The sequence below is a fragment of the Marinobacter goseongensis genome, from assembly GCF_023156235.1.
GTDB lineage: Bacteria > Pseudomonadota > Gammaproteobacteria > Pseudomonadales > Oleiphilaceae > Marinobacter > Marinobacter goseongensis.
On the sequence record NZ_JAKZAI010000009.1, the window covers coordinates 1 to 57,671 of the forward strand.

General features: G+C 57.3%; 52 protein-coding genes and 3 tRNA genes. 24 read left to right on the top strand and 31 right to left on the bottom strand.

What is annotated here, in order from left to right:
- Nucleotides 1-808: 808 nt before the first annotated feature.
- The 10 genes from MLC70_RS09570 (at nucleotide 809) to MLC70_RS09615 (ending at nucleotide 11,103) form a co-directional block, all read left to right on the top strand.
- On the top strand, nucleotides 809-2,113 hold the full coding sequence (locus tag MLC70_RS09570; protein WP_248183396.1) for a hypothetical protein: 1,305 nt from the start codon (nucleotides 809-811) through the stop codon (nucleotides 2,111-2,113).
- 155 nt (nucleotides 2,114-2,268) lie between these two features.
- Complete coding sequence (locus tag MLC70_RS09575) at nucleotides 2,269-3,060, top strand: ankyrin repeat domain-containing protein (RefSeq protein ID WP_248183397.1); 792 nt, start codon at nucleotides 2,269-2,271, stop codon at nucleotides 3,058-3,060.
- A gap of 219 nt (nucleotides 3,061-3,279) precedes the next feature.
- Nucleotides 3,280-3,540 (top strand): hypothetical protein, encoded by a 261-nt coding sequence (locus tag MLC70_RS09580; protein ID WP_248183399.1) that lies wholly within the window; start codon nucleotides 3,280-3,282, stop codon nucleotides 3,538-3,540.
- Nucleotide 3,541: 1 nt separating this feature from the next.
- Entirely contained in the window at nucleotides 3,542-4,813 is a 1,272-nt protein-coding gene (locus tag MLC70_RS09585) for a site-specific integrase (protein ID WP_248183401.1), read from the top strand.
- Nucleotides 4,814-4,906: 93 nt separating this feature from the next.
- Nucleotides 4,907-5,143, top strand: a complete 237-nt coding sequence (locus tag MLC70_RS09590; protein ID WP_041333254.1) for a type II toxin-antitoxin system Phd/YefM family antitoxin — start codon at nucleotides 4,907-4,909, stop codon at nucleotides 5,141-5,143.
- Nucleotides 5,143-5,577 (top strand): type II toxin-antitoxin system VapC family toxin, encoded by a 435-nt coding sequence (locus MLC70_RS09595; protein ID WP_248183402.1) that lies wholly within the window; start codon nucleotides 5,143-5,145, stop codon nucleotides 5,575-5,577. The genes MLC70_RS09590 and MLC70_RS09595 overlap by 1 nt, the downstream gene beginning before the upstream one ends.
- Before the next feature lie 5 nt (nucleotides 5,578-5,582).
- On the top strand, nucleotides 5,583-6,857 hold the full coding sequence (locus tag MLC70_RS09600) for a hypothetical protein (RefSeq protein ID WP_248183403.1): 1,275 nt from the start codon (nucleotides 5,583-5,585) through the stop codon (nucleotides 6,855-6,857).
- Nucleotides 6,850-7,443, top strand: a complete 594-nt coding sequence (locus MLC70_RS09605; protein ID WP_248183405.1) for a condensin complex protein MksE — start codon at nucleotides 6,850-6,852, stop codon at nucleotides 7,441-7,443. Before MLC70_RS09600 ends, MLC70_RS09605 begins: the two co-directional genes overlap by 8 nt.
- The gene (locus MLC70_RS09610) at nucleotides 7,440-10,211 is read left to right on the top strand and encodes a hypothetical protein (RefSeq protein ID WP_248183408.1); all 2,772 of its coding nucleotides are present in this window, start codon (nucleotides 7,440-7,442) and stop codon (nucleotides 10,209-10,211) included. Before MLC70_RS09605 ends, MLC70_RS09610 begins: the two co-directional genes overlap by 4 nt.
- A 10-nt stretch (nucleotides 10,212-10,221) precedes the next feature.
- Nucleotides 10,222-11,103, top strand: coding sequence for a DUF7281 domain-containing protein (locus MLC70_RS09615; RefSeq protein ID WP_248183410.1), 882 nt, complete (start codon nucleotides 10,222-10,224; stop codon nucleotides 11,101-11,103).
- Between the two features lie 153 nt (nucleotides 11,104-11,256).
- Here MLC70_RS09615 and MLC70_RS09620 read toward each other — a convergent pair.
- Both MLC70_RS09620 and MLC70_RS09625 read right to left on the bottom strand, forming a co-directional pair.
- Nucleotides 11,257-11,330: transfer RNA gene (locus MLC70_RS09620), tRNA-Cys, on the bottom strand.
- A 110-nt stretch (nucleotides 11,331-11,440) separates the two neighbouring features.
- Nucleotides 11,441-11,516: transfer RNA gene (locus tag MLC70_RS09625), tRNA-Gly, on the bottom strand.
- 113 nt (nucleotides 11,517-11,629) lie between these two features.
- Between MLC70_RS09625 and MLC70_RS09630 the strand changes: the two genes are divergently transcribed.
- Genes MLC70_RS09630 through MLC70_RS09645 form a run of 4 tightly spaced genes read left to right on the top strand, consistent with a single transcriptional unit; the run spans nucleotide 11,630 to nucleotide 15,166 of the window.
- Entirely contained in the window at nucleotides 11,630-12,799 is a 1,170-nt protein-coding gene (locus MLC70_RS09630; RefSeq protein WP_248183413.1) for an MlaE family ABC transporter permease, read from the top strand.
- 17 nt (nucleotides 12,800-12,816) lie between these two features.
- Complete coding sequence (locus MLC70_RS09635; protein ID WP_248183416.1) at nucleotides 12,817-13,623, top strand: ABC transporter ATP-binding protein; 807 nt, start codon at nucleotides 12,817-12,819, stop codon at nucleotides 13,621-13,623.
- Nucleotides 13,624-13,625: 2 nt separating this feature from the next.
- Nucleotides 13,626-14,564 carry an MlaD family protein gene (locus tag MLC70_RS09640; protein ID WP_248183418.1) on the top strand — a complete coding sequence of 313 codons (939 nt, stop codon included), beginning with the start codon at nucleotides 13,626-13,628 and terminating at the stop codon, nucleotides 14,562-14,564.
- Nucleotides 14,561-15,166 (top strand): ABC-type transport auxiliary lipoprotein family protein, encoded by a 606-nt coding sequence (locus MLC70_RS09645; RefSeq protein ID WP_248183420.1) that lies wholly within the window; start codon nucleotides 14,561-14,563, stop codon nucleotides 15,164-15,166. The genes MLC70_RS09640 and MLC70_RS09645 overlap by 4 nt, the downstream gene beginning before the upstream one ends.
- Here MLC70_RS09645 and pgsA read toward each other — a convergent pair whose 3' ends face one another.
- The 5 genes from pgsA to MLC70_RS09670 all read right to left on the bottom strand — a co-directional run bounded on the left by pgsA (nucleotide 15,167) and on the right by MLC70_RS09670 (nucleotide 18,977).
- On the bottom strand, nucleotides 15,167-15,721 hold the full coding sequence (gene pgsA, locus MLC70_RS09650) for a CDP-diacylglycerol--glycerol-3-phosphate 3-phosphatidyltransferase (RefSeq protein WP_248183422.1): 555 nt from the start codon (nucleotides 15,719-15,721) through the stop codon (nucleotides 15,167-15,169).
- A 7-nt stretch (nucleotides 15,722-15,728) separates the two neighbouring features.
- Nucleotides 15,729-17,567, bottom strand: coding sequence for an excinuclease ABC subunit UvrC (uvrC, locus tag MLC70_RS09655; RefSeq protein ID WP_248183423.1), 1,839 nt, complete (start codon nucleotides 17,565-17,567; stop codon nucleotides 15,729-15,731).
- On the bottom strand, nucleotides 17,551-18,213 hold the full coding sequence (gene uvrY, locus MLC70_RS09660; protein ID WP_248183426.1) for a UvrY/SirA/GacA family response regulator transcription factor: 663 nt from the start codon (nucleotides 18,211-18,213) through the stop codon (nucleotides 17,551-17,553). Before uvrY ends, uvrC begins: the two co-directional genes overlap by 17 nt.
- A gap of 103 nt (nucleotides 18,214-18,316) precedes the next feature.
- Nucleotides 18,317-18,568, bottom strand: a complete 252-nt coding sequence (locus MLC70_RS09665) for a YheU family protein (RefSeq protein ID WP_248183428.1) — start codon at nucleotides 18,566-18,568, stop codon at nucleotides 18,317-18,319.
- Between the two features lie 4 nt (nucleotides 18,569-18,572).
- A complete protein-coding gene (locus tag MLC70_RS09670; RefSeq protein ID WP_248183430.1) occupies nucleotides 18,573-18,977 on the bottom strand; it encodes a DUF1330 domain-containing protein in 405 nt (134 codons plus the stop codon).
- A 98-nt stretch (nucleotides 18,978-19,075) separates the two neighbouring features.
- On the opposite strand from MLC70_RS09670, the gene MLC70_RS18760 reads away from it, so the two are divergent.
- Complete coding sequence (locus tag MLC70_RS18760) at nucleotides 19,076-19,282, top strand: acylphosphatase (protein WP_427902101.1); 207 nt, start codon at nucleotides 19,076-19,078, stop codon at nucleotides 19,280-19,282.
- Between the two features lie 31 nt (nucleotides 19,283-19,313).
- On the opposite strand, the gene MLC70_RS09675 is transcribed toward MLC70_RS18760, so the two are convergent.
- Nucleotides 19,314-19,404, bottom strand: a tRNA-Ser gene (locus tag MLC70_RS09675).
- 220 nt (nucleotides 19,405-19,624) lie between these two features.
- On the opposite strand from MLC70_RS09675, the gene MLC70_RS09680 reads away from it, so the two are divergent.
- Both MLC70_RS09680 and MLC70_RS09685 read left to right on the top strand, forming a co-directional pair.
- Complete coding sequence (locus tag MLC70_RS09680; RefSeq protein WP_248183432.1) at nucleotides 19,625-20,155, top strand: isochorismatase family protein; 531 nt, start codon at nucleotides 19,625-19,627, stop codon at nucleotides 20,153-20,155.
- A 66-nt stretch (nucleotides 20,156-20,221) separates the two neighbouring features.
- Nucleotides 20,222-20,887, top strand: a complete 666-nt coding sequence (locus MLC70_RS09685) for a cupin domain-containing protein (RefSeq protein ID WP_248183434.1) — start codon at nucleotides 20,222-20,224, stop codon at nucleotides 20,885-20,887.
- A gap of 11 nt (nucleotides 20,888-20,898) precedes the next feature.
- Here the strand turns inward: MLC70_RS09685 and MLC70_RS09690 are convergent, their stop codons facing one another.
- The 4 genes from MLC70_RS09690 to MLC70_RS09705 are packed head-to-tail and all read right to left on the bottom strand — an operon-like array spanning nucleotide 20,899 to nucleotide 24,517.
- Nucleotides 20,899-21,516 (bottom strand): flavin reductase family protein, encoded by a 618-nt coding sequence (locus tag MLC70_RS09690; RefSeq protein ID WP_248183438.1) that lies wholly within the window; start codon nucleotides 21,514-21,516, stop codon nucleotides 20,899-20,901.
- An 11-nt stretch (nucleotides 21,517-21,527) separates the two neighbouring features.
- Nucleotides 21,528-22,712 carry an MFS transporter gene (locus tag MLC70_RS09695; RefSeq protein ID WP_248183440.1) on the bottom strand — a complete coding sequence of 395 codons (1,185 nt, stop codon included), beginning with the start codon at nucleotides 22,710-22,712 and terminating at the stop codon, nucleotides 21,528-21,530.
- Nucleotides 22,713-22,715: 3 nt separating this feature from the next.
- Nucleotides 22,716-23,543, bottom strand: coding sequence for a CheR family methyltransferase (locus MLC70_RS09700; RefSeq protein ID WP_248183442.1), 828 nt, complete (start codon nucleotides 23,541-23,543; stop codon nucleotides 22,716-22,718).
- A gap of 44 nt (nucleotides 23,544-23,587) precedes the next feature.
- Complete coding sequence (locus MLC70_RS09705; RefSeq protein WP_248183444.1) at nucleotides 23,588-24,517, bottom strand: chemotaxis protein CheV; 930 nt, start codon at nucleotides 24,515-24,517, stop codon at nucleotides 23,588-23,590.
- Between the two features lie 190 nt (nucleotides 24,518-24,707).
- Between MLC70_RS09705 and flgA the strand changes: the two genes are divergently transcribed.
- The 3 genes from flgA to MLC70_RS09720 all read left to right on the top strand — a co-directional run bounded on the left by flgA (nucleotide 24,708) and on the right by MLC70_RS09720 (nucleotide 26,405).
- Complete coding sequence (gene flgA, locus MLC70_RS09710; protein ID WP_248183445.1) at nucleotides 24,708-25,421, top strand: flagellar basal body P-ring formation chaperone FlgA; 714 nt, start codon at nucleotides 24,708-24,710, stop codon at nucleotides 25,419-25,421.
- A gap of 179 nt (nucleotides 25,422-25,600) precedes the next feature.
- Nucleotides 25,601-25,927 (top strand): flagellar biosynthesis anti-sigma factor FlgM, encoded by a 327-nt coding sequence (flgM, locus tag MLC70_RS09715; RefSeq protein WP_248183447.1) that lies wholly within the window; start codon nucleotides 25,601-25,603, stop codon nucleotides 25,925-25,927.
- Between the two features lie 7 nt (nucleotides 25,928-25,934).
- Nucleotides 25,935-26,405, top strand: coding sequence for a flagella synthesis protein FlgN (locus MLC70_RS09720; protein ID WP_248183450.1), 471 nt, complete (start codon nucleotides 25,935-25,937; stop codon nucleotides 26,403-26,405).
- A gap of 54 nt (nucleotides 26,406-26,459) precedes the next feature.
- Here MLC70_RS09720 and MLC70_RS09725 read toward each other — a convergent pair whose 3' ends face one another.
- Entirely contained in the window at nucleotides 26,460-27,212 is a 753-nt protein-coding gene (locus MLC70_RS09725) for a cyclic di-GMP-binding domain-containing protein, MshE-related (RefSeq protein WP_427902102.1), read from the bottom strand.
- A 266-nt stretch (nucleotides 27,213-27,478) separates the two neighbouring features.
- Here MLC70_RS09725 and MLC70_RS09730 point away from each other — a divergent pair, with 266 nt between their 5' ends.
- The 3 genes from MLC70_RS09730 (at nucleotide 27,479) to MLC70_RS09740 (ending at nucleotide 30,674) form a co-directional block, all read left to right on the top strand.
- Entirely contained in the window at nucleotides 27,479-28,072 is a 594-nt protein-coding gene (locus tag MLC70_RS09730; RefSeq protein ID WP_427902103.1) for a peptidylprolyl isomerase, read from the top strand.
- Nucleotides 28,069-29,973 carry a bifunctional tRNA (5-methylaminomethyl-2-thiouridine)(34)-methyltransferase MnmC2/FAD-dependent 5-carboxymethylaminomethyl-2-thiouridine(34) oxidoreductase MnmC1 gene (gene mnmC, locus MLC70_RS09735; RefSeq protein ID WP_427902104.1) on the top strand — a complete coding sequence of 635 codons (1,905 nt, stop codon included), beginning with the start codon at nucleotides 28,069-28,071 and terminating at the stop codon, nucleotides 29,971-29,973. Before MLC70_RS09730 ends, mnmC begins: the two co-directional genes overlap by 4 nt.
- Nucleotides 29,974-30,038: 65 nt before the next feature.
- Nucleotides 30,039-30,674 (top strand): CBS domain-containing protein, encoded by a 636-nt coding sequence (locus MLC70_RS09740; protein WP_248183456.1) that lies wholly within the window; start codon nucleotides 30,039-30,041, stop codon nucleotides 30,672-30,674.
- Here MLC70_RS09740 and MLC70_RS09745 read toward each other — a convergent pair.
- From MLC70_RS09745 to MLC70_RS09765, 5 genes are all read right to left on the bottom strand, one after another.
- Nucleotides 30,671-33,457, bottom strand: a complete 2,787-nt coding sequence (locus tag MLC70_RS09745; protein WP_248183458.1) for a hypothetical protein — start codon at nucleotides 33,455-33,457, stop codon at nucleotides 30,671-30,673. The two genes, MLC70_RS09740 and MLC70_RS09745, sit on opposite strands and share 4 nt — an antisense overlap.
- Nucleotides 33,458-33,622: 165 nt before the next feature.
- Nucleotides 33,623-35,650 carry an NAD-dependent DNA ligase LigA gene (gene ligA / locus MLC70_RS09750; RefSeq protein WP_248183461.1) on the bottom strand — a complete coding sequence of 676 codons (2,028 nt, stop codon included), beginning with the start codon at nucleotides 35,648-35,650 and terminating at the stop codon, nucleotides 33,623-33,625.
- A gap of 77 nt (nucleotides 35,651-35,727) precedes the next feature.
- Nucleotides 35,728-36,810, bottom strand: coding sequence for a cell division protein ZipA (gene zipA / locus MLC70_RS09755; protein WP_248183463.1), 1,083 nt, complete (start codon nucleotides 36,808-36,810; stop codon nucleotides 35,728-35,730).
- Nucleotides 36,811-36,940: 130 nt separating this feature from the next.
- Nucleotides 36,941-40,435, bottom strand: a complete 3,495-nt coding sequence (gene smc, locus MLC70_RS09760; RefSeq protein WP_248183464.1) for a chromosome segregation protein SMC — start codon at nucleotides 40,433-40,435, stop codon at nucleotides 36,941-36,943.
- A gap of 1 nt (nucleotide 40,436) precedes the next feature.
- Nucleotides 40,437-41,120, bottom strand: a complete 684-nt coding sequence (locus tag MLC70_RS09765) for a GntR family transcriptional regulator (RefSeq protein WP_248183466.1) — start codon at nucleotides 41,118-41,120, stop codon at nucleotides 40,437-40,439.
- Between the two features lie 272 nt (nucleotides 41,121-41,392).
- Here MLC70_RS09765 and MLC70_RS09770 point away from each other — a divergent pair, with 272 nt between their 5' ends.
- Nucleotides 41,393-42,319: a GGDEF domain-containing protein gene (locus tag MLC70_RS09770; RefSeq protein WP_248183468.1), complete on the top strand. Its 927-nt coding sequence runs from the start codon at nucleotides 41,393-41,395 to the stop codon at nucleotides 42,317-42,319.
- Between the two features lie 5 nt (nucleotides 42,320-42,324).
- Here MLC70_RS09770 and rluB read toward each other — a convergent pair whose 3' ends face one another.
- From rluB to sdhC, 13 genes are all read right to left on the bottom strand, one after another.
- The gene (rluB, locus tag MLC70_RS09775) at nucleotides 42,325-43,311 is read right to left on the bottom strand and encodes a 23S rRNA pseudouridine(2605) synthase RluB (protein WP_248183470.1); all 987 of its coding nucleotides are present in this window, start codon (nucleotides 43,309-43,311) and stop codon (nucleotides 42,325-42,327) included.
- 36 nt (nucleotides 43,312-43,347) lie between these two features.
- The gene (scpB, locus tag MLC70_RS09780; RefSeq protein WP_248183472.1) at nucleotides 43,348-44,022 is read right to left on the bottom strand and encodes an SMC-Scp complex subunit ScpB; all 675 of its coding nucleotides are present in this window, start codon (nucleotides 44,020-44,022) and stop codon (nucleotides 43,348-43,350) included.
- Between the two features lie 30 nt (nucleotides 44,023-44,052).
- The gene (locus MLC70_RS09785; RefSeq protein ID WP_248183474.1) at nucleotides 44,053-44,898 is read right to left on the bottom strand and encodes a segregation and condensation protein A; all 846 of its coding nucleotides are present in this window, start codon (nucleotides 44,896-44,898) and stop codon (nucleotides 44,053-44,055) included.
- Between the two features lie 21 nt (nucleotides 44,899-44,919).
- The gene (locus tag MLC70_RS09790; protein WP_282448413.1) at nucleotides 44,920-46,134 is read right to left on the bottom strand and encodes a tryptophan--tRNA ligase; all 1,215 of its coding nucleotides are present in this window, start codon (nucleotides 46,132-46,134) and stop codon (nucleotides 44,920-44,922) included.
- Nucleotides 46,135-46,320: 186 nt separating this feature from the next.
- Entirely contained in the window at nucleotides 46,321-47,193 is an 873-nt protein-coding gene (gene sucD, locus MLC70_RS09795; RefSeq protein ID WP_248183478.1) for a succinate--CoA ligase subunit alpha, read from the bottom strand.
- Entirely contained in the window at nucleotides 47,193-48,359 is a 1,167-nt protein-coding gene (sucC, locus tag MLC70_RS09800) for an ADP-forming succinate--CoA ligase subunit beta (RefSeq protein WP_248183483.1), read from the bottom strand. The genes sucD and sucC overlap by 1 nt, the downstream gene beginning before the upstream one ends.
- A gap of 197 nt (nucleotides 48,360-48,556) precedes the next feature.
- Nucleotides 48,557-49,996: a dihydrolipoyl dehydrogenase gene (gene lpdA / locus MLC70_RS09805; RefSeq protein WP_248183486.1), complete on the bottom strand. Its 1,440-nt coding sequence runs from the start codon at nucleotides 49,994-49,996 to the stop codon at nucleotides 48,557-48,559.
- A gap of 35 nt (nucleotides 49,997-50,031) precedes the next feature.
- On the bottom strand, nucleotides 50,032-51,258 hold the full coding sequence (gene odhB / locus MLC70_RS09810) for a 2-oxoglutarate dehydrogenase complex dihydrolipoyllysine-residue succinyltransferase (RefSeq protein WP_248183488.1): 1,227 nt from the start codon (nucleotides 51,256-51,258) through the stop codon (nucleotides 50,032-50,034).
- Between the two features lie 25 nt (nucleotides 51,259-51,283).
- A complete protein-coding gene (locus MLC70_RS09815; protein WP_248183490.1) occupies nucleotides 51,284-54,121 on the bottom strand; it encodes a 2-oxoglutarate dehydrogenase E1 component in 2,838 nt (945 codons plus the stop codon).
- A gap of 313 nt (nucleotides 54,122-54,434) precedes the next feature.
- Complete coding sequence (locus tag MLC70_RS09820) at nucleotides 54,435-55,139, bottom strand: succinate dehydrogenase iron-sulfur subunit (RefSeq protein WP_248183492.1); 705 nt, start codon at nucleotides 55,137-55,139, stop codon at nucleotides 54,435-54,437.
- A gap of 13 nt (nucleotides 55,140-55,152) precedes the next feature.
- Nucleotides 55,153-56,925 (bottom strand): succinate dehydrogenase flavoprotein subunit, encoded by a 1,773-nt coding sequence (gene sdhA, locus MLC70_RS09825; protein ID WP_248183493.1) that lies wholly within the window; start codon nucleotides 56,923-56,925, stop codon nucleotides 55,153-55,155.
- Nucleotides 56,926-56,928: 3 nt separating this feature from the next.
- The gene (sdhD, locus tag MLC70_RS09830; protein ID WP_248183494.1) at nucleotides 56,929-57,279 is read right to left on the bottom strand and encodes a succinate dehydrogenase, hydrophobic membrane anchor protein; all 351 of its coding nucleotides are present in this window, start codon (nucleotides 57,277-57,279) and stop codon (nucleotides 56,929-56,931) included.
- On the bottom strand, nucleotides 57,267-57,647 hold the full coding sequence (gene sdhC / locus MLC70_RS09835; protein WP_248183495.1) for a succinate dehydrogenase, cytochrome b556 subunit: 381 nt from the start codon (nucleotides 57,645-57,647) through the stop codon (nucleotides 57,267-57,269). The genes sdhD and sdhC overlap by 13 nt, the downstream gene beginning before the upstream one ends.
- Nucleotides 57,648-57,671: the final 24 nt, after the last annotated feature.

Sequence of the window (57,671 nt, forward strand, 5' to 3'; positions counted from 1 at the left end):
AAAAGCCACAAGATAGACTATGAAAGGTGGGTCAATTTTATTGGCCAAAGGTGGGTCAAAATAAATGGCCATTGACAAAACAAATTCGAGATTTGGGAATTGGGTGAAGTATCCAAATCAGATACGCGGGCCGTGGCACCTATCCAAATCAGGCGACATGGTCACATGATGGAATCTGCCTGATTTGGATTTGAATGAAATTCCCAAAACGGCAGAAAGGTTGGAATTTATGGTTTCAATCGAGTGGTAAAAATAGCTCTACGTAAGCCCACCGAATATCAATCCGCAAAAAAACAGATTTTTCCTCCAACTGCGCTGCCGACGATTTATCTCCGCGTCTGTAAATTTCAAAGGGTCCCGATGGGACGATTCAAACAACCAATGAACGGAGATATGAAATGAACAAGAAACCTTCAAGCAAGCCCATGACCGCCGCAGATGTGGCTAGGATCCAGAGCGCCACCGCCAAGCAATCGGGCGGTGGAGTTAGTAAGGATTCGTTTGTCGCCAGGGCTCAGAGGACTGTTGCAAAAAAGGATTCTAAATAGGCATTACAAGAGGGCGGGCCTTGTGCCCGCTCTCTTGTTGCGGGAGAGTACGATGAAACGAGTAAGCAGCGATAAGGATATAAATCAATTGATTAAAGAGCTACTTCAGAACGGCTGGCGATATCAGTCTGGCAAAAAGCACGGGAAAATCGAACTACCTGGAGTAGGCAAAGTGGTTATTCCGACGAGCCCCAGCGACCGACGGACCCTACAGAATCTCATTCGAGATATTCGTCAACTTGAGCGCAGGGAGGCGACTCTTGCATAGCACTCCTGCCTATCCGAACCACCTCGAGATCATCAGGTCACTTGCACGAGCGTTTGACACAAAGGGATCTGATAAGTGGATTGATGACCATGCCGGTAAATGGGATTTTGATTATAGAGCCATTCCCGTCGCAACCGACAAGGTAGTCTATGAACCGCTATCACGATACATCGGAGAGGATTTTGGGCGAGATGTGGCCGCCAAGTTAACCGCCTTCTGCAAAGCATACAGCTTGTTTGTTTCGAACCTGAGCCTAGAGGGAATTTCTCGCACAGAAGCTTTGAGAATTCTCTCGAGTCACCTATTCAGCTCGTTTGGAGCTGAAGCTTTGAGAAGCGCCAGCAATAACCTCCACGGTCCATCCCCAGAACAGTTTATGACGCCTGGAAAGCAAGCCATTGCAACTTTGTTCGAATGGTTCGAGTTATCGGTACCTGGCTGGGACGATTTCTATGGCCAACTCAGCAAAGAAGTGAAAGACCGCATGCGACGGTGGCAAACGGGCACACAGCTTCCTGCTCTGAGTTCGCTCGGCGCCCTCTTTTCTAAACAAGATGCTGGCAAGTTCTTCGATGAAATACAGAGAACTCGATTGCGAGCGCTGCTCGTTACAGCGCGAGCCGTTGATTATTACCGAGCTCTGACTTTTGGAGAGGTTGCAATCGAACGGACAAAGGGCCGCTCTCCTGCAAACCCTCAAGATATCCACTCTCGAATTGTTGATGAGTGCTTGTTAAAAGCTCCCCAATTCAAGCCGATCGCGAAGCTGAATACGGTGCTCGCAACACTACTGAATCCTGGTCGTGAAAAGGCATCCACGGATCAAGCTTTCACCCAACAGCTACTCACGCATTTTAAGATCTTTTTGCAAAAGGTTGCCCCCTCAGGCTCGCTCTCCTACTGTCAAAGCTGGCATGAAGCGCGCTGGCTCACCCTCTCAGGAAAATTGGATCGTGCCGCTGAGGCTTACCAGAGAGCGTTTGAGCAGTCTTATTTTCATGCAGGGCCAAATCAGGGCCTAATTATTCAAGAGGCCCTGGCCGTAGCGGCAATACTCCCATCCCCCCCTAAGACATTTCTCAGGCAACTTCGAAATGCGCAGGTAGTGCTGGGGCTCGAAGTACCCCTGGATCTCGGCGACAGGACCGCTGTGTCGTCACGATACGACAAACATCTTGAAAACTGGTTCATCCCTCAGTATCGCGGACATTTTCCAAGGATATTTCCTTCTGATGGTGCGTTCCCCGGAACAGAATACCCGCAGCAGAGCCAGACTTCCTCGGGTCGATTTTTGTAACTGATGAGGACCTTGCCAAGAAACCCTCCACCAATGATCCAAATCGGAAGATAAAAATCGGCCAGCTTCGCCAGAAACGACTACCCCAACTTACCTATTTCGTATGGAGGGAAAACGCAGACGCTGTAGAAAAACTTCTGGACGCTGGCGCCAACGTGAATCAATTGTCCGATGCGGGCGACTCAGCATTATTGCAGGCTGTGCAGTTGCTGGATGTCACTACCCCGAACCAAAAGCCAGGTGATGATTCGTTTTTCACTTTGCTGAGTGAAAAGCCACACGATCCAGAAGTTTTGAATGCGACTACGCAGAAGAAGCGCCTATCCCTGCTAACAGCCGCGATCAATACCAACAGGCTCGATGTGCTGCGAAAATTACTTGATATGGGTTGCGCGCCAGATTCCAGAGCCGGCATCGAGCTGAGCACACCCCTGTACTACTGCATTCAAAAAATTGGATTGGTAAAGGGCAAGAGTGAGGTCTTAAAACAGATAACACAGGTTCCCCAAGATCAGGTGCTACTTGAAAGCATCCGGCGATATACCTCAGGGAGTCTTGGTATGACCCTCGAAGCCCAGCGGCAGTATCTGGAACGAGTCGCCTCCAACCCTAGGTATAACAGCATCCACCAAGCGGCCGGAAAAATTCTGGTTGAAACAGAGCGAAAGTCGTTTGACCTGGATGTTTTGCGGGCTATGGCCGGACTGTTCATCGAGCAGGGAGCAGACACCAACGCAGAACAGAATTACCCCATTCCAGGCTATACCCCCCTTATGCTTGCAATTGAAAGTGATGAACTAGACCTAGTAAACAGAATGGTCAGCGCCGGTGGAATCCTTGAGAAGACGTACCTTGATCAAAATTCAGGAAAATGGGTGACGCCTTTGCAAATCGCCACTGAGTTCCAAGCCCACTCAGTATTCAAGGAGGTGTTCGGCAAAGGATAGGCCTCGCAGCTAACGATTTGGCTCATCGCCAAAATCCATGCCCTGACACAACAAACCGCTATTACTTGTGCAAAACGACGGCAATTTTCCGCGGTCGTTTTGCACTTGCTCCTCCCGAAAAAAACGTAGAGTAATCTCAATGTCTGATCAGAAGTGCCTCTCAAACAGCACGCTTTCGGGGATCAGATGCGTCCAAACCAGTAAGTTCGGGAGATTGCCATGCGTCCGGTATCGATTGAGGATTTTATAAAGGTCGTTTTTGAATACGACAGCACGCCACCTGCCCCATCAACTATTCGTCGGCTTTGTGCTGCGAAAGACGAGTTCGGACTGGCAGTTATCCCGGGTGCCTTTAAATTGGGGAAAGCCTGGAAAATAGACCTGGACGGGTATTTTCGGGAGATGGAGCGTCGGGTGTCCGGATCGGTCGCTGCAGAAGACGCCTTTATCCATGAACTGGCAAATAAACTAGCTTCCTAACATGGCACCAAGATACCGCTCTGAAAAATACTCATCGCTGCACAGATACCCTGGCCTCTATCAGAGCGAGGACGGTGTCTACTTCGTTATCCATCCCATTACGAAAAAACGCGGCACCCTGGACACCAGGGACAGGAATCAAGCGATCCGACTGTGGTCAATGCTTAACCATAGGTGGGAGGCCGAAGTCCAAGAACGGAAAACCAACGCCCTGGCTGAAAAATTGGATAGCCTCTCTATACCAGCAAGCAAGGGGGATCACATCCTGCTCCAGGACTACCTGAAGAAATGGAGAACGGAGGTCCTCGGTCATCAAATAAAGGGCAAGAGCATAGTTTGGTCGGAGTGCCGAGTCCTATCCCTACGAGGACCGAATAAAGGCGCCCCTATCGCTAAACCAACCCGTGTTGATTACGCGAGCGATGCCCGGCAATTGGAGCAGAGCGACGATGCAAAATTCCCGCTTTCTGATCCGCAAATCCTTCGCAAGATTCGCAAACTGCTATCCCCATGGCTGCCGATGCCGACCCATTACAACGGTCTCAAAAACACGTTGAACCGGGTGTTCCTCCATGCGGTTCAGGAAGGCCTCATTGACCGAAATCCGATGATCGATATACGTAAAGCCGCCGAAGAAAAACGCCAAGTTCTCATCCCTGATGAGGCCTACCGGAAGATAACTGAACACCTGTGCGTCCATCGTCATAACAAGCGAGATATGGACGGCACGTGGCGTGCGAAGATTTGCGATCTCATTTACATGATGAGTCAGCAGCCGATTGACGTTTTCAATTTGAAGGAAAGCCAAGGTGAGCTCTATGACAAACCCATCGATCGCGGGGACTATTTCGCCTACGGAGTGATCCGCTTTGCTCGCCACAAAACTAAAATCGGCATCGAACTCGAGATGAACGAGGATCTTGCCGATCTGTGGAAATGGTTTGTGGAGTTCAAGCGGAAGGAGGCCATCATAAGTGAATATCTCCTAGTATACCCACGCTACTTCGATAAGCGCTCCAGAGCTCAACAAGCAAAACACAGAACTATGCAGGCCGCCTGGCGAGATGCCTGCAAGACAGCAGGCTATGGAGGCATGTACCACCTCAGAGACCTCCGCAAGAAAGGACTGACCGAAGAATTCCTGAGCCAAGGAGAAAACGACAAAGGCGGACATGAAACGCAGGCCATGCGGAATCATTATCGGTTGATCAAGCCGCCTAAGCGGGCGAGGACAACGATCAGGTTTGAGCGGGAACAGAAACTTTCTGAGTGAGTTAGATAAAACCGAAAAATCTCCAACGGACCTGATTGCTATAGAACTTCTACTGAGAGTACACTCATTGTGTACACGGATAGGGTGAGAATTATGCAAACGATCAATGTTCGAGAAACTCGGGAAAAGCTCTCAAATCTTCTGGACGCTGTGGCAGCAGGAGAAGAGGTTGTAATTCTGCGTCACGGTAAACCTGCTGCACGCCTAACCGCGGCCTTGCCCGAAAAGATTCAGTTTCCAAACCGTTCGGAACTCAGGGCATCTCTGCCCCCCGTCCGGGAAAGCTCTGCTCAGGCGGTGCGGGAACTCAGAGACGAAGAGCGCTATTAATGTTGTACTTTGATACCAGCGCCGTTCTCCCCTACTACCGACAAGAGCACGCCAGCGATCGTGTTCAGGTATTGCTTGAATCACAGACCGAGCCGGTTCTTATCAGTCATCTGACTGAAGTTGAGGTGGCAAGCGCACTGGCCCGGTGGGTTCGGATGGGAGAGCTCAGCGAACCCCAGGCGAACCGGATCGAAAGTGCATTCCATGATGATGTCAGCCATGGGCGCTTCAGCCTGCGCCCCATTGAAACGGCCCACTATCAGCGGGCCAGCCACTGGATTGGCACAAGGAAGACAAGCTTGAGGACGTTGGATGCACTTCACTTGGCATGCGCAGAACATCACCAGGCCCAACTAATCAGTGAGGATGAAGCGTTGGTGAACGCGGCCGTTTTCTTTGGCATAGACGCCAGACTTGCTTCAAAGGGCGACTGAGCACCATGGCTAGCCCAAAACACCTCACTCGAACACTTTTTGAGCACTGGGAAACTGTCGAGGCACTGGTTCGGGCCACCCGGGAGATGCCGGCGTTCTCCGAGGAACAGGTTCTTGCTGCCATTCGCCAGGCTCAACCGGCCCTGGACGACGTTCAGGTCAGGGAGGCTCTCCGTAGGCTTTTGGCAAGTGGCGTACTGGAGGTTCAAAGTCGCTCTGAAAGCTTCGTGGTCAATACCCATGTACTTGAGTTTGTCCGTGGCCTGACGCATGAACACGAACTGGGACTGTCATCAGTCATTCAGGCGCGCATCGAAGCAATTCGTGGCGCAACAGAAACCCTCACCGCAGGTATCGAAGCCGGAGATACCGGTCAGCAGACCCAGGCCATTAACCGACTATCTACCCTGTTCAGAGATATTGCCCGTCAGCTCGAGCAGGACCGCCATGCGATTGCCGAGCTGGCCGAGCAGGCAAAATCAGCAGACACTCGGGCTCCCATAGCAAAACGCTACAAGTCCGTCCTCGACGCCTACGATCAGTATGTTGAACCAATGAACGAGATGATGGATTCCGGACCTTCCGGCATTTTCTACCACCACCTCGCCGCAGCGGAAGACGCCCTCGACCTGGGCTACAATCGCCTCGTCACCAAAGGCGCGCTCTACAGCCACCTCAACCGTCTCCGGCACGTTGGTTATCACGCTAAGGAACTTCGACGGCTTGGGCGAATTACCGCTCAGCAATGCGCTGATATTCTGTTTCCGCTGCGAGAAGAAGCGCGCCAGCATAACAATCTTTCCTCAGCCATCAGCCGATTGCTGGGGCAGGTTCGCAAAAAAGGGCTCAACCGCACCTTTCGCAAACGGCAAGATCAGTCCTGGCTGCCGGTGTGGCGCGTGAATCAGAGCCGCAGTGTGTCTGTAGGCGACGAGGTAAAAACAATCATGGCGGAAGCGAGGAACTTTGAGCCTACTGATCGGGAGTTTCCGGGCGCAGTCGATGCGGCGCCCATAACCATTGCTGAGTGGATTGACGAAGAACAGCTCCGGCAACAGTTGTTAAAGGACCTCCCGGTCGGCAACCTTTTGGAGTGGCTGAAGCATCACTACCCCTCCCTGCCTGACCAGGCTCTTCTGCGGCTCTATCATGACCTGGCACGGGAGGAGCTATGGGAGATGGAGCTGGACCCGCAACCTACAATATCCGCCCTTTCCCTGATTTCAGTGCACTACTGGCCCTACCGTCTGACACAACCGGTGAATAAAACTCGTGAGTAATACCAGCCAATTCCAACAAATCGCCAGCAACCTGCCAAACCTGGCCCATCTTTTTCGGTGGTTCAACCGGGGCCGGCATCTCAACCGGATCTCAGAACCAGTATTGTGGGAAGAGCTTGAACGCAACCTCGACGATTATGTGGCCATTTTTACCGCACTGGGTTTTGACCTTCGCCTTGATGGCCGGGGCTTCGCCTGGTTCCATCAGGACGACGGAAGCAGCAATACCAACAAAGCCACACGACAACTGGCCCTGTTGTTCATGGTCATCTTTGATACTCAAGCGGATGCCGGCATTCCGCTGATGAAATTCGAGCATTGGCGAATCGATCAAACCCTGCTGACAACGGTTTTCGAGCAACACCAGGACTTGCTGGAGGCAGAAGAGCTGGATCTGTCCGGCCTGGTGAGCCTGATGAGAACCGCAGAAAACTTCGGCTTTGCCCGTTACGATGGCGGAGCCTGGCAGCTGTTGCCTGCTGTGTGTCGTTACCTGGATCATTACGAAGAACTGGCCAGCCAGGTGGATCAGGATGAAGATGTGTCCTGGGCAGGCGATCAGGACGACGAGGATAATTCCCTATGAGTTCCGATTACGGATTCCAGCAGCTGGTACTTCTCAACAGCGCCGGCTATGAGCGCGCTGAGCTCCCTCTGGATGAGTCAGTTTCTCTCATTGCCCCCAACAATACTGGCAAGACCAGCCTGATTAACGCACTGCAATACCTGCTGATTATCGACAAGCGGCACCTGGATTTTGGCGCCCACGACAAAGACAAAGCGAGACGTTTCTACTTCCCATCCAATAGCAGCTATATCCTGCTGGAAGTCACTTTGCCTGAATCCGGCTCAGTGGTGCTGGGGTGTGTGGGCAAGGGGTTTAGCCATGACTACGCCTATTTTGCTTATCGGGGCCCTCTGAAAATTGAGGAGTACAGGCTGGACAATGGCAAGCTGGTGACTCAGCCACAGCTGTTGGAGCAACTGGCTCAACACGGGCGAACGGCCAATTTCTACTCATCGACTGAGTTTGCCGAAATGGTCTACGGCGGTGCCCGTAAGCAGGGACAGACCAGCTCCGAATTTACCGTTTTCCGGCTGGAGAACCGCAAGGATGCAAATGCCTACCGTCAGGTTCTTACTCGGACCCTACGCTTGGACAAACTCAGTTCCGGCGAAGTAAAACGTCACCTGCTCCAAATATTCAGTCGTCAGTTGCCGGACTCCGTGGTGGATTTCAAACAGGAATGGGACAAGGCCTTCGCCGAGGTCAACCAGGATCGGGAACAATACCGATCCGCCAGAAATCAGCAAACACTGATCGACGAACTGGAGCGCCAGCAGGAAGAGCGCCTCGCCATCCGAGGCCGGATCATTGCCCGACGCCCGCTCATCGACGATGGGCTGGAGCGCTGGCAGAATCACTATCAGACAGAAAGCAAAAACCTCCAACATCAACATGATAAGTTGCAGGAGCAAGAAGCAGACCTGCTTGAGAGGGACAGGGAACAAACCCGTCGCCAGAGTGAGCTCAACCAGCAACTGGAGGCCCTGAATAAAGATGAGCACCGTCGTCGCGAACTGGAGAACCGGCTCGCGCTGATTAATGAACGTAGCCAGCTTGAGCAACAACTTGCCAGCACCATCACAGAACGCAACCGCCATATCGCCTTGCTCGACAATGCCTGTGGGCAGCCTGCTCCTGCCATTGAGCACCAGCTGCGGCGGGAGAACCAAGAGCTATCAAACCTGCGCAAGGAACAGGAAACGCTCTCGGACAATCTTTATCTCACACTGAAACAGCAGATCTCAGCAGAGCAACTCAGCATTCTCAACCGAGGGCTCAACCGGCAACTGCTCACTCTGCCCCCTGGGGACTATCAACTCGAGTCTCAGCAGCTTCTACAGTGGCTGCAAGACATGCCCGAAGACTGGTTTGAACTCCCCGGGCTGAATCTGTCTGTTGCAAACCAGGCACCACAGTATGAACAGCGATCAGAAAAAGAGGTTGCCCAACTGATTGAGGATTGCCGGGGTCGGCTTCGGCAATTGCAGGAACAGAAGGCCGCCACCGAGCAATTAGATACCCAGAAGAAGCGCACGGAAGAACTCGAGCAGGAAGTAAAAAGCCTAGAAAAGGATCTGGAACAGTTTGACGAGCTGGCTCAACTTCAGAAATCGTGCCCGGATCGCCTGAAAGCAATGGAGGCAGCCAAGCAGGAGCTGGCAGAAATAGAGCACGCCCAAAAACAGGCTGGTGCCCTGCAACAAGCATTCAGGGAGCAGATTCAGGAAGTCGCCAATCAGCGGCAAGCACTGGATGCCGAGCACCAGGAGATAGATGGCATTCGTCAAAACCGTGGCGACACCGACGATCAGTTCAACTGGCTGGCTGACCTCCCCCACACCCCATGGGTAGGCGACCCCGTGCTTCCGCTCGACCAGCTTGCGAAAACGCTGCGGGACTATCAGCGGGATTGCTACCAGCTGAAGGAACTGGACCGGGAGCTGCACCACCAGCGCATAACCCTGCACAGCGGCGGCCTGACCAAGTTCCAGTATGCTCCCAGCCCGGAAGAAGAAATCCGGTTGATGGTGGAGTTCCGCCATCATCTTGTCCGAGAGGCAGAAGCACTGGAAAAGAAAGCCCGCAGTGCCGTGGTCACTGTGACGGCCAGCCTCCGGGATCTTCGAGGCAACCTGCAGTCATTCGAGAATGCCATGCATGAATTCAACCGGCTGATCAGCCGCAGGAAGTTGTCAGACCTCAAAGTATTCCGCATTCAGCCCGTTCACGAGAATCACCTTGTCGAAGCGATCGACTTGCTGATCCAAACAGCAGAGAAAGTCGAGTCCGGTGAATCCTTCGAACTGTTTAACCAGTCCAGCGTGCTGGACGACCGACAGCTTGACTACGCGCGCCAGTTACTGATTGATGAAGGTAGCGCGCGCCACGGGCTGAAGGTTGCCGATCTGTTTCGCCTCACCTTCGAGCTAGCCAAGGAAAATCAGGACGTAGAAAGCTTTGATGACATCGACAGCGCAGCTTCCAACGGCACCGTGCTCATGGCCAAGTTGGTGACCGGCCTGGCTATGCTCCATCTTATGCAGGACAAGCGCCGTAGTGTTCAAGCTCTTTGCTACCTGGACGAAGCCCTGGCGCTGGATGCTGCAAACCAGAGAAGCCTGATCAAAACCGCTTCCGAATTCGGTTTCGCACTAATGTTCGCTTCCCCTTCACCGTTGATTACCGCCCATTACTGCGTCCCTATTCAACAGATGAGCAACGGCAAGAACCACATCAGCCGCAAGCACTGGCAGATTCTGCAGCCACTTGAAACTGTCGAGGCATGAGCTCCCCCTAATGAACAGATCGCTCAGAGAAGCATTGGTCAAACTTGAGGGTTCCGGCGGAGAATGTCTTGGCTCACGGTTCACCCCCTCACAAAAACGGGTGCTTGATGAGTTTTTGCTCAGGACCGCGTGCATAACCAAGATGCGCAAGGGCAATGGCACCGTCTATCGAGTCAGCAACTCGCCGGTATTCAAACAGAACCTTCAGGAGTTAAGACCTGATCCGGAATCTGGCGCTCAGGCTCTGCCGATTCGGGCACAAAACCTTTCGCTTACCCGGTCCTCGAAAGGTCGAAAGAATTCGCACGAGGCCTCTTACAGGCTACTGAAAGCAACGACCCCGGGCGTAACCTGGAAGTGTGACGGAAAGGCGCTTGATTTATGGCATCTGACATCCATCGCCGGCGCCCTCGCCGTCGATATCAGCCAGAATGAAACGCCTCTGGCCACCGACAGCGTCTTATGGCTGGTGGAAAATCAGGGCCTGCTGGATGACATCAGCTGGGTGCCTGAAGGCTTGCACGGATCTGTACTCTATTATCAGGGGCAGCTCAGTGAACGGCTGATAGAGTGGCTATGCGGGAAAAAACGAAGTCCACGGATTCTTATGTTTCCAGACTACGATGGCGTCGGACTCGAGAACTATGCCCGCCTGCGCAAAGCGCTGGGTGAGGACGCCGAACTATGGCTAATGCCTGACTGGAAACGCAAACTGGAGCGCTATGGCAATTCTGAGGTATGGCGAAATAATCTTAAATATGTTGCCAATGCCGAGGAAAGTTTAAATTTGGATCAGGAACCGGATGAGGTGCTGGAGCTGATTGAGGCGCTTAAGCTGAGCGGCAAGGCGTTAGAGCAAGAGGCTGTGTTTTTGGTCACAACAGACAGCTAATCACGCTTGTTCAAGATGCCCCGCACATTCACTTGTCCGCTCTTCTGTCACGGATTGAAGCGGATAATACTTTGGGTTTAATTTGGATATTTTTTGGGTGAGAAAATCAACTAAATACGAGCAGAGTAATTTGTTGATTTTAAATGGTAAAAATGGAGGCGCGGGTCGGAATCGAACCGGCGTACACGGAGTTGCAGTCCGCTGCATAACCACTCTGCCACCGCGCCGGGAAAAGTCCGAAGGAATCTGCGGGACTTTCATGCTCTCAGGTGGGCATTGAGAGACTGTGTTGAACCTCAAACCAGAAGCTCTGGATAAAACCAGTGGCACTGGATGTTGGAGCGGGAAACGAGATTCGAACTCGCGACCCCAACCTTGGCAAGGTTGTGCTCTACCAACTGAGCTATTCCCGCTTGGTCAACGAGGGCGTATTCTACGGATTCGACCGATTGCGTCAACCTCTTTTTTCAACTTTTTGTTTTATCTGCGTTTTATGCATATTATTTAAACAACAACAAGGAGCGACATGACGCAGTCACCCCACCCCACTGACCCCCAAACGCCAACGGTACCGGGCGCCCCCGGCGCTGTTGTTCAGCAGCGAGACTGCCTACTCATCCGGGGTGACTGGGTGCTGGCGCATTATCGACGGTTGAAAGCCGACATTGACCGGTTGCAGGACCAGACCTCCGGGCAGATCCACCACGGCGACCTATCCGGGCTCGGGCGAATCGATACAGCGGGCGCTGCACTGCTTGCGGAGCTTCTCGGCGCCAAAGCCCTGGTCCGGCTTTCGGACAACACTCCGGGTTTACCACGAGAGACATGTGCCTTACTCCATGCCGTTGCCGCCGCGATGGCCGACCGGAGCGCACCTCACCGACCGACGATCCATCCGCTGATTGCCGCCCTGAACATCACAGGCCAACGCACCGAGCAGCTCTATCAATTACTGACGCTCCTGCTGGGTTTCATTGGCCAGACCCTGGCCGCTCTGGCCTACAACCTGCCACGCCCCAAACGATGGCGGGTGACTTCATTGGTTTCCGCGGTGCAGGACACTGGCCTGAATGCCCTGCCAATCGTCGCGCTGCTCACCTTTCTGGTCGGCGCTGTGGTCGCGTTTCTTGGCGCTACCGTTCTGGAGGACTTCGGCGCCACCATCTATACCGTCAATCTGGTGGCGTTTTCGTTCCTGCGCGAGTTCGGTGTTTTGCTGGCGGCTATTCTGTTGGCCGGTCGAACCGCCAGTTCCTTTACCGCCCACATCGGTGCCATGAAGGTCAACGAAGAGCTCGATGCGATCCGTACTCTGGGACTGAGCCCCATCGAGCTACTCGTACTGCCCCGGGTATTAGCCATGATGATCAGCCTGCCGATACTGACCTTTGTGGGCATGATTTCGGGCATGATCGGTGGTGCTGCGGTTTGTGCGCTTGTCCTCGACATCTCCCCCGGCCAGTTTCTCGCCATACTCGAACGTGATATCGCGCTGAAACACCTTCTGGTGGGCCTCGGCAAGGCTCCGGTGTTTGCCTTTCTGATTGCGGTTATTGGCTGCCTGGAAGGCTTCAAGGTCAGCGGCAGTGCCCAATCGGTGGGCGAGCACACCACATCCAGCGTCGTGCAGTCTATTTTCATGGTGATACTGCTGGATTCGATTGCTGCGCTATTCTTTATGGAAATGGGGTGGTAACCGTGGAAGAAGGCAGTATGGCCGTTACGGAATATGCGTCCGGGCAGATCCTGGTTGAGGTACGTGGGTTGACCAACCGCTTTGGGTCCCACCTGGTGCATGACCAGCTGAACCTCGACATTCTCAAAGGTGAAATTCTCGGTGTGGTGGGTGGCTCCGGAACCGGAAAGTCGGTTCTGCTGCGCAGTATCGTAGGTCTGCACGAACCCACGAGCGGCGAAGTAAGAGTTTTCGGCCAGAATCTCCCTGCGCTCTCGCCCCGTGAACGGTCCGGCATCGAGCAGCGGTTCGGTGTGCTATTCCAGGGCGGCGCCCTGTTCACCTCCCTGAACCTGCAGGAAAATGTCGCCGTTCCCCTGATCGAACACGCTGGCCTCAAGCGCCCCCTGGCGGAGCACCTCGCCCAGATGAAGCTCGCCCTCGCGGGGCTACCGCCTGATGCTGCCCTCAAGTACCCGGCAGAACTGTCCGGTGGCATGGTCAAACGGGCAGCACTGGCCCGCGCTCTGGCTATGGATCCGGAAATTCTGTTTCTGGATGAGCCGACCGCAGGGCTGGATCCCATCGGCGCGGCAGCCTTCGATCACTTGCTGAAAACCCTGCGCGACGCTCTCGGTCTGACCGTATTCATGGTCACCCATGATCTGGACACGCTTTATTCTACCTGTGACCGGGTTGCGGTGTTGTCACAGCAAAAGGTGCTCGTCGCTGATACGCTGGCAGCGGTGGAAACCACCGACGACCCGTGGGTTCAGGACTATTTCCACGGCCCCAGGGGACGCGCTGCCGCACAGGCAGCCACCGCCGGTATTCAGGAGCAGTAACTATGGAGCCCAAAGCCCACCATCTGGTGATCGGCCTGTTTACGGTGGCAGTTTTCGCCGCTGCCCTGCTGTTTGCGCTCTGGCTCGGAAAATCCAACACCGACCGGGACTGGGCCTGGTACGAGATCGGCTTCGATTACGCAGTCAGTGGACTCTCCAAGGGCAACCCGGTGCAGTACAGCGGGGTCGGCATCGGCGAGGTGGTGGACCTCTATCTGGATCCGGAGAACCCAAGTCATGTGAGGGCTCTGGTGCGCGTATACGATGACGTAAACATTCGCGAGAACAGCCGGGTCAGTCTGGTGTTGGCCAACATCACCGGCAGCATGAGTGTGCGGTTCCAGGGGGGGACACTGGACAGCCCGGTGCTTGAAGGCCCCCGCGACGACCCACCGTTGATCATGGCTGAGCCCTCGGTGTTCACGTCGATTCTTGATAACGGCGAGGCCCTGATGAGCAAAGCCGACCGGCTACTGACCAACGCCAATGCGCTGTTTTCCGAACAGAACAGCGACAACCTGACTGTGATTCTCGCCAACACGCGAGCCGCCACGGAAGCGCTGCTGGCGCACAGGGGTGAATTGGAGCAGCTGATGGAACGGATGAATGATGCCAGCGTGCGGGCGGCACAGGCCGCCGCCAAAGTGGATCGGTTTGCCGACAACGCCGACCGTTTTCTCCAGAACGAGGGGCAGGAAACCTTTGCCGCACTCAATACCGCCATTGCGTCCATTCAGGCCACGGCCACACGTATCGATCTGCTAACGGCAAACAACGAAGGCGCCCTCAACGAGGGCTTGCGCGGCCTGGGTGAATTGTCTCCGGCGCTGCGAGAACTGAGGAGCACGCTGCGCAACCTCAACCATTTCACCCGCCGGCTTGAGGACAACCCATCGAGCACGATCTGGGGCCGGGAAACCATGCAGGAGGCGCCACAATGACAGGCCAGCCCTTACCGATACTTGCTGCACTGGGCCTCGCACTCGCTGTTTCCGGATGCACAGTGTTTCCCGGAGGCGAGCCGCCGCGAGTCATGGACCTTGCACTTGCTGACGTGGCCGAGGCAACAACGACCGGTTACGGTCGATCCCTGCGTGTCGACACGCCACTGGCTACTGAACCTTTTGACAGCTCACGCATCCTGACCAAACCCTCCCCCAACGAATATCAGATGTATGGCAAGGTACGCTGGCGTGACACGGCACCGGTACTGGTACGGGAGTTGATCATTGGATCTCTGAGGCAGGAAGGACGCTTTGATGCAGTGATTAATGAATCCAGCCCTACAGCCAGCGACCTGACATTCACCAGCGATCTGTATGGCTTTCACAGCGAAACCCGGGACGGGCAAGTGAGCGTAACGATTACGCTGTATGGACAGATCATGGACAACCGCTCACGGACCACCCTGTGCACCCGCAACTTCGAGGTCAGTGAGCCGGCGGTAGCCGGCGACATAGACGCAGTGGTCAGGGCATTTGGCGCTGCCGGCGAGGACCTCCGCCGTCAGGTCCGGAATTGGCTGGGCAAATGCCTCGGCTGATCAGGCCGGGTGCTTCGAAAACAGATCAGGCCAGGCGGCCTTGAGGTACAGGAACATCGACCAGAGCGTCAGAACGGCCGCAAGGTACAGCAGCCCTGTGCCGATCCAGGCACCGAATACCCCGGGGGGAAACGCCAGCAACGCAATAATGGCAACCATCTGCGCAGTGGTTTTGATCTTACCGATGTAAGACACCGCGACACTCGCACGGCTGCCCATTTCTGCCATCCACTCCCGCAGTGCGGAAATGACAATCTCGCGGCCGATAATAATCGTGGCCGGCAGCGTCAGGATCAGGCTTGCGTGCTCTTCGATCAGCACCGTCAGGGCAACCGCCACCATGAGCTTGTCTGCCACCGGGTCCAGAAAGGCACCGAATGGTGTGCTCTGGTCAAGCTTGCGGGCCAGATACCCATCCAGCCAATCGGTGGCACCCGCCAGCGCAAAAATCGCAGCACTGACCAGATAGCTCCATTGTGCCGGCAGGTAGAAAATCACCACAAACACCGGGATCATCACGATGCGGGACATGGTCAGAATATTGGGTAAGTTCATTGGTTTCCTATTCGTCGTGCAAGGCTGCGTAGATGTTTTCTGCCAGCGACTTGCTGATGCCCTGGACCTTGGTCATCTCGTCGATACTGGCTTTGCGAAGTTCCTGTATGCCGCCAAAATAGCGAATCAGATCCCGCCGGCGCTTCGGACCAACGCCCTCGATCCCCTCCAGCGTGGACTGCCGCCGTTTTTTATCACGCCGGGCCCGGTGCCCGGTAATCGCGAAGCGATGGGATTCGTCGCGAATATGCTGAATCAGATGCAACGCCGGTGAGTCTGCGGGCACCCGGAACACATCCCCCGTCATGGCATCGATCAATTGCTCCATGCCGGCGCGACGGGTGACGCCTTTGGCGACGCCAATCAGCGGAATGTCTGAAATCTCAAGCTCATCAAACACTTCCCGGGCAATATTCAACTGCCCCTTACCACCGTCAATAAACACCAGATCCGGCCGCTTTCCGTCACCGGACACCATTCGCTTGTAGCGACGGGTCAGCACCTGGCGCATGGCCGCATAGTCATCACCGGCGGTCACACCCTCGATGTTATACAGGCGGTAATCGCTCTTCAGCGGACCATTCTCATCGAAAACCACACAGGATGCGACCGTGTTTTCGCCATGGCTGTGGCTGATATCAAAACATTCCATGCGTGACGGGGTTTCCGTCAGCTCGAGCATGTCCTTCAGGGCCAACAGACGTCGATAGACGGTTTCTTTAATGGCGAGGTGGCTGAGCAACGTTTGCCGGGCGTTGGTCATGGCCAGTTCAAGCCATTTCCGGCGCTCGCCACGCACATTACGGCGAATGCGGGTGTCCCGCCCTGCCGATTCACTCAAGGCTTGCGCCAGCAGTTCCTGGCCGTCCACCTCAACGGGCACCAGAACATCGCGGGGAATTTCCCGCCGGGTGCTGCCGCCAAAGTAATACTGGCCGAGAAAAGCGCTCAGCAGCTCGCCCTCGGACTGCTCAATGGAATAGCGGGGAAAGTAGTCCTTGGTGCCCAGCACCCGACCGCCCCGGACAATGATCACCACAACGCACACAACCCCGGCATCCTGTTCAATGGCAACCACGTCTGCGTCACCACCCTCGCCATCGACCGACTGCTGCTCCTGCACATGGCGCAGATGGTTGATCTGGTCGCGGCAGCTGGCGGCCTTTTCGAACTCGAGGTTTTTCGAGGCGGTTTCCATCGCTGCCATCAGGTCGTGGATGATGGCGGGGTTTTTTCCCTCCAGGAACATGGAGGCGTGGCGGATGTCTTCCTGGTAGTCCTCGGGCGTGATGAATTCAACGCAAGGCGCGGTACATCGGTTGATCTGGTACTGCAGACAGGGGCGTGTTCTGTTTCTGAAATAGCTTTCATTACATGATCTTATGCGAAATACTTTCTGCAGTATGTTAAGACTTTCCTTGACGGCGCCGGAGCTCGGGAACGGTCCGAACCAGGTTCCACCGCCCTTCTTGGTGCGCCCTCGCCTGAACGTCAGCGACGGGTAATCGGCGTGAGAAGACAGATAAATATAAGGATAGGATTTATCGTCCCGAAGCAGAATATTGTAGGGCGGCCGCAGGGATTTGATGAGGTTCTGCTCAAGCAGCAGAGCTTCGGTTTCACTGCCGGTAATGGTGACTTCGATGGACGCGATTCTGGCAACCAGCGCTTCAGTCTTCGGCGCCAGCCCGGTCTTGCGAAAGTAGCTACCCACCCGTTTCTTGAGATTCCGGGCCTTACCGACGTACAACACGGAACCACCGTCATCGAACATGCGATAGACGCCGGGCCGTTCTGTTAATTGCTTGAGAAAGCTGCGGGAATCGAATTCAGACCTGGTCGGCATCGAGCAATCCGAGCCGTACCGCCATCAAAGCGAGCTCAACGTCGCTGGAAATTTCCAGCTTCTCGAATATCCGGTAACGGTAACTGTTGACGGTTTTTGGACTTAGACAGAGCTTGTCCGAGATGTCCTGAACTTTCTGGCAGTCAACCACCATCATGGCGATCTGCATCTCACGTTCGGACAAGCGGTCGAACAGGGAGAGATCCCCGTCTTCGCCATTGTGGTCGCCCCCCAGCTGTTTGAGGGCCATTTTCTGGGCAATTTCAGGGCTGATGTAACGCTGACCGGAATGGGCCATGCGAATGGCGCGGACCATTTCCTTAATGTCTGCACCCTTGGTGATGTACGCCGAGGCCCCGCTTTGCATGACGCGAGTCGGGTATGGATCATCGGCGCAGGCGGTCACGACAATCACGCGGATGGCGTCGTCAATCCGCAGGATACGACGGGTGGCTTCAAGACCACCGATACCCGGCATCCGGATATCCATCAGAACAATATCCGGGGACTGCTTACGGACGAACTCAATGGCATCCTCACCGGATGAGGCCTGGCCGATGACGTCAATGTCGGGGTTATCCGCCAGCATCCGGGTAATCCCCGAGCGCACCAGCTCATGGTCATCAACAACCAATACCCTGATCAAAACTCACCTCACACGCGGCTTCTGGTAAAAACACACGGATTGTACCGCCTAAGAAAGGCCCCGGGTAGGTGTTTCAGGGGTTTCATCCAAACTGAATGTACGCTCAAGCAGGCTGCCCAAGCCCGGCGGTGTTCTCAACCGGGTCGAACCACACCACCAGTTCACCACGGCGTACCGCCGCCATCACCCGGCCGCGTTCAGCCATCGGGTTTTCGGTGTCGTTCAGGCCATGGTAACGAGTGCAGTATTCGTCAACGAGCCCGTCAATCTGATCCTCAGACAGCAACCCGGTATCCACCACAAACTTTTCTTCCCGGGGATCGGATTGCCCCTGCTGGCTGGCATCGTCGGTCATGCTGTCAGCTCTGGCCCTCGAGGTTGGCCACCAGTCGCGAATCTTCCAGGGCCGCCGTACGGTGTTTCACCACGCCTTTATATTCCTGGCTCTCGATCATCGCCATAAAGGCGTCAATCGAGGGGTAGCGGACCAGCAACACCTGATCCCACGATTCGTCAGGCGGCGCAATCAGCGAGCCCAGGCTTCGGCCCGACCAGATCACCTCGGCACCGACCTCGCGCACACAGGCGGCGGCTTCTTTCATGTAGAGAGAATAAGCCTCGCGGCCCGAACGCTCCGCAGTTTCATCCTTGTATTGCGCCCGCTCACGGAATCGTAAAAGGTTCAGCATTACCACCGGGTGATCTTTTGGCGTATCCGCGAGGACTTTCTGGAGCTGCTCCGGAGTCGGATTGACGGTTTCCATGTGCTTCCTTGGTTTTCAGGCTCTGGACGGTCGTTATAGGTTGTCTGAAATCGCTGTCACTATAGCTTAGCACGGCATGGCGTCACCAAATGCTTTGAATTACATTTCGTTTAGCGGTAACGGCTTTTTGTTGGGGAAGGAGGGCGGATGGGCGCGTGGACATAGTGGCCGAGGGTGACGTCGGGCAATTCCAGGCGCTCAAGGGATGGTGCACCCAGGGGCCACCATCAGCGCGCGTTTCGGACGTTCGGGTGACAGAGTCTGAAGCCTCTGTGGACGGGTTCCGGGATTTTCAGACCCAATAAAAAAACCCCAGCGAACGCTGGGGTTTCATGTTGGCGGAGAGAGAGGGATTCGAACCCTCGATACGCTATTAACGTATACACACTTTCCAGGCGTGCGCCTTCAGCCACTCGGCCACCTCTCCAATAACCTGTTCCAAATCAGCAACGTCGTCACTCATTTGAGGGCGCAAACTCTAATGAATTTTCAGGCGTTTGGCAACTGCCACCGGATAAATCCATAAAAAATTATTACCCCGCCGGCGGATTGCTTAACGATCAGGCGGTTTGCGGGCTACTATCAGACAGGAACCAGAAAACGGCCGAGCCCAGCCACCCACACCCCTGCCAGTCCCGGGAGCTCCCATGTTGATGAAAGCCGAACAATCCATCCTTGTACTCGTTGATCTTCAGGAGAAGCTGATGCCGGCGATCAGCCATGGCGGTGACGTGATCCATCAATGCCTCACTCTGGCCACCCTGGCAGGCCTGCTTGATGTTCCCGTGGTGGGAACGGAACAACTCCCTGACAAGCTCGGCCATAACGTGGCCGATGTGCGCGAGCTGTGCGACCAGACAATTGCGAAAGTCTATTTTGACGCCTGCCCCGATGGCCTGATCGACGCACTCCCCGAGGGTCGCCAGCAGATCGTTATTGGCGGTTGCGAGACCCATGTATGCATGATGCAAACGGCTCTGAGCCTGCTTGATGCCGGCTTCAAGGTCTGGGTGGTAGCCGATGCGACCGGCTCACGCAATGAGTTCGACCGTGACGTGGCACTGGATCGGCTGAGCGAAAGCGGTGCCCGGATCGTTACCGTGGAAATGGTGGCGTTCGAATGGATGCGTCACTGCCAACACCCGCAATTCAGGAACATACAGGCGCTGATCAAGTAGAAACATCCGCCTGCCGGTTACCGACGTAGTCTGTCGCTGGAAACCACAGTTGCCATAGGGGTTACGATGCTTAACATGGATTTTTCCCGCAGGGTTGTGGTCAGGACCGCCGAACAGGAATGGGTGCCCAGCCCGGCCGGCGGCGTTCTGCGCAAACCCCTCGCGCGGGAAGAGGCAGAGCGCGGACACGCCACCAGCGTGGTGCGCTATGAGCCCGGCGCCTCATTCAAGCGCCACGAGCACCCTCTGGGGGAAGAAATCCTCGTTCTGGACGGTGTTTTTTCCGATGAAACCGGCGATTATCCCGCGGGCACCTATCTGCGTAATCCACCGGGCACCGGTCACGCCCCGTTCAGCAAAGACGGCTGCTCCCTGTTGGTCAAGCTTCACCAGTTTGATCCGCGGGACCTGGCCACCGTGCGGATTGATACCAACACAACACCCTGGCTTCCGGGCATCGGAGGCCTGCAGGTGATGCCGCTCCACGGATTCGAGCACGAGCATGTGGCTCTGGTAAAATGGCCAGCCAACGAGGTATTTCAACCTCACAGGCATTTTGGTGGTGAAGAAATCTTCGTCCTTTCCGGCGAGTTTTGCGATGAGCACGGTCGCTACCCGGAGGGCACCTGGTTACGAAGCCCTCACCTCAGTCAGCACCACCCGTTTGTCGATCAGGAAACGGTCATCTGGGTGAAGACCGGTCATTTACTCGCGGAACCGGCAGGTCACTGACCCGCCGGACTTCAGGAGGGCCGGGGTATCTTGAAAACCTCCCCGAATGTGACGTATTCACTGCCCCCGAGACGCCCGATCGGGTCGATAGTGGCACCGTCGAAGGTCATTCGGTTCTTGTCATCGTGGCGGATAACGTCATCAGACACCCATACCCGCGTCACCTTTCCGAACACCAGTGACTGGGGCGCTTCGCCAATCTCCTTGATCTCGTAAAGCTCACACGCAAATGCGACGTGACAATCCTTCAGGCGAGGCAGCTCAGCGCCCTCAAAGTCAGCCAGTTCCAGGTCAAGATTAGCGAGTTCGGAGTCACCATGGGGTAGCGAACGGGACGATTCGGTCACGGCAGACGCAAGACCGCGATGGGCGATGTGAACCACAAAATGCTTGCGCGCTTCAATGTTGACCCGGGTATCTTTGGACACACCCTCCCCCGGCTTCCTGCCAACGGAAATCATCAGCAGTGGCGGATTACTGGTGATCGGCGTAAAAAACGAGAATGGCGCGAGGTTGTAGTCGCCCTCGGGGTTCTCGCTCAGCACCCACGCCACAGGCCGCGGAATCACCGTTTGCGTCAGCAGGTGATAGGCATCTTGTGGTGCCATGCCATCCAGATCTATCAGCATTGCGCTCTCCTTCAGTCAGCAATCTCAGGCGTACGTGCACGGGTCAGCCAGAAGATCATCAGTACACCATGAAGCACGAGGAATGGCACAGCCAACATGACCAGCCCGCCCCAGCCCAGCCAGCTCAGCGCAGCGCCCGCAGACAGCGCCGCCGTCGCCTGGGCGCCGAATACCAGCATGTCATTCAAACCCTGAACCCGGAACCGCTCCGACTCCCTGTACCCCCTGGGCAAAAGGGTTGTCCCGCCCACAAACAGGAAATTCCAGCCAATACCCAGTAACAACAAGGCGCTGAGGTAATGGTGGAAACTGATGCCGCTGGCGGCCAGCAATACGCAACCAAGGCAGGCCAGCAGCCCGGCAGTCATCATCAGCGGCAGACCCACGACACGGATCAACCAGCCACTGATCAATGACGGCAGGTACATGGCCAAGATGTGGAGTTGAATGACCCGTTTGGCATCGTCAAAATCGTGCCCGGCTGACTCGGTCATGCTAAGCGGTGTCGCAGTCATGATAAAGCTCATTACCGCATAGCCAATGGCCGCTGCGCTGATCGCGGCCCAGACCAGCGGATTGGCCAGCACCTCGGGCAAAGGTCTGCCGCCCCCGGGCTGGGATTCACGAACCAGCTCTCCCCGGGCACGGTAGCCTGCTGCCAGAATTATCAGCGCAACGCCCTGAACGATCGCGAGGCCAAACCAACTGGTCAGAAAGGGAAACGCCTCATCCGGGCCGCTGCCAATGCCCGCAATTTCCGGCCCCAGCCAGGCCGCCACCAACCCGCCCAGCAACACCCGGGCAGCGGCGGAACCGGCAAGTTCGGTGGGCACCGACTCCATCGCCGCAAATCGGTATTGATGAACCACGGCCAGCCCGGTGCCGCCGATTACGGCGGCGAGGCACAGCAATGGAAACGATCCCTGCCAGGACGCCAGGGTACCGAGCAACCCCGTCAGAATGCCCATAACCGCTCCCAGCAGCATTACCTGCTTGCGGCCAACGCGTTCCATGAGCCAGGTAGCGGGTTTGATCGCCAGCACGGTGCCGACCACAACGAGGCCGACCGGCAGCGTCGCGTACTCGATCGACGGGGCCAGCAGCCGCCCCTGAATACTCCCGATGAAAACGACGAAAGGCGCAGTGCACATCGCCAGCGCCTGAGCGGCCACCAGTACCCCGACATTCAGAGGCATGGCTTATTTCTTCCTGTAAATGATTCCCGGGTGGCATTGCACCATTTCGTAGAGATGCGGCAGGCCATTCAATGACTCGGACGCACCGAGAATCAGATAGCCGCCAGGATTCAGGGTGGCGTGGATGCGAGTGAGGATGTCTTTCTTCAGTTCCGCCGAGAAGTAGATCAGCACGTTCCGGCACAGCACAACGTCAAACTTCCCCAGCATGTACCGCTCAAGCAGGTTCAGTTCCTTGAACTCGACCATACTCTTGATCTGGGGCCGGATCTGCCATCCACCACTGGGAGAAGGCGTAAAAAACTGCTTCTGCCGCTCGGTAGACAACCCGCGTCCGATCGCGATCATCTCGTATTCGCCCTTGCGGGCCACCTCCAGAACGCTTTTGGATATGTCGGTGGCGGTGATTTTCACATCCCTGAGCTTCCCCGGTCGCTGCCGCCGGAACTCTTCAATGATCATTGCAACCGAATAGGGCTCCTGCCCCGTTGAGCTTGCGGCAGACCACATTCTGAGGGGCTGGAGCGACTGACGCTCGGCGAATTCCGGAAGCAGTTTGTCCTGAAGGATGCGGAAGGGATGGTTGTCACGAAACCAGAGCGTTTCATTAGTAGTCATCGCATCAATGACCACTTCCCGCAGGTTGCTGCGGCCGGTCCGTTTCAGCCGGTCCAGCAATTCACCCAGGGTCGTGAGCTGGTTTTCCTCGAGAATTCGGCGCAGGCGGCTTTTCACCAGATACTGCTTGTTCTCACCAAGCAATATGCCGCACGCATCCTGCAGGAACGTTTTAAAGGCCTCATATTCCTGTGGCGTAATGTCAGCTTTCATTGAATCTCTGCGTCAGGTGAAACAAAGGACGTCAGGGGCACAATCTATTCCCTGTCGATGATCTCCATCACTTTCTCTGCCAGCTCATCAGCACTGAACTTGGCCATGAACACATCTGCTCCCACCTTCTGCACCATCGCGGTGTTGAAGACTCCACTGAGTGAGGTATGGAGCATGATAAAGATATCCTGGATGGCCGGATCACTCTTACAACGGGTCACCAGGGTGTAGCCATCCATTTCCGGCATTTCGACATCCGAAATCATCAACGACAGGTGGTCGCTGGCTTTTGATCCGTCCGCGGTGATCTGCTTCAGATAATCCAGTGCCTGCTTACCGTCATCACGGGTGATTACCTCCATGCCGATGGCTGTCAGGCAGCGCTCGATCTGCCGGCGGGCCACCGAGGAATCGTCTACCACCAACACCGGAAGATGCCCGGCAACCCGTTGCGCGCTTCTGGTACGAATTTCTTCAGACACATCATCCTTCAGCGGAGAAACTTCTGCAAGAATCTTTTCTACGTCAATGATTTCTACTAGTTTGTCGTCAACTTTCGTGACGGCGGTCAGGTAAATCTCCGTGCCGGCGCCTTTCGGTGGTGGGAGCATGTCTTCCCAATTCATGTTTATAATCCGGTCCACGCCTGCCACCACGAAGCCCTGAATTTTACGATTGTATTCCGTGATGATCACGAAGCTGGTGGCCAGCTCCTCCTGCGGGATACCCGGCATCCGTATCGACATGGCCAGATCAATGATGGGAATGGTTTCACCACGGATATGGGCAACGCCCCGCACCATGCTGCGGCTGTTGGGAATCGACGACAACCTGGGGCATTGCAACACTTCCTTGACCTTGAAAACGTTGATGCCGTACATCTGCCGGCCACGAAGGCGGAACAGCAGCAGCTCCAGGCGATTCTGCCCTACCAGCTGCGTCCGCTGATTAACACTATCGAGTACCCCTGCCATTGCGTCTCTCCCGAAACTGCCACTTGATACCGGCATGTATTTTGCTGGTTTTTTTGTCATTGCCGGTCTAAACGCCAAGGATCGCCGGTTTTTTGACTCGCTAAATACGATTAACGGCAGCCAGCCGGAATCCTGAAGGACGGGCCGGTTTTTTGCCTCAATACCGATAGCATAGGACAAACTACTGCTTATGCGCACCACGATTTTTGTCGCAACGTTGGCCATGGCAATGCTGGCTTCAGCGTCACCCGAACTGCAGGCGGCCAACACCACGGCCGCCCAGATCAAGCTCGCCGCGAACGGCTTTCTGAACGCGTTCAGCGCTGAACAGGAAAAGCGTGGCTTTGCTGTGGCCTACAAAACCGGTCGACTGGACAGCCGGCTGGCCCTCGCTACCTGCAACAGGCCACTGGCGGTCAGTTTCAGCAGTGACGTGTGGAAAACTACACAGCCAACCCTTCAGGTCGCCTGCAGCGGTGATCGCCCCTGGCGGATGTTTCTGAACACCACGGTCACCATCGACGGTGATGGCCTCGTCGCTGCGCGCCCTCTGGCGCGAGGCGAAAAAGTGACAAGCGGCCTGATTAAAGCCGAGCGGGTCACCGTCAATGCAACGCGCCGCGGCGTTATTACCGATCCGGATCAGCTTGTCGGGATGGAAATGCGGCGCGGGGTGAACACCGGCACACTCATGACGCCGGACCTTCTCTCCGCTCCTGCGGCTGTCGCACGGGGTGACCATGTTATGATCACCGCCCGAAGCGGCAATTTTTCAGTGAACTCCCGGGGCAAGGCCCTCGCGGACGCCAGCGTAGGCGACCAGGTTCTGGTAGAGAACCTGTCATCGTCACGCACCGTAAAAGCCCGGGTTACAGCGCCGGGCCAGGTCGAAATACCTATGTGATCAGCGGAGGGCCTTTTCCGCAAGCGGCAAGACCTTGCCGACGGTAAAGCCGCACACTAACGAAAATTCTTTTGTCAGCGCAAAAAAAATCCTAAAGTTTTGCAACGGGCCGCCGATACGCAAGTATAAAATTCGCGAATGCTGTCGTTGGACAGCTAACAAGGTAAGCAGGTACCGATATGTCAGTTGACTTTAATGGAATTGGCCCCGGCCAGGTCAACACCCAGAGAACCACGGCCGACAAGTCTGCCTCCACGCAGAACACCCAGCCAGCATCGCCTGAACAGGCGAAGGGGCAGGCATCGGACGCTCGCGGTGAGAACGTGAATCTGAGCAGTCAGGCGAAGAACCTGAAGCAGTTGGAGCAGAAGCTCGGTGATTACCCCGAGATGGATGACGACCGCATCGAACAGATTCGTGCAGCCCTGGCTGACGGCTCTTACAAGATTGACGCTGAAAAGCTGGCCCAGAAAATGCTTGAGATGGATGAAAGCATTTTCGGGTGAGTAAATCATGGCCGCAATCGATGAACTGAAAGACCTTCTGTCTCAGGATATCCGCCAGCTTCAGAACCTGGCGGAACTGCTGGAGCAGGAGCAAACCTGCCTTTCAACCACAGACATGCCATCTCTCCAATCCCTGACCGGGGAAAAGAACGCGATCCTGCAAGCGATACGTGATCGCGCCAAGCAGAAGATCCATCACCTGGTAGCGATGGGCTACCGGCCTGAAAGCGGCGCACCATCCCGTTTTATCCGCAGTGCCGGGTTGACGGAGCTGGCTACCCTGTGGGCGGAAGCCAATGAGCGCCTGACCTTTTGCCAGGAACTCAACCAGAACAACGGCCGCGTCATCAGCCACCTGCAAAAACGCCTGACCCGGCTGACCGACATTTTCCGGGGAGCCAGCAGCCAACAGAAGCTCTATGGCTCCCATGGGGAACAGACCGGCCTGTCTGACCGGACCATTCTCGCCAGCGCCTGATCACACTTTGATCAGCCGCAACAGACGCGACGCCGGTTGAAGGTGTCGTGTCGGTCAGCGGGTGTAGATGGTCATCCGAGAATCCGGATGAAAGCGGATGTCGTTGATACTGACGTTTCCAAAGGCCGGCGTTTGCCCACCGCTGACGCGGATGTTGTCCATGCGGATCTGCTCTATCCGTTCCGGGAATGCGAGCACGAGACCGCCATCGCTGCGCACCTGATAGCGCGGCGTATCCTTGCGGTAATGCACGCCGGTAATGGTCAGGTCCGAATCCAGGAAATTGAGAACCGGCACAAAAATGTTTGCGGTCAGCCGTATGCCTTCAATGACATCCACACCCTCAGCCAGGTTCTTGCCCTTTACCTCGTCCACGGCCCCCGGCATACGTGACACGGATTCAATGCGCTGCAGCAATGTGGGATCGCCCTGCCCGGCAATCGCGGCCAGTTCGACATCGTCCAGTGCCGACAGCCCAGGCTGGGCATAGAGCTCCCCCGGCCCTTGTTCACTCGCGGACGCCGTCTCGCTTCCGCTGTAGGCGGCAAAGCTGACCAGAGGCTGGAATGGTAACGTCACCATGGTAAACAGCGCCGCGGCATTGCGGTATCGGGACTGGTGCTTGAGAACCCGCTGCAGCTCCCGCTCGCTGATCCAGCCTGCCTGCACCAGCACCTCACCAAGACGCTGCCCGGTGTCGCGCTGCAAGCGCAGACCATCTTCCAATTGGCCCTCAGAGAGGTATCCGCGATTGACCAGCAGCAGACCAAGCCGTGATTTTTCCTCAAAACCCTGACGGATTCTCACCATGTTCCCCCAATCCATTGTATCGATAACCGTACAGCCCGGCTCAGTGACGTGTGTTGTACAACAATCTGATAATAGGTTAGACGATGACCCCGATCTGCGCATAGGGAATCGCCGTAATACCTTCTAATTCTGCTAACATCCACACAAACCCTTCAAACGCCTGCATTATTGCAGGGATGACTGACGGAGCTCACACGGTGCACCCGACTCAAATGACAAATACGGTAAAACCCACAGTTTCTGTGATTCAGGCCCTCCTGTTGTTGCTCGCTTCTACAATTCTGCCCGCGATGGCGGCGGCTGAAGAAACCATCAGCGCCAACGAGAATCTGCCGCTGGTACGAATGGAAACCAGCGAGGGTGTGATTGAACTGATGCTGCGCCCCGACGTCGCCCCGGAAACCGTGCGGAATTTTATCGAGTACGCTGAAAGTGGCTTTTACAACGGCACCATCTTTCACCGGGTCATACCCGGTTTCATGATTCAGGGTGGCGGCTTTGACAAGAATCTTGGTCGCAAAAACACTGGCCAGTCGATTCGGAACGAAGGCAGCCCGACCCTGAAAAACCTCAGGGGCAGCATCGCCATGGCACGCACCGGACAGCCACACTCCGCGACATCCCAGTTTTTCATCAACGTGGTGGATAACGGCTACCTCAATACCACCGACAATCCCAGAAAATGGGGATACGCGGTGTTCGGCAAGGTCACCGGGGGTCTCGGTGTGGTTGACGCCATCGCCGGCGCCCGGACCGGATATTCCGGCGGCATGGCGGATGTTCCCCGCGACCCCATCGTGATTGAGCGGGTTTCGGTCATCCGCGGAGCTCAACAAGATGGCCAAACCGCCGACTGATGAACTCGCCGAAACTACCTTCGCTGGAGCCGGCGGAGATTGACTGGCAGGACGGTGTGCCTGAGTCCCGGGCTTTTGGCGATGTCTATTTCAACCGTGGCAACGGTCTGGCAGAAACCCGATACATCTTCATCACGCACAATCGACTGAACGAGCGGTTCGCCAATCTCGGGAACCGCTCGTCATTCGTCATTGGTGAAAGCGGCTTCGGCACCGGCCTGAGTTTCCTCGCCGCCTGGCAAGCGTTCAGGGCGCATTGCCCCGCACCCGGTGCACGCCTGCATTTCGTATCGGTGGAGCGCTACCCGTTGAGCCGGCAAGACCTGCAGCGGGCCCTGAGCCTGTGGCCGGAGCTTGCGGAACTGTCCGATCAACTGGTGGCACATTACCCGCCGCTGATCACCGGCGTTCATCGCATCCTGCTCGATCACGGCCGTGTCAGGCTCACCCTCTACCTCGGTGATGTGACGGATGGCTGGCGCGAGCTGGACTTCCAGGCGGACGCCTGGTTTCTGGACGGATTCGCGCCGGCCATCAACCCGGAGATGTGGCTGGAAGACACCATGCACCTTGTCCGCCAGCACAGCAAACCCGGAGCGACGCTGGCGACTTTCACGTCGGTGGGCAGCGTTCGCCGCGCGCTGACTGCGTGTGGATTCAGGATGACTAAAACCGCCGGCTTCGGGCGCAAGCGGGAGATGCTGCATGGCGAACTTGCAGACCGCCCGGCTATTGCAGCGTCCTCGCTGGCGCCCCCTCCCCGATCTGTTGCCATTATCGGAGCCGGCATCGCAGGCTGCTTGCTGGCGGCCAATCTTGCGTCAAGGGGAGTGAGCGTCACGCTCATCGACCGCGCATCCGGCCCCGGTGCAGCGGCGTCCGGCAACCTGCAGGGCGCCCTGTATGTGAAACTCGGGGTGGAATTCAACGCCCAGACCCAACTCGCGCTCTCTGCGCTACTGTTCAGCCAGCGATATTACGACCCGTTCCGGGGCGATGGCTGGCACCCTACCGGGCTTTTCCAGATGGCCTTTGGCCCACAGGAACATGAGCGCCAGCAGCGTTTCACCCTTCGCAACGACTACCCACCGGAGGTGGTGCAGCCCGTGTCTGCCGAGCGGGCCAGCGAACTCTGTGGTCTCAACGTCGCCGACGGCGGTCTCTGGTTTGCTCACAGCGGCTGGCTGCAGCCGGCGTTGCTGTGCCAGCATTTAAGCCAGCATCCCGGAATCCAGCACCTTTTTTCCAGCGAAGTGAGCCATCTTGAGCGCAACGACGATGGCTGGCGAGTCCTGGCCGGCGATCAGATCCAGCAGGCGGACCGGGTCGTCATCTGCGGGGGCCACGAAACGCCGGCGCTCATTCCTCTGGATCCTCAGCAAGGCATGTTCCGCCTGAAGCCCATCCGGGGTCAGGTAAGCCACCTGCCGGCGTCCATCATAAATTCCCCAGGAGCGGTAATCTGCGGGCCGCGTTACATCAATCCCGCCAGCAACGGGGTCGCAGTAACGGGGGCCACCTTCGACCTGCACGATCTCTCGCCGGCGGAGAGCGCCGCCAGCCACCGTGAGAATGTAGCCGAATTGACGGCCATGCTCCCGGGCATCTGGCAGCACGAACCCATGGATGGCGGGCAGCTGGCAGGGCGAGTCGGCTTTCGCTGCACAACTCATGACTATCAGCCGGTCGCAGGAGAACTGTCAGGAATAGCAGACATCGACTTGGAACACCTGTTTCTTTTGACCGGTTTCGGCAGTAAAGGACTGACCTATTCTCCCCTGCTGGCGGAGTACCTGGCCGACGTGATCACCGGGGAGCCTCGCTGCCTGCCGTCTTCGCTGGTACGACGGGTTGAGCCAGGGCGCTGTTTTCGGCCCGTTCCGGCAGATCAGGCGAATTAGTGACTTAAGAAAATCTGGCAGCGGCCGATACACCGGCAACGGGGATTACGTTCTGGAGAATACCTATGGCCATTTTTGTCAGTGAACCCGGCAGACCTGTCGGCACACGATTACCGGAAGTATTCCGCGGACGGCGCGTGGGTGATGTCACTGAAATGACCGAATCGCAACCGATCAATACCGGCCATAGCGAGGTGACGGATGCCGAATTCCAGCAAGCCAGCTATTCAGCGGGGCATCACCGTGCCCTGGAGGAATATGGGGCAGCGGCAGCAACCGAGCCCTGGGACCAGCGCAGTTATCTGCCGGTTTCTTCGCTGTGCACGCCGGCGTTGTATTCGTTACCTGCCACCGCCACCGTTGCCGAAGCGCTGACCCACATGGACGATCACGGCGTCCATCACCTGGTCGTCACCGCGCAGGACAACGTGGCAGGGCTGATTGATCTGCGCTGGCTGCTCACGTTGCTGCACGAGAGCAACGCCGACGCTATGAGCCACAGTCTGGTGCACGTGGAGTTGCCGGCTTTCCTGACCGCCTCCCCGGAGACAGATGCTCATCAGTTGGCGCGGCTGATGCTTGCCCACCAACTGAATGCGGCACTCGTGGTTGATCAGGCCGGCAGTCCATCCGGTATTGTCACCAGCACCGACTATCTTAAGCTCTATGCCAGCGTGGGTGGCAAGCACGGCATGGTCTAGTTCAGTTTCACCCCTTCACCAGAGAACAGAAGGACACTCCACTGCACGTTGCCGCCCACCGTTTGCCGAAACAGCGCAACGATCTCATCATCCCGGTAATTCGCGATCACCCGGAACCCGGCATCGTCAGCGAGGTGCTGCACGCGCCAGAGTTCTGTGGCAATCTCGGTGCCGGTGTCTTCCTCTGCTACGGCATCCCCCTCATCCGGATCGGCATCTCGGTCGCCCTCTTCCGGTTTTCCATCAGGGTCCATTCGGCCGAGAATGGCTTGCGTGGCGCCACTCACCGCGCCGTCAACAAAAGCACCCGTGGTTGACCCGGCAGCAATCAGATCGCCATCAAACAACAGTAACGAGCGGAATGTTTCCATTCCGGTACGATCCTCGGATCCGAAAGAAAATGCCCGGTTCACGCTGCCGGTCGATGAATAACCCAGAATGAACCCGTTAGTGCCGCTCAGCGGCTCACCCACCAGAATGTTATTGCCCTCGTCCTGCTCTTGGATGATGTAGTTGCGATTGCTGTCTCCCAGCAACCAGAGGTTGCTGGGGGTGTAGAGACCATCGGCCACCACCTCGTCGCCGTCTGTACCAACCTGATAGACGTTGAGGGCGCCTTCGGCGGTAGAGGCACTGTAGAAGAAGCCATCTGACATACCCTGTCCGCCACTTCCGCCGATGGCTCCATTAGTCGTGCCGAACAGGTAGGCGCTGGCGGTCGCTGCGCTTCCGGCAACCACGCTGTCATCCGCGCTGGACCCGGTTTGACGCGTCCACGCTATGTCCGGAACCCGTGCATCACCGTCAGTCACCGTATCAATGCGCTGCAGAAAACTGTCCTGCCCGCCACCACGGGTCTGGCCGGGCCAACGTCCCGTCGTTTCACCGGCGACAAAAACCGCACCATTACTGTCATTAATGCCCACCCAACGAGGATCGTCATGGCCGCCGGTGCCGGCCCTGAGGGTCCACAGTTCGACGTACTCACTGCCGGCGGGCTGGGCAGAGTCGAACCAGAACAGCGTGGTTACCGCATCCCGCCCACCGCTGGAGGACTGACCCGGTATGTCGTTCACTGCCTGATAGGACACCGCAAACTCGAAACGGTCAATGCGGGTGTTGTCCCGGGTCACCGTCCGCTGGACAAAGGCAATCACCGGGTCTGGCTGATTGAGCACAACCGTGGCGTCCGATACGGGCACTTCCTGCAACAATGAGCCTTTCTGATCATAAATCCGCACCAGCACCCGGTCGTCCGCGTCACTGTCATAACCCGCCACAAACAGTCTGCCGTCGTGACCGACGGTCAAATCCGTTGGTACGAAGGCATTGCCGTCGTTCAGGGCAAGGGGTGTCAGCAGTTCGTTGATGTTGAGCCGCATTTCGGCACCATCGGCTGAGCCCGCAAAGTTTTCACGCCCCGCCTGGTAGTGCTGGTCTGGCGCCAACAACAAAAACCTGTCGTTCAGGCCCGGATTGGTGTAATCATCGGGTATAAAGACACGGAAACGAATGCGATCCACACCCAGCGGGAAGGTCAGCGTCGGATCCTCCACCCACAGATCTTCCTCGTTGCGGGTTCTGATGACGTAGTCACCGGCCTTGGCTACTGAGTCCTCAGTCTCGGCGAGCCGGGCGCGGATGCTTCCCCCTCGCTCACCCGTCAATACCGCCACGAACTCGCGTTCAGTGCCCACGCTGATGGCGTCGCGTTGCCGGCCTTCCAGAGTTTCCAACCGCACCACCGGCTCGTTGTCATCGATCACCAGAGTGGTCCGCACCCCGCTGTCGGACGGCCCAAGCGCCGCCAGCCCGCTGCGTATTTCGATGAGGGTCAGGCGCAGTGACTCTGACGGCTCCGGTACCGTGTCATCAACCACTTCGAGGCGGATGTAGCACTCCGTAATACCGGGCTCCAGAGTCACTACCCCCCGGGAATACACGTTGTTGTCATCACGCTCATAACGGAGGTAATCGGGAATCGGCAGGCGGCCTGCGCTGTCGCTGCCAAGCGCTACGATATCGCGCCCGATTATGGCCTCGTCACGGTTAGCATCGCCCTCCTCGCAGCGCTGGTGATCGGGGAGAAAGTCCTGATCGCATGCCTCAGGGTCGAATTCAGACGTCAATTCGAAGGCCACCGCGACCCGGGTCACGGAAGGCTGCTCGAGCAACACTTTCACCAGCATCGGCGTGGTTTTGCCGGTGCGAGGCTCCGTGGCCGTGACTTCACCGGTCTCATCAAACAGGTTGATCTCGTAGCTGTGAGATCCGGTGCTCTCAAGATCTGGCGCCTGACAGCGGTTGTCGGCCTCGTCGGGAGCCTCGGATGCCTTGCCTTCAATAAACGTGTCGGATTCCAGTGACAACGGATTGCGCTTGACCTCAATATCGAACGGCTGCATTCCTGCACGCTCGCCGTCCGTTGTCAGCAAATTGATGTTTTCCTGCTTGCCGAGGTCCGCATCACCGCGGGCGCCGCCGCTAAGCCCTGGCACACCACGCATGATAATTCCCGGCCGCGCTTTGTTGCTGGTGTCTTCCAAAGCCAGCCAGGACGGCGCATTGGTGAGGGAAAAATCGAGGATACGCTCACCGCCAAAGGCACCAAAATTGTAGTAGTACTCCACACCGAGGTAGGCCTCGGTCGGGGGATCACCCAGAATGGTGGGGTCATCAGGCCCGGTGTCCGTCTTACATCCGGTGGCGATCAGGGTTGCCGCGAGAAGCAGGCCGTAGCGGCCCAGAGAGCAGGCAATGCGGGGTAGCGAATCGGCGCGCATGGAAAAGTCCGTTTCAAGGCGTTGTTATTATCGGTGGCCAAGCGGCGTCACATCACAGCTTTACACACCGTTACAGAGCAACGCCATGGTAATCAATTTATCCCTGAGGGGATCTGCGCGAGTTCTCAGATTGAAAGGCCGGGCCCGGTATCCCGGCCCGAGTGGCTATGCCTGCTGGGCCTGAAGGAACGACTGGAAATCGGTCTCGTCCAGGACCCGGACCCCGAGGGATTCCGCTTTGGTGAGTTTTGATCCGGCCGCCTCGCCGGCGACCACGCACGTGGTTTTACGGGACACACTGCCGGCGACCTTCGCGCCGAGTTGCTCGAGCTGCGCTTTGGCCTCATCCCGGGTCATCGTGGACAACGTGCCGGTAAGCACCCAGGTTTCTCCCTGCAGCGGTCTCGCCTGTGCGGTGATTTCCTCCGTTTGCCACTGAACACCAGCACTGCGCAGGGCCTCGAGGATTTCCTGGTTGTGGGACTGGTCAAAAAAACTGCGGATATGCCCGGCGACAATCGGCCCTACGTCAGGCACCTGCTGCAGCGTCTCTTCATCCGCTTCTGCCATCGTCTCCAGGGTACCAAAATAGCTGGCCAGCGCCTTGGCGGTCGCCTCACCCACTTCGCGGATTCCCAGCGCGTAGACGAATCGCCACAGTACCGGATTGCGGGACTTGTCGATGGCCCCCAGAAGATTGCTCGCGGACTTCTCTCCCATCCGTTCCAGACCGGTGAGATCCGCTTTGGTCAGCCGGTACAGATCAGCCACGGTTTTCACCATGTTCTTGTCCACCAGGATATCTATCCACTTGTCACCCAGACCCTCAATGTCCAGAGCTTTACGGGACGCGTAATGACGAATCGCTTCCTTGCGCTGGGCCGGGCAGAACAGTCCGCCGGAACAGCGGGCCACCGCCTCGCCCTCAATCTGGATAACGTCGGAATCGCACACCGGGCACGTGGCGGGGAGCACCACCGCACAGGCGTTGGGCGGGCGCTTCTCGATGACCACCTTGACGATCTGTGGAATCACATCCCCGGCGCGGCGGATGAACACCGTGTCGCCGATGCGGGCATCAAGGCGGTGAATTTCATCCATGTTATGCAGCGTGGCGTTGCTGACGGTGACCCCGCCGACAAACGCCGGCTTGAGACGCGCCACCGGAGTGACGGCACCGGTGCGGCCGACCTGAAACTCGACGTCTTCGATCACGGTCAGCTCTTCCTGCGCCGGAAACTTGTGAGCAATGGCCCAGCGTGGTGCGCGTGACACAAAACCCAGCGTCCGCTGCAGCTCCAGGCTGTTGACCTTGAACACGATACCGTCGATTTCATAAGGCAATTCGGGACGCTTGGTCATCAACGTCTGATACGCCTGCAGGCACGCCTCCACACCCCGGGCCTTGGTCATTTCCGGGTTGATGCGAAACCCCCACTCCCGTACTTGCTGCAGGGTATCCCAATGGGTGGTGGGCAATAGGGAGTCGTCGGTAACCGCGGCGCTGTAGGCACACATCTCCAGTGGACGGCGGGCGGTGACCGACGGTTTTTTCTGGCGCAGACTACCGGCCGCGGCATTGCGGGGATTCACAAAGGCTTTCTCACCCTTATTGGTCAGTGACTGGTTGAGGGCTTCGAAACCCGCCTTGGGCATATAGACTTCGCCACGCACCTCCACCAGGTCCGGCACCTGCTCCCCACGGAGCTTCAGCGGTACCGAGGGAATCGTTCGGATATTAGCGGTGATGTCCTCGCCGGCGTAGCCGTCACCGCGGGTGGCGGCACGGGTGAGCGCACCCTGCTCGTAGTGCAGACTGACCGCCAGACCGTCCAGTTTCGGCTCACAGACGTAGTCGATGAGATCATCGGTTTTCAGGCGGTCGCGAACCCGGCGGTCGAAATCCTGCAATTCTTCATCACTGAAAGCATTATCCAGTGACAGCATCGGGATCCGATGAACCACCTCCTCGAAGCTGGTCTCGGCATTGACGCCAACCCGACGGGTGGGTGAATCCTCGGTGATGAGCTCAGGATTGTCGGCCTCCAACTTCTGGAGTTCCCTGAACAAACGGTCGTACTCCGCATCTGGCACCTGCGGCTCATCCAGCACGTAATAGCGATAGTTGTGTTCATTGATCGCCTGTCGCAATGCCTGAACCCGGTTAACCGTCTCCCGGTTTGCTGTGCTCATACCTGTCTGTCCTCGGATCTACAAAAAAATACCCGGATTACACCGGGTATTTTACCGTCAGTTGTCCGCCGTAGGTGTCAGTGGCGATGCGACCGCTGCTTGCGCTCGAACTCACGAATACGCTGGCGACAATGCTCGATGGTTTGCGGGGTCATGACGCTGCGCCGCTCATCTTTCAGCTCACCGCCCATGTTGCGGACCACGCACTGCGCGGTTTCCAGCATGAAATCGAAGGCCTGAAGGGCATTGGACGGTCCAGGCAGACTCATGAAAAAGCTGATCCCGGGGGTTGCCATCCCGGGCATGTCGGCGGGCCGGAAGGTGCCCGGCTCAACGGCACTGGCCACACTGAATTGCACAGGGCTGATGGTGTCGGACTGTTCGTGGCGATGGTATATGTCCATATCGCCGTATTCCAGACCACAGGCTTCGAACAGGTTTTTCAGGGCAGTCCCCTTGAAGTCCTCACCGTTGCGCGCCAGCACGTTGATCACAATCACTTCCCGTGCTTCCGGACGATTGGCACCCGCCAACGGCTGATCGGTTCGTTTCGGCATTTGTTCCCGACGTGCGGTATCTTCCTCTACCTCGCTGGTGACCAGCGGAGGCGCGCTCCGGGCCTCTGCAGCGCTCGCGACAGGATCAGCCTGAGGCTGTGGCTCCGCCGCAGGTTGGCTTGCGCCCCCGGTTCTCGGTTCGCTGACCAGGCCCTCAGCAACCTCGTACTCGACATCGTCCTCAACCGCACCCCAGCCAGTGTCGTCGATTTCCGATTCGCGCACCTCATCATGCTGCTGGTCGTTTCCGGCAGGATTGCCCGTCTCATTGCCGCTGTAGGGCTCCGAAAGCGCACGCTTTTCCTCATCACTGATGATGGGCCGCGTCGGTTTCTGCACCGGACTCCCGAACCGGTTGGACCGCTCTCGCTTCAGATAACCCCGCTCTTCCAGAGTATCCCGCGATATGGTGCGGGCGCCGCCATTGGGCAGTTCAGGATTGTGATCCTCATCCAGCGGTGATGCATCGAGTTCGTTGACGCCCATACCGGACGAAATTGCCATCGACTCTTTTCTGGCCCGTCTCATTCGACGCAGACCGTCGATGACAATGCCGATAATGACCAGGGTACCTATGGCAATTAACCATTCCCTTAGTGACATAGTGCTGCTGTCCTGTTTGCGGATCGGATATCGTTGCTACTCTAAAAAAAGCCTGTAATGAATACAACGCGCAGGTGGGCCAGATGGCTTCTTTGTCATCTTTGACCGCCTCGGGGGCGGCCTCCCGGGTTCAGGCCTCTGCCAGCGCGGCCGCCTCTTCTACATCTACCGACACCAGACGTGAGCACCCGGGCTCATGCATGGTCACCCCCATCAACTGATCTGCCATCTCCATGGCGATCTTGTTGTGGGTGATGTAGATAAACTGAACCTGCTTTGACATTTCCTTCACCATATTGGCATAGCGGCCAACATTGGCATCATCCAGCGGGGCGTCCACCTCATCCAGCATACAGAACGGCGCCGGATTGAGCTGAAAAATGGAGAACACCAGGGCAATTGCTGTGAGTGCTTTCTCCCCGCCCGATAGCAAATGAATGGTGCTGTTTTTCTTGCCCGGCGGCCGCGCCATAATGGCGACGCCGGTTTCCAGCAGGTCTTCCCCGGTCAGTTCCAGATAGGCGTTGCCGCCGCCGAACACCTTCGGGAACAGAGCCTGAAGGCCACCGTTCACCTGATCGAAGGTTTCCTTGAAGCGCTGACGGGTTTCCCGGTCAATGCGCCGCATGGCGTTATCCAGCGTCTCCAATGCTTCCGTAAGATCCTCATGCTGGCTGTCCAGATAGTTCTTGCGCTCGCCCTGCACCTGGTATTCTTCAATAGCGGCCAGGTTAATCGCGCCCAGCCGCTGAATCCGGTTGCCGATCTTCTCCAGCTCGTCAGCCCAGCTTTGCTCAGTGGCTTCTTCGGGGAGCTGTTCCAGCACTTCCTGCAACTTCACATCCAGCTCCCTGAGCTGCTCAATGTGGTTACCCGAGCGGATTTCCAGCGCCTGGGATTCCATTTTGAGTTTTTCCAGCCGGGCACGGATGTCCTGGACCTCGTGTTCGGTTCGGCCCCGGCCCTGCTCCTTCTCCCGGACTTCCCGATCAATCTCTTCCAGCGCATCCCGAGCTGCACCCAGTTTTTCTTCTTCCGCCAGCCGGCGGTCCAGCAGACCCTCAAGCTGCAGCTGCAGATCTTCGATGGGCTCTTCGGCCTGCTCCCGACTTTCCCTGAGGATATCCAGTCGTTCGTCCAGTCGCTCTTTCTGCATCTGCATGCGTTCCAGCGTCTGTTTCAATCCGTCCCGCTGGCTGTTCAGTGACTGCAGCTGAAGTTGCAGCTGATGGGCATGATCCCGGTCATGGCGGGCTTCCTGGCGCAGGTGGTCGAGGTTTTCCCGGAGCGAATCACGACGCTCCAGCAACCGCTCTTTTTCTTCGTCGCTGTCTTCCGTCGACGCCAGCGCATCCTGCCACTCCTCGCGGGCTTCCTGCAGCTGTTCCAGCTGTTCTTCAATGCCCATGACCACATCCTCCGCGTCATCACGGATGCGCTGAAGACGGTCATCGATCTGCTCTGCGCGCGCTTTCAGGCCACTGATCTTCGAGGACAGGCCCCCAAGCTCCCGCTCTGCGTCGCTGAGGCGGCCCTGAGCATCGTCCCGGTCTGACTCCGCGCGTTCTACTCGCTCCTGAAGTGCCTCGAGTTGCGCGCTGGCCTCTTGCAGCAGCGCATCCGCCTCCGCAAGCTCCTCGCCGAGTTGACTGACTTTTTTCTGCCGCTCGATGACCCCGACCTGCCCTGCGTCCGAATCCGGCATCAGAATCCAGTCGCGGGATACCCAGACACCGTCACGAGTGATCACACTCTCACCGTTTGCGAGACTCGCCTGGCGCGACAACGCCTGCTCCAGGGAATCGGCGGTGTCGATGCCAGACAGCAGCACACTGATGCCATCGGCCCCGGACACCCGGCCAGCAAGCCCCGACCCTGAGCGCGGCTCAGTGCCCTGTTCATTCACCAGCGCCAGCCCCCTTGGCGCATTGACCAGCGCCGGATGCAAATCACCCAGGCCCGGCACGGTCACGCCCTGGCTGAAGCGGCTGATCACCTGTTCGACTGCAAACTCCCAGCCGTTGTCGATGGTCAGTTGCTGGGCCACCCTTGGCGCGCTCTCCAGACCGGACTCACGCAGCCAGGTTTGCAGCGCGTCGTCCTGGCCACCCATCTGCTCATCCAGCAGGGCGTGCTGGGAGTCCAGCGTTGCCTGGAGGCTCTGAACCCGTTGGCGGTAGCGCGACACGCCCTGTTCAGCGTCTTTGTATTGTTGACGGGCCTCGTACAGCTCGTCCTGCACTGCAGTAATCCGCTCAGAAGCGTCTTCACGCTGGAGCTGCAGGTTTTCCTGCTGCTCCAGAAGGGCCTCCAGCTCGGCCCGGTCCAGCTGTCCTTCGAGCAGTTCCTGTTCATCTTTCAGGCGTTGTTGGCGATTCTTCAACTGATTGATCGCGTCTTCCAGGGAACGGATGCGTGACTGGGCCAGTTCTGCCTGGCGCCGGGCATCCGCTGAACGGGAACTGAACTGCTCCCAGCCCTGCTGCCACTCACTCATGGCATCTTCCGCTCGCTGCAACTTCTCGCCGGATTCTTCGGCACGCAACGCCAGCGCTTCCTGCTCGGGCTCAATCATGTCCAGCTCTTCCTGGATCCCGGCGCGCTTCTCTTCGTCCTGCTCCAGCTCCCGCGCCAGCTCCCGCTGATTGGCCATCGCCTGATCAAGCTCGGTAGCGGTCTGTCGGCTGCGCTCCCGCTGGTGCTCAAGGCTCTGTTCAATGCGGGCAATATCCGCGCCGGCCTCATAAAAACGGGCCTGGGCGCGATTGAAGTGTTCGGTGCGCTCCTGATGACTGTCCCGCAACGCCTCCAGAGACGTTTCCAGGTTCACCCGTTCGGTCAGGTACTTTTCCAGCTCCAGCTCGGTATCACGAATCCTGGTGCGCCAGGTCTGCAGATCGTCGTCGAGGGACTTCCAGCGCAATACCGTCAGCTCCGCCTTTTTCTGACGCTCCTCCTGTTTGAACGCCTTGTACTTCTCGGCGGCGGCGGCCTGACGCTCAAGGTGCTGCAACTGGCGTCCCAGCTCGTCGCGCAGGTCGGTCAGGCGTTCCAGATTTTCCTGGGTGCGACGAATACGGTTTTCGGTCTCCCGGCGGCGCTCCTTGTATTTGGAAATGCCCGCCGCCTCTTCGATATACACCCGCAACTCTTCCGGCTTGGCTTCAATCAACCGGGAAATCATGCCCTGTTCGATAATGGCGTAGCTGCGCGGGCCAAGCCCGGTCCCCAGAAACAGATCGGTGATGTCGCGGCGGCGGCATTTAGAGCCGTTCAGAAAGTAGTCTGACTGCCCCTCCCGAGACACCCGTCGGCGTACGGAGATTTCATTGAAACGCACGAACTCGCCGGGTGCAGACCCATCGCTGTTATCGAAAATCAGCTCTATGGACGCCTGCCCCACCGGCTTGCGGGCACTGGAGCCGTTGAAGATCACGTCGGTCATGGATTCGCCACGCAGGTACTTGGCGGAACTTTCACCCATGACCCAACGCACGGCATCGATGATGTTGGATTTACCGCAACCATTTGGCCCGACAACGGACGTCAAGTTGGTGGGAAATGGCACCGTGGTGGGATCAACAAAGGATTTGAAGCCGGCAAGCTTAATGGATTTCAGGCGCATATCACGCGGTGGCCTCTTCCCTGAGTATCCGGAGCACCTGGTTACGCTGGTGCTCACCAAAGCGGCAAATGGCCGATTCCACCTTGCCAGCCTCCCCGCTCACCGCGGCATCGGCAACATCACTGAAGAAGCGTCCGGTTTCGGTCATTTCCTCCCGGAAGTTTTCCAGGGCGACGTAATAGGTTCGGCTGATGGCCGGCCGGAAATTTTCCAGGGTCTCTTCAAGGAATGGATTATCCACCAGAGTGTAGGCGTACCGCATCACGCCGAAACCTGCCTCGATCACTTGCTCCGCTGCATCTCCCTCGGGGGAGTTCAGCGCATCGGTGACTGCCTGGAGTTCGCGGGCCTGGCTGATAACACCCGCCAGCTCCGGGCCCGACCAGCGTTCCATGACCTTACGGCCGAGCATGCACAGCAGGTCGATGTAGATGTCGTAAAGGCTGTTGACCAACTCCGGGGTCAGGCGGGATACCACGGCGCCTCGACGCGGAAAAATTTCCACCAGATGGCGCCGCTGCAGAATCAGCAGCGCCTCGCGAACCGAGCCACGGCTGACATTGAGCTCCCCGGCGACCTTGAGTTCCTGGATCCGCTCACCGGGTTTGAGATCGCCGGTCATGATGCGTTGCCCGAGGTGCTGCGCAATCTGCTCGGAAAGACTTTCGGGGGCCTGAAACCTCATAGAAATCGATGCTCACTGGCTATACTGAGGGCACAATAATAAACACAAAAGTCTAACACAGGGATTGGCAGACCCCATCCCCCTGCCCGACATTTCGACCGGTCTGACGGAGGCAAATGTCTGCCGAAATTCTGACGCTTCACTGCCAAAAATGATAAAGACCCATATCTTGGTTTAAGTAAGCTCTTTACCTTACTGGTTTTTATACTTTTATTTTTTCAGGCACAGTATGTGCATTGTACATGGAAATCGTGAATCACGGCGGACACCCAGTGAAAAACATTCCCTCAATTGCAAAAACTGGCCCTCAACCCCAAAAGCTCGCTGCGCTGCGGCAGGCTCACCGGGACTGGAACGAGTCGCCCGATGTATTGACTCGTCTGACCCGACGGCTCTCGACCACGCTCTCACTGGAGCATCAGCTCGCCATTCTTGCAGAGGAAATGGCCGTTGTGGTGCCTTACGGGGCGCTCAACTATCGCCATCAGATTGGAAGTACCGAGTTCGTCTATGCCTCAGGCATGGACGGCCCACACAGTTGTGAGTACCGACTGAATCTTGAGGGAGAATATTACGGCACCCTGACACTGAAACGTCGCCAACGCTTCAAAGAGGAAGAACTGGAGGGTATTGAGCTGATCCTGGGTGCGGCCATCTGCCCCATACGTAACGCCTGCAAGTTCATCGTGATCGAACAAGCTGCCCTTACGGACTCCCTGACCGGCGTTCCCAACAAGCGCGCGATGGAACAGTCGTTGCTTCAGGCCTCGCAGCTGTCCGATCGCCACGGCGATCAGTATTCCCTGATTCTCTGTGATCTGGACCACTTCAAAGCGGTTAACGATAAGCACGGCCATGTGGTCGGGGACCATCTGCTAAAACTGGCCGCCCGCGAACTCGAAGGGGCGGTGCGGACCTCCGATTCAGTTTACCGGTTTGGTGGCGAGGAATTTGCGGTGCTACTGCCCCACACCGCCGAGCAGGATGCCCGGGACGTAGCGGACAGGATCCGTCGCAACATTGCCACCATCGTGGTTAATTGCGGTGATACCAACGTCTCGGTGACTGCCAGCTGCGGCGTGGCCATGAGGCTGGTAGACGAAACGTCCGATCAGTGGGTTGCTCGCGCTGACGAGGCGCTCTACCGGGCCAAAGACCACGGGCGCAACTGCACAAGGGTCTTTGCCAGTATCGGCTGACAGGATTAGCGCTTAGGGCTTCGGCCGGATTTCGCTGACGAGCTCTTGCCCCCTCCGGCGGGCTTTGACGTGGCAACGTCCCACTTGCGCCCTCCACTTTTGCGTGCCGGACGTCCCGGTTGCTTGTTGCGCTTGCGATCCAGAGCGGCCTGCTCATCGGGCGTCTTGGCCGGAATCACAACGGATTCCAGACCAACCGATTTGCTGAGCAGATCCACGGCTTTCTGGTCCAGCTCTTCCCACTTGCCTACCGTGAGACGGCTTGGCAGAAAAATCGGCCCATAGCGTACGCGCTTGAGCCGGCTGACCCGCACACCCTGGGATTCCCATAGCCGACGCACTTCGCGATTCCGGCCCTCAAGTAACGTGACATGGAACCAGCGGTTGATCCCGCTGCCGCCGGCCGGTGTGATGTCCGAGAACTTGGCCATGCCGTCTTCCAGCAGCACACCCTCCATCAGCCGCTTGAGCATGTCGTCGGTCACTTCTCCGAAGACCCGCACGGCGTATTCACGATCCACTTCACTGGAAGGGTGCATCAACCGGTTCCCCAGTTCGCCGTCAGTAGTGAACAGCACCAGCCCGGTGGTATTGATATCAAGACGCCCGATGGAGATCCAGCGATGGTCCTTGAGCCGTGGCAGACGGTCGAACACCGTAGGGCGACCCTCGGGATCGCGTCGGGTAGTGACTTCACCCTCCGGCTTGTTATAGATCAACACACGTCTGACCACGGCAGAACCTGAGGCCAGGTCCAGCCGCTTGCCATCGACATCGATACGATCATTAATGGTGACTTTCTGGCCTGGCTCCGGCAACTGGCCGTTCACCGTCACACGCCCGGCGTCCATCCAGCTTTCCACCTCGCGCCGCGAGCCCACGCCTGCTCTGGACAGAAGCTTCTGGATTCTTTCCGGCTCACCGGCGGTAGACGGTGCATTCCTGGAGGGAGCGGCTTTGGGGCCTGGCTTCCCGGGGCGATCTGACGCCATGAATTTTTCCTTTAAACTGGGCTGATGCCCCTGGCATCAGTGAAGTGTCTGATTCGATTCGGTATCCGGCGCCGGTTGCCCGGCACCTTCATCATCGGTGTTTTCGTCAGCAGCGGAGGAAGACTCGAACTCGATCTCCGCCTGGATGTTCTTTTCAATTTCACGACCGATCTCCTCCAGATCACGCACCTCCGACAGAGGCGGCAACTGATCCAGACCCGACAGATTAAAATAGTCGAGGAACTGGCGTGTGGTGGCGTACATGGCCGGTCGACCCGGCACATCGCGGTGCCCGACCACTTTGACCCACTCCCGCTCCAGCAGGGTGCGAATAATATTACTGCTCACCGTGACACCCCGGATGTCCTCAATCTCTCCCCGGGTGATCGGTTGACGATAGGCGATCAACGCCAGCGTCTCCAACAACGCCCGGGAGTAGCGCTGGGGCTTTTCCTCGAACATCCGGCTTACCCAGGGCGCGTACTCTTCCCGGACCTGAAGACGGTAGCCACTGGCTACCTTCTTGAGCTCGAAGCCGCGGCCCTCGCAGGCGCTTTCCAGCAGCACCAGCACATGCTCCATGACCTGGCGAGCCGGTCGTTCATCTTCCGTAAACAGGTCACGAAGCTGCTCCAGAGACATGGGCTTGCCGGCCGCCAGCAACGCGGCTTCGGTGATCGCCTGTATTTTTCTCAGGTTTTCTTCGTTCATGGCACTCGCGTCTTGTCTCGCTGGTGTGTTCTAGCAGGAAGCTCTGGCACGCACGTGTATCGGCCCGAGAACCTCGCCCTGAACCACCTCGATCAGTTGTTCCTTCACCAGTTCCAGCGTCGCCAGAAAAGTGACGACCACGCCCAGCCGCCCCTCTTCCGGTGTGAACAGGCTTTCAAAGTTGACGAACCGGTCCCCCTGCAGAACAGACAGAATGGCGGACATACGTTCTCGGGTCGACAGCTTTTCCCTCTCGACATGATGGCTGGTGAACAGGTCTACACGCTTCAAAACGCCCTGCAGCGCCAGCAGCAACTCGGACAGTTCCACGTCCGGATGCGGCTGGCTCGATGGCATCTTCGGCAACGCTGCGGAGCCGCTGAAGTTATCGCGTTCCAGACGCGGCAGCTGATCCAGATCCTCTGCCGCTTTCTTGAACCGCTCATACTGCTGAAGACGGCGGATAAGCTCGGCCCGGGGATCCAGCTCCTCCTCGTCTTCGCTCTCCTGGCGCGGCAGCAACATGCGGGATTTGATCTCCGCCAGCGTCGCCGCCATCACCAGGTATTCCGCCGCCAGCTCGAACCGCATGGCTTCCACCGCGCCGATATAATCCATGTACTGCCGTGTGATCTCGCTGACGTCGATATCCAGAATGTTCATATTCTGGCGGCGGATCAGGTACAGCAAAAGGTCCAGCGGGCCCTCGAACGCTTCGAGGAAAACCGCCAGCGCGTCGGGCGGAATGTAGAGATCCCGTGGCAAATCCACCACCGGTTTGCCGGACACGCGAGCCAACGGCGCCGGGTCAGCAGGCGACGACACGGTTGCCTCGCCGGCGTCGGCCTGTGGTCTGCTCGCAGTATCCTCGGTCATACGGTCTCCAGCGCCCTCATGTCAGCGGTAGTTCAATCCCATCGCCGAGCGCACTTCTTCAAGGGTGTCCCGTGCCGAATCCCTGGCCTGCTCACAACCCTCTTCGATGATGGAACGAACCAGATCAGGATTGCCTTCATACTCACGGGCCCGCTCGTGGAGTGGGCGCTGTTCTTCAATGATGGCGTCGATCAGTGGTTTTTTGCAGTCAAGGCAGCCGATGCCAGCGCTGCGGCAGCCATTCTGAACCCATTCGCGGGTGCCTGAATCGGAGTATATTTTGTGCATGCCCCACACCGGGCATTTTTCGGGATCGCCCGGGTCGGTCCGGCGCACGCGCTGAGGATCAGTCTGCATGGTGCGCACTTTCTGAGACACCGAATCCTGATCTTCACGCAGACCGATGTAGTTGTTGTAGGACTTGGACATCTTCTGCCCGTCCAGCCCCGGCATCTTGGATTCCGGTGTCAGCAACGGCTGCGGCTCCGGGAGAATGACCTTACCGCCGCCCTCGATGTAACCATACAGGCGCTCACGGTCACCCAGGGAGATGTTCTGCTGCTCTTTCAGCAGCGCCCGCGCCGTCTCCAGCGCCTCCATATCCCCTTCTTCCTGGTAACGCTTCTTCAGGGTGCGGTAGAGCTTGGCGTTTTTCTTGCCCATTTTTACAATGGCACCTTCCGCCTGCTCTTCGAAGCCGGGCTCGCGACCGTAGATGTGATTGAAGCGGCGAGCGACCTCGCGGGTAATCTCCACATGAGAAACCTGGTCCGCGCCCACCGGAACCTTGCCGGCCCGGTACATCAGGATATCGGCACTCTGCAGCAGCGGGTAACCGAGGAAACCGTAGGTGGCCAGGTCTTTTTCCCGCAGTTTTTCCTGCTGATCCTTGTAGGTGGGAATGCGCTCCAGCCAGCCCAGTGGCGTAATCATTGACAGCAACAGGTGCAATTCCGCGTGTTCCGGCACCCGTGACTGGATAAACATGGTCGACGACCCCGGATTGACACCGGCCGCAAGCCAGTCAATCACCATGTCCCAGACGCTCTGTTCGATGCCCGAGGTGTCTTCGTAATTAGTGGTCAGTGCATGCCAGTCGGCAACAAAGAAGAAGCACTCGTATTCATGCTGGAGTTTAACCCAGTTTTTCAGCACACCGTGGTAGTGGCCAAGATGAAGCTTGCCGGTAGGACGCATTCCGGACAAAACCCGTTGCTGGGAATCTACAGAACTCAAAGCATGAACTCCTTCTGAGAATATTGAGCAGCCCATCTTAGTTCAGGCTGACCGGGCATTATAGTCTTATGTGGCGCCGGCGTTAAGAAGCCATTGAAAAACCGGCACTAGCCTGTGAAACCGGCACGAAAAAGCCCCCGGCGCCTTGCGGCTGACCCGGGGGCTTTGTAAACCGGCAGTCGTGTCTTACCAGCCCGTCACTTCCTTCAGCGCCTTGCCGATTTCGGCCAGGCTGCGCACAGTTTTGACACCGGCGTCGTTCAGCGCAGCAAACTTCTCGTCTGCCGTGCCCTTACCACCGGAAATGATGGCGCCAGCATGGCCCATGCGCTTACCCGGAGGTGCGGTAACACCTGCGATGTAGGACACCACCGGCTTGGTAACGTTCTCCTTGATGAACGCAGCGGCCTCTTCTTCCGCGGTTCCACCAATTTCACCGATCATCACGATGGCCTCAGTCTGCGGATCTTCCTGCAACAGCTTGAGGATATCGATGAAGTTAGAGCCCGGAATCGGGTCGCCACCGATACCGACACAGGTAGACTGGCCGTAACCGAAGTCTGTGGTCTGTTTGACCGCTTCGTAGGTCAGTGTGCCCGAGCGGGAGACGATACCCACCTTGCCCGGCTTGTGGATGTGCCCGGGCATGATGCCGATTTTGCACTCGCCCGGTGTGATCACGCCCGGGCAGTTGGGGCCGATCATACGAACGCCTTTGCGATCAACGTATTCTTTCGCGTACAGCATGTCGATGGTCGGGATGCCTTCGGTGATGCACACAATCAGCTGGATACCAGCGTCTGCCGCTTCGACGATGGCGTCTTTACAGAACGGCGCCGGCACGTAGATCACCGTCGCCTCTGCGCCGGTCTGCTCAACGGCTTCACGCACGGTGTTGAAAACCGGCAGACCCAGGTGCTTGGTGCCGCCCTTGCCGGGGCTGACGCCGCCAACCATTTTGGTGCCGTACTCAATCGCCTGCTCAGAGTGGAAAGTACCCTGTGCGCCGGTAAAGCCCTGGCAGATAACCTTGGTGTCTTTGTTGATCAGGATGCTCATTATTTACCCCCTGCGGCTTTAACGACTTGCTCTGCGGCATCCGCCAGACTGGTGGCGGCGATGATGTTCAGGCCACTGTCAGCCAGTACCTTGATGCCCAGCTCGGCATTGTTGCCCTCCAGACGCACAACCACAGGAACCTTGACGCCCACTTCCTTGACGGCACCGATAATGCCCTCGGCGATCATGTCACAACGAACAATACCGCCGAAGATGTTAACCAGCACGGCCTGCACGTTGTCGTCAGAGAGGATGATCTTGAACGCTTCGGAAACACGCTCCTTGGTGGCACCGCCCCCAACGTCCAGGAAGTTGGCCGGACGGCCACCGGACAGCTTGATGATGTCCATGGTGCCCATGGCCAGGCCAGCGCCGTTTACCATGCAGCCGATGTTGCCTTCCAGCGCCACGTAGTTCAGCTCCCACTTGGCCGCTTCCGCTTCCCGGGAATCTTCCTGGGAGGGATCATGCATCTCATGGATTTTCTTCTGGCGGTAAAGGGCGTTGCCATCAACGCCGATCTTCGCGTCCAGGCAGTGCAGGTCACCGGCCGGGGTGATCACCAGCGGGTTGATTTCCACCAGTGCCAGGTCGCACTCCTCGAACAGTTTCGCCAGACCCATGAAGATCTTGGTGAACTGGCCGATCTGCTTGCCTTCCAGGCCCAGTTTGAAGGCCAGTTCGCGGCCCTGGTATGGCTGTGCGCCAACCAGCGGATCCACTTCCGCCTTCAGGATCTTTTCTGGTGTTTCCTCGGCAACCTTCTCGATCTCAACGCCACCCTCGGTGGACGCCATGAACACAATACGACGGGTACCACGGTCTACAACCGCACCCAGGTAAAGCTCCTGGTCGATGTCAGTGAGGGATTCAACCAGAATCTTGCTGACCGGCTGGCCGTTCTCGTCCGTCTGGTAAGTGACCAGCTTCTGCCCCAGCCACTTCTCTGCGAACTCACGGATTTCGTCCTTGCTCTTGACCAGCTTTACACCGCCAGCCTTACCACGGCCACCAGCGTGAACCTGAGCCTTCACCACCCATGCGTCTCCGCCGATCTCGCCGGCTGCGTCGACTGCTTCCTTTGGCGTATCACAGGCGATGCCCTTGGATACTGGCAGGCCATATTCAGCGAACAGCTGCTTGCCCTGATATTCGTGCAAATTCATAGTTAATGTCCCGTCTTTTGATGGAGGATAACCACGTACGGAAATGAACCCGCTGGCACACCGCCATTGGTGCGCCTGACGCGAATTCGCTCTGGCAGATCAGGGATCACCTTAACCTGCCGCTCACGCACCCGGAAAAACTGCCGTTATGATGGCAGCGGGGCGCCCAACCTGGCGCCCCGACTTCCGATGTTGCGTTACTTCTTTTTGCGACGGTTGGCGATGTGAATCGCTCCGCCAGCAACGGCCAGAGCTGCCTCGTGCACTGACTCCGACAGAGTCGGGTGCGCGAAACAGGTCAGGGCCAGATCTTCTGCACTGGAACCGAACTCCATGGCGATCACGCCCTGGGCTACGATTTCAGACGCCTGCGGACCCACCACGTGGAAACCCAGGATGCGATCGGTCTTCGCATCAGCGATGATCTTCACCAGGCCAGAAGCCGAGTTAGCGGCCATGGCGCGACCGTTCGCGGCAAATGGGAAGGTACCGACATTGTACTCTTCACCTTCTGCTTTCAGCTGCTCTTCGGTCTTGCCGACCCAGGCAACTTCCGGCGCGGTGTAGATCACGTTCGGAATGCAGTCGTAATTGACCTGCGGCTTGTGTCCGGCAATGCGCTCGGCGACCATGACACCCTCTTCCGAGGCCTTGTGTGCCAGCATCGGCCCGCGAACCACATCACCGATCGCCCACACACCCGGCGCTTCGGTTTTGCAGTTATCGTCCACGAAAATAAAGCCGCGCTCATCCATCTGCACACCAGAGTCTTCCGCAAGGGCATTATCGGTGTAGGGACGACGGCCAACCGCAACGATCAGCTTGTCAAACTTCGCTTCCTGCTTGCCTTTGCTGTCTTCGTAGCTAACGTTGACCAGCTTGCGCTTGATCTCGGCGCCGGTCATACGCGCGCCCATGACAATATTCAGCCCCTGCTTCTGGAACTGCTTGAAGGAATCTTTGGCAATTTGCTGATCCACCGTTGGCAAGAAAGTATCCTGCGCTTCGATCACCGTCACTTCGGACCCAAGACGCGCCCAGACACTGCCAAGCTCGAGACCAATCACACCGGCACCGATCACACCGAGGCGCTTGGGCACTTCGGTAAACTCCAGCGCACCCTCGGAATCGACAATGTATTCACCGTCGAAAGGCGCAGGCGGGATTTCAATCGGTTTGGAACCGGTCGCAATGATGACGTTGTCGGCTTCGTAGGTCTTGGTCTGGCCGTCCTTGTCCGTCACTTCCACTTTGCGGTTCGCCAGCAGCTTGCCATGCCCGTGGATCGAGGTGACACCGTTAGCCTTGAACAGCCCGGCAATACCGCCGGTCAGTTGTTTAACGATGCCGCTCTTGCGCTCCATCATCTTGGCGATGTCGATTTTGACATCCTTGGCGATGATGCCCTGCATCTCGTAGCCGTGGTTGGCTTCCTCGAACTTGTGAGAAATTTCCAGCAAGGCCTTGGACGGAATGCAGCCCACGTTCAGACAGGTACCGCCAAGTACCTGCTTGTTATCTTCAGAGGTCCAGGACTCCACACACGCGGCTTTCAGGCCGAGCTGAGCAGCCTTGATAGCAGCCACATAACCGCCGGGGCCTGCACCAATGACAATGACGTCGTACTTATCAGACATAGTTGATCCCGTTTTCCGATTCGTTAAAAGTCAGCTCAGACGTCCAGCAGAATACGTGCCGGATCTTCTAGCATTTCCTTGATCGCGACCAGGAACTGCACGGCTTCCTTGCCATCAACCATGCGGTGGTCGTAAGAAAGTGCCAGGTACATCATCGGCAGGATTTCGACCTTGCCATTCACCGCCATCGGGCGCTCCTGGATCTTGTGCATACCCAGGATCGCCGTCTGCGGCGGATTCAGGATCGGCGTGGAGATCAGTGAACCAAAAATGCCGCCATTGGTGATGGTGAACGTGCCACCGGTCATGTCTTCGATGGCCAGCTTGCCATCTTTGGCCTTGGTGCCATATTCGACAATCTTCTTTTCGATGTCGGCCAGGCCCAACGCGTCAACGTCGCGCACCACCGGAACCACCAGACCTCGATCGGTAGACACGGCCACACCTACGTCCTGGTAACCGTGGTACACCATGTCATTGCCATCAATCGAGGCGTTGACCGCCGGGAAGCGTTTGAGTGCTTCGGTCGCCGCCTTGGTGAAAAACGACATGAAGCCCAGCTTGATGCCGTGACGCTTCACGAAGCTGTCCTGGTACTGCTTCCGCAACTCCATGATCGGCGCCATGTTCACTTCGTTGAACGTGGTCAACATGGCTGCAGTCTGCTGCGCATTAACCAGGCGCTTGGCGATGCTGGCGCGCAGCCGGGTCATGGGCACACGCTTCTCGGCACGCTCCCCGGCATTCACGTCTACCTTGGGCAGATCAGCGGCCGGCTTCGGAGTTGAAGCAGAGTCTGAGGACTTCGCAGTATCAACATGATTTTGAACATCTTCTTTTGTTACGCGACCGTCTTTCCCGGTACCTTTCACAGCATTCGGGTCAACGTCGTTCTCCTCAGCCAGCTTGCGAGCAGCCGGGCTAAGGATAGCGTCACCTGAGGCGGCGTTACTTTCGGCTTCGGCCTTGGGCGCTTCTTCTTTGCTTTCCGGCTTGCTTTCAGCAGGCTTGGACTCGCCGGCGGCGCCTTCCTTGAAGCGGCCGATGACTTCACCGCTTTCTACAGTGTCGCCCTCACCTTTCAGTACTTCCTCGATCACGCCGTCTGCAGGCGCGACCACTTCGAGAACCACTTTGTCGGTTTCAATATCGACAATCAGCTCATCACGGGAACAGGCTTCACCCGGCTGCTTGTGCCAGGTCGCGACGGTGCCCTCTGCGACCGACTCTGGGAAAACGGGGGCTTTAATCTCAGTTGACATCTCGGATCCTTAGTTCGGTAGCTCGTCAGATTTCGAACGCGTCGTTAACCAGTTTCTTCTGTTCTTCGATATGCACGGACATATGGCCACACGCCGGAGCGGCAGACGCCTCACGGCCAGCATACTGAAGGTACAATTTAGTGTTCTTGCGGTGCAGCGCATTGCGCATGTGGTGCTGACTGCAGTACCACGCACCCTGGTTCATGGGCTCTTCCTGGCACCAGGCCACGTCCTTGAGCTTCGGATACTGGGCAAGAAGTTCATCCAGATCATCGCCCGGGAACGGGTATAGCTGCTCGATTCGCACAATCGCCACGTCGTTCCGTTCATCCGCTTTCTTCTTTTCCAGCAGGTCAAAATAGACCTTGCCGCTGCAGAGGATCAGGCGGGTGATTTTCTTTGGATCGGACGGCTCCTTCTCCTGCAGCACAGTCTGGAAGGTGCCAGACGTCAGATCCTCAAGATCGGACGTCGCCTCCTTGTGGCGCAACAGGCTCTTGGGGGTGATCGCCACCAGCGGCTTGCGCAGCGGACGCTTCACCTGACGGCGCAGCATATGGAACACCTGAGACGGTGTGGTCGGCACGCACACCTGGATGTTGTGCTCGGCTGAGAGCTGCAGGAAACGCTCGAGACGCGCGGAACTGTGTTCCGGCCCCTGTCCCTCATAGCCGTGAGGCAGCAGCAGGGTCAGGCCGCAGAGTCGGCCCCACTTGTGTTCGCCACTGGTGAGGAACTGGTCGATAACAACCTGAGCACCGTTGGCAAAATCGCCGAACTGGGCTTCCCACACCACCAGACCGTCCGGAGCGGTGGTCGAATAACCGTACTCGAACGCCATGACGGCTTCTTCCGACAACAGCGAGTCGTAGATTTCCAGCTTCGGCTGGTCCTCTGCAAGGTGCGCCAGCGCGATGTGGGTGGAGCCGTCCTTCTGGTTGTGAAGAACCGCGTGGCGATGCGAGAACGTGCCGCGGCCAACGTCCTGGCCGGTAATGCGGATCGGGTGACCCTCATCCAGCAAGGTGGCATAGGCCATCACTTCGCCGTAACCCCAGTTGATCGGAAGGGCACCGGCAGTCATCTTGTCCCGGTCGGATACGATCTTGGACACCTGACGCTGAATACTGAAGCCTTCGGGAACCTGGGTGAGCTTCTTGCCCAGCTTCTGAATGGTTTTCAGTGCGACACTGGATTTGCACTTGGCGGTCCACTCATGGCCAAGATATGGCGTCCAGTCAACGTACAGTTCTTTATTCGGCTTCTTGACCAGCGACTTTACAACGTGATCACCCTTGTCCAATGCGTCACGGTAGTCGAGGTCCATCTGCTTGGATTCGTCCTCGGAAATCACACCGGCCGCGACCAGCGTTTCGGCATACAGCGCACGGGTGGTTTTCAGCTTGCGAATCTTTTCATACATGACCGGCTGAGTCGCTGCAGGCTCATCCGCCTCGTTATGGCCCCGACGGCGATAACAGACCAGATCGATGACCACGTCACGCTTGAATTCGTTACGGTAATCCATGGCCATCTGGGTCACGAACATCACCGCCTCGGGATCATCTGCATTCACATGCAGAATCGGCGCATGCACCATCTTCGCCACGTCGGTACAGTATTCCGTGGAACGGGCGTCTTCCTGCTTGCTGGTGGTGAAACCCACCTGGTTGTTGATGACGATGTGGATCGTTCCACCAATGCCGTAGCCCCGGGTCTGGGACATCTGGAAGGTTTCCATCACCACACCCTGTCCGGCGAATGCTGCATCACCGTGCAGGATGATCGGAACCACCTGGGTACCATCGTTATCGTTGCGACGGGTCTGGCGGGCACGAACAGAACCCACGACAACCGGCGAGACAATCTCCAGGTGCGACGGGTTGAATGCCATGGCCAGGTGCACTTCACCGCCCGGGGTCATCACGTTGGATGAGAAACCCTGGTGATACTTAACGTCGCCGGAGCCGGAATCCGCCAGTTTTTTGCCTTCGAACTCGTCGAACAACTCTTTCGGGTTCTTGCCGAGGGTGTTGACCAGAACGTTCAGGCGACCCCGGTGGGCCATGCCCAGAACGATTTCCTTGGCACCATAGGATCCGGCCCGCTGGATTAGCTCATCCAGGCAGGGAATCAGGCTTTCACCGCCCTCGAGGCCAAAACGCTTGACGCCAGGATAACGAGAGCCCAGATACTTCTCCAGACCTTCCGCCGCCGTCAGGCGCTCAAGAATGTGTTTGCGGGTGTTGGCTTCGTACTCCGGCCGTGAGCGGACCGGTTCCATGCGCTGCTGGAACCAGCGCTTGATGCGGGTATCGACCACATGCATGTATTCAGCACCGATGCTCTCGCAATAGGTCTGGCGCAGGCCGCCGATAATATCTCCGAGCTTCATGGTCTCGGAACCAAAGCTCAGGGAGCCGGTCTGAAATTCCAGATCGTGGTCCGCTTCGGACAGCTCGTGAAATGCCGGATCGAGATCCTCTACCGGCGGGCGCTGCCAGACTCCCAGCGGATCCAGTTTCGATTCCTGGTGACCACGGAAACGAAAAGCGTTGATCAACTGCAGAACACGAATCTGCTTTTTGTCGGCATCGGAAGTCGCACTGGCAGGTACGCCGTTGCTGGCCAGGAAACGCTGATTGCGGGAGATGTGCTCAAATTGTTCGCGGATGGAAGAGTGAACAATGTCGCGACCGTGATAACCATCGACGCTGGGGAGTTTGTCGAAGTAGTTGCGCCACTCTTCGGGAACGGCATTCGGGTCTGTCAGGTAGGTTTCAAAAAGCTGTTCAACATAGGCGAGATTTCCCCCCTGCAAGTGGGAAGTCTGCCATAACTGCTCCATTATGCTTTCGTGCATTTTGAATAGCTCACCTTGGGCTGGTGCGGGGGAGCTCGATATGGTCGGCCAGGAGTATTTCTCAGTCAATACGGGTTTTTACGGGATCGACTTTGGCCACCACACCCAGCATGGATGTTTTCCGTTCCCCAGTGGTTTTTTTATACTCAGCAAAGCCGTGAGGATGCCTTTTAAGCTTCCGTCACGGCTTGTGTAGTGTGCACCCTGGTAAGACTTTTGACTATAAGCCTTTGGTTGAAGGCCCCGCATCGTTGCAGGGCCTTCCGGGTGCTAACCTGATCAGAACAGTATAGCGCTTGCTCAGATTTCTGCTTCAGGTTGCCCGCTGCAGCAGAAGGTTCCGAATGTGGCCGATTGCCCTTGTGGGGTTCAGGCCCTTCGGACAAACACTAACACAGTTCATGATACCGCGGCAGCGGAACACGCTGAACGGATCATCCAGATTGGCGAGACGCTCGGCCTGTGCGGTATCCCGGCTGTCCGCCAGAAAACGATAGGCTTGCAGCAGGCCCGCCGGGCCGATGAACTTGTCAGGATTCCACCAGAACGACGGACACGAGGTGGAACAACAGGCGCAAAGAATGCACTCATACAGACCATCGAGCTTTTCACGGTCTTCCGGAGTCTGCAGCCGCTCGATCGCCGGCGCCGGCGTGTCGTTGACCAGATACGGCATGACCTTCTCGTACTGCTTGTAAAACAGGCTCATGTCGACAACCAGGTCACGAATCACCGGCAAGCCGGGCAGCGGGCGCAACACCAGCTTGTTGTTCTTGACCACCTGGGACATGGGCGTAATGCACGCCAGGCCATTCTTGCCGTTCATGTTCATGCCGTCGGAGCCACATACACCCTCACGACAGGAGCGACGGTAGGCCATCGACGGATCGCTCTCCTTGATGAGGTTCAGAATATCAAGAACCATCAGGTCCTTGCCTTCCGGAATATCGAGCTCGACGTCCTGCATGTAGGGCGCGTTGTCGTTTTCCGGGTTGTAACGATAAAGGCTTACCAACATGTTCAGGTCCCCCTTAGTAAGTCCGGATCTTCGGCTCAAACGTGTCAACGGTCTTCGGCTTGAAGTTCACATCACGCTTGCCGACGCGCTTGTCCAGCGGGTAATACATGGAATGTTTCAGCCAGTTTTCATCGTCACGCTCGGTGAAGTCGTTCCGGGCGTGCGCACCGCGGCTTTCCTTGCGCTCGAACGCTGAAATGGCAGTGGCCAAAGCCACTTCGTACAAATTATCGAGTTCCAACGCTTCAATCCGAGCGGTATTGAAGGCACTGCTGGTATCAGCCAGCTTGGTGTTGCGCACGCGCTCGCCAATGGCTTCCAGTTTCTTCAGCCCCTCTTCCATGCTCTTGCCGTCGCGGAATACGCCAAAGTACAGCTGCATGCAGTTCTGCAGATCCTTGCGGACAGCAGCCACGCTCTCACCTTCAGAGGCGTTGTCCAGGCGATCAAGGCGAGCCATGGCGCGCTTGATATCCTCTTCGCTGGCACCGTCCACTTCGAAACCACCGCGCAGCTGCTCTTCGATGTGCAGGCCTGCCGCACGGCCGAAGACCACCAGATCCAGCAGTGAGTTGCCGCCGAGACGGTTGGCACCGTGCACGGACACACAGGCCGCTTCACCGCAGGCAAACAGACCGGGAATCGGCTTGTCATTGCCGTTCTCGTCCTGGGTCAGCGCCTGGCCTCCGACGTTCGTCGGAATACCGCCCATCATATAGTGACAGGTCGGAACCACAGGCACCGGCTCTTTGACCGGATCCACATGGGCAAAGGTGCGTGACAGCTCACAGATACCGGGCAGCCGCAAGTTGAGCGTTTCTTCACCCAGATGATCCAGCTTCAGCAGCACGTGGTCCTTTTCGGGCCCACAACCGCGCCCTTCGAGGACCTCAATTACCATCGCACGTGCTACTACGTCGCGACCGGCAAGGTCTTTCGCGTTCGGCGCATAACGCTCCATGAAGCGCTCGCCCTCAGCGTTGATCAGGTAACCACCCTCACCCCGGCAACCTTCCGTTACCAGCGTGCCGGCACCGTATATGCCGGTCGGATGGAACTGCCACATTTCCATGTCCTGCATCGGGAAGCCGGCACGAAGCGCCATGCCGATGCCATCGCCGGTGTTAATCAGGGCGTTGGTCGTGGAGGCATAGATTCGGCCCGCACCGCCAGTGGCCAGAACCGTCGCCTTGGACTTGATGTACGCCACTTCGCCGGTCTCAATTTCGATCGCAACTACACCGACCACTTCGTCTTTGCTGTTTTTGACCAGGTCGACCGCGTACCACTCGTTAAGGAAAGTGGTGCCGCCCTTGATGTTTGCCTGATACAGAGTGTGCAACAACGCATGGCCGGTGCGGTCGGCAGCTGCACAAGTTCGAGCTGCCTGAGTCGGGTTGTCCGGACCCTTCGACTGACCACCGAACGGACGCTGATAGATGCGGCCCTGCTCGGTGCGGGAGAACGGCAGGCCCATGTGCTCGAGCTCGAACACAGCCTGTGGACCCACGGAACACATATATTCAACCGCGTCCTGGTCGGCGATGTAGTCCGAGCCCTTGACGGTGTCATACATGTGCCAGCGCCAATCGTCGTTGGGATCCGCGCTTGCGATCGCGCAGGTGATACCGCCCTGGGCGGACACCGTGTGCGAACGGGTCGGAAATACTTTCGTGATGCACGCAGTGTTGACGCCGGATTCGGTCAACTGCAGGGCCGCTCGCATACCGGCACCACCGCCACCGATAACAATCGCGTCGTAAGACATGGTCTTGATATTAGCCATCTATTAAAGCCCCCAAAGAATCTGAATGCCCCAGACCACATACACGAACATGGTCAGACCACACACCGCCTGTACCAGGAAACGCGGCGCCATGGCCTTGATGTAGTCGGTAGTGACGGTCCAGAGCCCCACCCAGGCATGAGCGCCAAGAGACAGCAGCGCCAGCAGGGTAAAGATGCGGAACCAGGTCTGTGCGAAAAGCGCTGACCAGGTTTCGTAGTTCACATCACTGAACACCATAAAACCCAACAGGAACAGTGTGTACAGAGCGAGTACGTAGGCTGTGACACGCTGGATCAGCCAGTCAAAAACTCCGCTGCGGCCGAGATTCGTTACGCTATTTACGCTGCCCATACCCAAACTCCAGCCAGTACAATAAGAACAACGGACACCACCAGGGTGATTTTCGAGGCGAGACGGCCACTTTCAAGCTCTTCACCGATGCCCATATCCATCAGCAAATGCTTGATACCTGCAACCAGGTGGTACAGCAGAGCAGACAAAATGCCCCAGATGATCAGCTTCGCCAGGAAGCTGTTCAGCAGTTCATTCACTCGACTGAAGCCCTCTTCCCCGGACAGGGAAAGCTGAAGTCCGTATAGCAGGAACGCAACACCAACGAAAATGATGATGCCACTGATGCGGTGCAATATGGACGTAATGGCTGGCAGTGGGAAATGAAACTTGCCGAGATCGAGATTAACTGGTCGTTTGCTATTCACAGCGCTCTCACACTCTCTCTTGGT

Coding starts and splice junctions, on each gene's coding strand:
- MLC70_RS09680 (WP_248183432.1), top strand. CDS start 19,625: ATGTTGATGAAAGCCGAACAATCCATCCTTGTACTCGTTGATCTTCAG.
- MLC70_RS09645 (WP_248183420.1), top strand. CDS start 14,561: ATGACAGGCCAGCCCTTACCGATACTTGCTGCACTGGGCCTCGCACTC.
- MLC70_RS09685 (WP_248183434.1), top strand. CDS start 20,222: ATGCTTAACATGGATTTTTCCCGCAGGGTTGTGGTCAGGACCGCCGAA.
- flgA (WP_248183445.1), top strand. CDS start 24,708: ATGCGCACCACGATTTTTGTCGCAACGTTGGCCATGGCAATGCTGGCT.
- rluB (WP_248183470.1), bottom strand. CDS start 43,311: ATGGCGTCAGATCGCCCCGGGAAGCCAGGCCCCAAAGCCGCTCCCTCC.
- pgsA (WP_248183422.1), bottom strand. CDS start 15,721: ATGAACTTACCCAATATTCTGACCATGTCCCGCATCGTGATGATCCCG.
- lpdA (WP_248183486.1), bottom strand. CDS start 49,996: ATGTCTGATAAGTACGACGTCATTGTCATTGGTGCAGGCCCCGGCGGT.
- MLC70_RS09615 (WP_248183410.1), top strand. CDS start 10,222: ATGAACAGATCGCTCAGAGAAGCATTGGTCAAACTTGAGGGTTCCGGC.
- MLC70_RS09695 (WP_248183440.1), bottom strand. CDS start 22,712: ATGCCTCTGAATGTCGGGGTACTGGTGGCCGCTCAGGCGCTGGCGATG.
- zipA (WP_248183463.1), bottom strand. CDS start 36,810: ATGTCACTAAGGGAATGGTTAATTGCCATAGGTACCCTGGTCATTATC.
- MLC70_RS09740 (WP_248183456.1), top strand. CDS start 30,039: ATGGCCATTTTTGTCAGTGAACCCGGCAGACCTGTCGGCACACGATTA.
- scpB (WP_248183472.1), bottom strand. CDS start 44,022: ATGAACGAAGAAAACCTGAGAAAAATACAGGCGATCACCGAAGCCGCG.
- MLC70_RS09745 (WP_248183458.1), bottom strand. CDS start 33,457: ATGCGCGCCGATTCGCTACCCCGCATTGCCTGCTCTCTGGGCCGCTAC.
- flgM (WP_248183447.1), top strand. CDS start 25,601: ATGTCAGTTGACTTTAATGGAATTGGCCCCGGCCAGGTCAACACCCAG.
- MLC70_RS09705 (WP_248183444.1), bottom strand. CDS start 24,517: ATGGCAGGGGTACTCGATAGTGTTAATCAGCGGACGCAGCTGGTAGGG.
- MLC70_RS09635 (WP_248183416.1), top strand. CDS start 12,817: ATGGCCGTTACGGAATATGCGTCCGGGCAGATCCTGGTTGAGGTACGT.
- MLC70_RS09600 (WP_248183403.1), top strand. CDS start 5,583: ATGGCTAGCCCAAAACACCTCACTCGAACACTTTTTGAGCACTGGGAA.
- sdhA (WP_248183493.1), bottom strand. CDS start 56,925: ATGGCTAATATCAAGACCATGTCTTACGACGCGATTGTTATCGGTGGC.
- MLC70_RS09720 (WP_248183450.1), top strand. CDS start 25,935: ATGGCCGCAATCGATGAACTGAAAGACCTTCTGTCTCAGGATATCCGC.
- MLC70_RS09670 (WP_248183430.1), bottom strand. CDS start 18,977: ATGGAAACCGTCAATCCGACTCCGGAGCAGCTCCAGAAAGTCCTCGCG.
- uvrC (WP_248183423.1), bottom strand. CDS start 17,567: ATGCCGACCAGGTCTGAATTCGATTCCCGCAGCTTTCTCAAGCAATTA.
- MLC70_RS09630 (WP_248183413.1), top strand. CDS start 11,630: ATGACGCAGTCACCCCACCCCACTGACCCCCAAACGCCAACGGTACCG.
- MLC70_RS09785 (WP_248183474.1), bottom strand. CDS start 44,898: ATGACCGAGGATACTGCGAGCAGACCACAGGCCGACGCCGGCGAGGCA.
- MLC70_RS09610 (WP_248183408.1), top strand. CDS start 7,440: ATGAGTTCCGATTACGGATTCCAGCAGCTGGTACTTCTCAACAGCGCC.
- MLC70_RS09590 (WP_041333254.1), top strand. CDS start 4,907: ATGCAAACGATCAATGTTCGAGAAACTCGGGAAAAGCTCTCAAATCTT.
- MLC70_RS09585 (WP_248183401.1), top strand. CDS start 3,542: ATGGCACCAAGATACCGCTCTGAAAAATACTCATCGCTGCACAGATAC.
- odhB (WP_248183488.1), bottom strand. CDS start 51,258: ATGTCAACTGAGATTAAAGCCCCCGTTTTCCCAGAGTCGGTCGCAGAG.
- MLC70_RS09665 (WP_248183428.1), bottom strand. CDS start 18,568: ATGACCGACGATGCCAGCCAGCAGGGGCAATCCGATCCCCGGGAAGAA.
- MLC70_RS09815 (WP_248183490.1), bottom strand. CDS start 54,121: ATGCACGAAAGCATAATGGAGCAGTTATGGCAGACTTCCCACTTGCAG.
- ligA (WP_248183461.1), bottom strand. CDS start 35,650: ATGAGCACAGCAAACCGGGAGACGGTTAACCGGGTTCAGGCATTGCGA.
- MLC70_RS09595 (WP_248183402.1), top strand. CDS start 5,143: ATGTTGTACTTTGATACCAGCGCCGTTCTCCCCTACTACCGACAAGAG.
- MLC70_RS09765 (WP_248183466.1), bottom strand. CDS start 41,120: ATGAGGTTTCAGGCCCCCGAAAGTCTTTCCGAGCAGATTGCGCAGCAC.
- MLC70_RS09640 (WP_248183418.1), top strand. CDS start 13,626: ATGGAGCCCAAAGCCCACCATCTGGTGATCGGCCTGTTTACGGTGGCA.
- smc (WP_248183464.1), bottom strand. CDS start 40,435: ATGCGCCTGAAATCCATTAAGCTTGCCGGCTTCAAATCCTTTGTTGAT.
- sucD (WP_248183478.1), bottom strand. CDS start 47,193: ATGAGCATCCTGATCAACAAAGACACCAAGGTTATCTGCCAGGGCTTT.
- MLC70_RS09690 (WP_248183438.1), bottom strand. CDS start 21,516: ATGCTGATAGATCTGGATGGCATGGCACCACAAGATGCCTATCACCTG.
- MLC70_RS09580 (WP_248183399.1), top strand. CDS start 3,280: ATGCGTCCGGTATCGATTGAGGATTTTATAAAGGTCGTTTTTGAATAC.
- MLC70_RS09820 (WP_248183492.1), bottom strand. CDS start 55,139: ATGTTGGTAAGCCTTTATCGTTACAACCCGGAAAACGACAACGCGCCC.
- sucC (WP_248183483.1), bottom strand. CDS start 48,359: ATGAATTTGCACGAATATCAGGGCAAGCAGCTGTTCGCTGAATATGGC.
- MLC70_RS09700 (WP_248183442.1), bottom strand. CDS start 23,543: ATGAAAGCTGACATTACGCCACAGGAATATGAGGCCTTTAAAACGTTC.
- sdhD (WP_248183494.1), bottom strand. CDS start 57,279: ATGGGCAGCGTAAATAGCGTAACGAATCTCGGCCGCAGCGGAGTTTTT.